The sequence below is a fragment of the Candidatus Diapherotrites archaeon genome, assembly GCA_016205145.1.
In the GTDB taxonomy this organism is placed as follows: Archaea; Iainarchaeota; Iainarchaeia; order Iainarchaeales; family JACQJH01; genus JACQJH01.
The window spans coordinates 502898-558897 of sequence record JACQJH010000002.1; the positions used below are offsets into that span (position 1 = coordinate 502898).

A 56000-nucleotide genomic window follows, 5' to 3' on the forward strand; every position below is an offset into this window, starting at 1 on the left:
AAAAATGGCGTTTTTGCGTTTTTCGGCCTGACCAAAAAAAACAGCTGAAAAACCGCAAACCGCAGAGAAAACCATTAAAACTGGTTAATACTTTATAGAAATGGTAAGGAATTTAAAGGAACGGGTTGCCCTTGGTTTTGGAATCACTGATAGACACGGCCGCGGCAAAACGGCACCCTTTGGCCATTTTCCTGCTCGCCCTGGCCCTTTCCTCCGCGGCTTTCTGGATGGCATTTTTCACTTTCCCGGACTCGGCGAGCATACTGGCAATAGCATTCATCACCATAGCATTCGTGCCCATAATCCACTCCATCCTGGCTGAAACCGAGGAAGAGGAAGCGTTGGTGCCAAGCTGGTCGGTCGGCTTCCTGAGAAGGCATTTCGACGTCATCAAGATTTACGCCTGGCTTTTCCTCGGCGTTGTCGTAAGCTATTCGTTCTGGTTCGTGATCCTTCCAGGCGACGTGCACGCATCATTCTTCCAGGTCCAGGAAAAGGAGCTTGGGAAAATCACCACCATGAAGTCCACGCTTTCCGGAAACGCAAGCGGCGTGAAAAGCGTTGCCGAAAAGTGCGGCAGGGAATTCAGCTGCTGGTTCAACGTCATTTTCGTGAACAATGCGACAGTCCTGTTCTGGGCCGTGCTGTTCTCATTTGCAATGGGCGCCGGCGCGATTTTCCTGATAAGCTGGAACGCATCAATAATCGGAGTTGTCATCGGCCGTGACATAATGGCGTTGTCATCGGCTTATTCGAATCTGGGCGAATACAGCCTTGCCGCGGCATTCCTGCACGGCCTGTTCAATGCAATTGGCTTCATTCCGCACGGCTTGCCCGAGATAACGGGCTATTTTTTGGGCGCAATCGCCGGCGGCATAATCAGCGCCGCGATTTCCAAGAAAAAGTTCCGGACCCACGAATTTGAAATAGTCGCAAAGGACGCCGCAGTGCTGGTGATGGCCGGAATACTGCTGCTGCTTCTCGGCGCCGCAATAGAGGCAAGCATAATAGCGGCTGTTTAGTCTTGCTAAAAAAAAAGATGCAACGCACGTTTTGCAGCATCAGGCATTCGCGTTTTCCAAAGCCATTTTTTTGAGCTTTGCCTCAACTGCTGAATCCACGGCTTTCTCAAAGGTTTTCTGGAACGGCGCAATCATCTGCTCGATGTCCTTTTCCCCCGCGGTTGAAGCGCCAATCTTGTCTGAAATGGAGTTGGCAATCCTGCTCAGCTCAAGCGGCAGGACAAATTTCGTGCTCTGGCCCCTTGAAAGCTCTTCAAGCGCCTTGATGTAGTAATACGCGACCGTCTTGTCTGAAAGCTCCTTTGCCGCGGCATTGACTGCGCTGATTTCTTCCCTGTGGGCCTCGGCTTTCTGGATGCGCGCCAGTTTCTCCTGTTCCGCTGCCTTGAAGGCGTTGGTTGCGGCGAGGATTTCCTGCGGAATGTCGACGTCCTCGATTTCGACTTTCACTATCGATATGCCCCAGTCCTTTGATATTTCCTCGACCTCGGATTTCAGGGCGCGGTTTATTTCCTCGATTTTTGAAACGACTTCGGGGACTTCCATGTCACCTATGACGTCACGCGTCGCTCCGATGACATTCGCAACAACCGCTTCCTCGAAATTCTTGATGTTCACCACAGAGCTTACAACGCTCCCGTCATCCCTGCCCACATTCAGGAAGATTGCCTCCTTGACCTTGAGCTCGATGTTGCCTTTTGTTATGACCTCGTACTTGGGCGTGAAAAGCGTTTTCGTGCGCAGGTCGACAATGACAAAGCTTTCAATGAATGGAATGACAAAAGTCCAGCCCCTTCCCACCCGGTTCACTTTTCCGAAGCGGAAGATGACGGCGCGCTGGTAGTCCACGAGCAGCAGAAGCACCGGATACTTTGTGACCGCGAAAAGGAAAACTCCCAGGACAATTATCCACGGCAGGCTTGCCATTGCCGCGTCAAAGTTGACCATGAGCCAGACCGCGGCAAGAAGGAATGCCGCGAAAGCCCCTGCAATGATGCCGGATTTTACGCTTTTGCCCTCAACCATGCCAATCAGCCGATACGGTTAATCAGTTAATACAGTATACTTTATATATTTCATGCAAAAATTTATTAATAAGCGCGTTGGCTTTTTGTGATAGCATGGCTGAAGAAAAAATCCTCGTCATCTGCGTTGACCGCGACGACGACCTTGGAAGGAAAACCGGGATACAGGGGCCGGTCATTGGCAGGGACGCAAACATCAAGGCCGCGACAAGGCTCATTCTCAAGGACCCCGAAGAAAACGATTCCAACACAATGTTTGCGGCCGTGAAAAAATTCGACGAGGTAAGGAAATCAGCCGCTGCATGCGAGGTGGTGACGCTCACGGGCTACGGCAAGGCCGGCTTCAAGTCCGACAGGATTGTGGCGCAGCAGCTTGACGCCGTGCTCGAAAAATTCCCGGCCAACGGAATAGTGCTTGTAACCGACGGCGCCGAAGACGACCAGGTCATTCCCATACTGCAGGGCAGGGCAAGAATCATTTCAAAGGAAACAGTCATCATAAAGCAGGCGCAGGCAGTCGAATCAACGTTTTACACGATAAAAGAGGCGCTGAAAGACCCTTTCATTGCAAGGATTGCATTCGGAATTCCCGGACTGCTGTTATTGCTTTTCGGCCTGCTCGGCAACCTCAGCTTCCAGGTCATAGCATTCATCGGCGGAACATATCTGCTGGTGAAAGGCTTCGGCATCGAGGAATGGGCCATAAGGGGATTCCACAGCGTCACTTCCTCGATTTCCGCGCAGAGAATCTCCTATCCGCTTTACCTTTCCGTGATTTTCATTCTCGGCTTCGGCGGAATGACCGCTTTCAACAAGTTCAACGAGCTTTCGGGCATAGAGCTTGTTGCAAGGGCAGTGATCACGGCGCAGTCAACATATCTTTTCATAGCGATTTCCGCTTTGCTCATTGTCGCGGCGAAAAGCGTCGACCTCATCCACCTCAAAAAGGCGCAGCACCTGCGCAAAATGCTTTTGTACGCGACCTCAACGCTTCTGGCGTGGTTCATACTCGACTCCGCAACACTGGTGGTGTTGGGCAGGGCCGACCTCAACTGGTTCCTGTTCAGCGTGGGCTTCAGCATGTTCCTGCTGCTGCTTGCATTCAAGCTCTCCGAGATAATGGAAGTCAACTCGAAAGTGACGAGGCTGCTCGTCGGCCTGTCTGTTTACGCGAACGACGGAAGGTGGCTGGGCAAGGTAGAAAACGTCGACCGCGAAAAGCAGGAGATACTGTTCAAGGACAACGCGTCAAAGAAAAGCGTTTCCCTGAAAAAAAAGGAATTCGAAATAACCAAGGGCAGGATCCTGATAACCTGATTCTTTCACATTGCCTGAAATTTAATACAAAAAAAGCAGACGGGTATCGGGCAAGCGGAATCGTCCAACCAATCACGCGCAACAGCGCGCAGCTCCATGCGAATGAAATGAGCATGGGGCGTCGGACCAGCCGGACGAAATCGGCTTAATGCGCGGATTTTTGGGAGACCTTTTCAATATTTACGCCGCTAATCGACGGCAGGCTTTTCAGTATTTTTTTGAGCGACAGCAGCATTGAATCCTTTTTCCTGGATTTCTCGAAAGCGTTCGCCAGCACGTCGGACAATGTCGAAACGGAAATTATTTTTATTTTGGCGAGTTCGGCTTCAGGCAGGACTATGTCCTCGCGGTTGGCCTTGGGCACGATGACTTCCTTGAAGCCCGCGCGGATTGCGGCGTGCACTTTTGAAGTAACGCCCCCGACGGGAAGCACTTCGCCGCGGACGGAGAGGCTGCCTGTCATTGCCAGGCTCTGCTTTACCGGAATGCCTTCAAGCGCTGAAATCACTGCCGTTGCGACGGACACCGAAGCGGAATCGCCTTCGACCCCTTCATAAGTCTGCAAAAACTGTATGTGCAGGTCGTGCTGGCTTATGTCCTTGCCGGAAATGCGCTTGATTATTGCGGAAACATTCTGCACGGCTTCGCGCGCAATCTCCCCAAGCTTTCCGGTCGCAATGACCCGGCCCTCGGACTTTGAAGCTGCCGGCGCGATTTCGGCCTCGATCGGCAGCACAGTGCCCGCACTCCCGTCACCGGAAACTGCGAGGCCGTTGACCCTGCCGACAACCGCGCCCTCTGAAAGGTAAACTTCGTATTCGCGCTTGCTGTCGATTATCTTGTCAACCATCTGCTGTTCCAGCGTTCTTGCGGACATCTTTGCCTCGATGACGTCCTGCGCCTCGACAAGCGAATGGCTTTTCTCCTTTGCAATGTCGCCGGCCGCCCTGACAAGGCCGCCCAAATCGCGCAGTTTCAGTGTCAGCCTGACTTTCCTGTCGGCGCGCCTGCGCGCCTCGAAAATTATCAGGTCAACGGCTTCCCTTGAAAAGTGCGGAATCTTGCCGTCCTTTTTGATTTCCTGGCAGACGAACTGCACTATCTTTGACCTGTTTTCGGGCGTGTCCGGCATGTCAATGTTCATGTAAACCTCGTAGCCGTAGCCCCTGATCCTTGAACGCAGGGCGGGATGCACTTTTTCCAAATCACGGTAGTTGCCCGCCGCGACAAGCACGAAATCGCACGGCACGGGCTCGGTTCTCGTCATGGCGCCGGAGGACATTTCGCTCTGCCCCGTAATCGCATACTTTTTTTCCTGCATGGCCGTAAGCAGTTCCTGCTGTGCCTTGTATGAAAGCGTTGCAAGCTCGTCGACAAACAATACTCCGCCCGAAGCCTTGTGAATGAGGCCCGGCTCGACGCGCAGATGCGGGGGCGTGCCGAGGCCGCCTGACTGTAACGGGTCGTGGCGGACGTCGCCGAGCAGTGAGCCGGCCCTCGCGCCCGTTCCTTCAAAAAACGGCGCAAGCTTTTTGCCTGCATTGTCAACCAACAGCTTGGGCGTCCTTTTTTCCTCGCGGCTCCTCATCTGGTTGCCGACTGCAAAGCCCACTATCAGGAAGCCGCCCAGAATCATCATCGCAGCCACGATCACGTCAGGCGCCCACTTGAAAAAATAGACGACCCAGACAATCAAAAACCAGCCCAGCGGAAACAGCATTGAAACGAGCCTGAAATTGTCGTCCGCGTGCTGTGCTTCAATCCTTTCCTTGTTCAAAATTTTCTGGCCCTCGCCCGCAGGAACCGGCCTCACCTTGGGATTGTTGGGATCAGTGTCGTTCGGGTAAATGAGTATGTCGCTCAGCTTCTGCACGGGCAGGACTTCCGACATTGCCAATGCAAGCATGCTCTTGCCTGTTCCGGGCTCGCCCACCAGAAGAACGTTTCTTTTCTGCGCGGCCGCCTTTCGGATGATGTCAACGCTCGAATCCTGGCCGATGACCTGGTTTATGGTCTTGTCGGAAACCGGGATTTCGGCTGTGGACCGGAAATTGAGGAAATCGGCCTTGTGCGGGGAAGACTTAGGCATTAAAAGAGTTAGCCAAAAAAACATTAATAAATCAATCGCAGGCCCGGCGAAAAAACCGGAAAAATACGGCAAAACGCGAAGGCAAAAAAAGCGGAAAAACAGCCGCAAAAAAAAACAGGGCGGATGCGGGTAAAAAAGTCTCAAGGGTTTTTGAATGAATGCCAAAATAACCGTTCTGGGCACGAGCTGTTCTAATCCCACAAAGGAAAGGAACCTTTCAAGCGTCTGCCTCGAATTTGCAGGCAAGACGCTTTTGTTCGACTGCCCGGAGGGAACGCAGAGGCAGATGATGCTGGCAGGCGCGTCATACATGTCCGTCGACTATGTTTTCATCAGCCACTTCCACGCCGACCACGTGCTCGGCCTTCCCGGAATGCTGGCAACAATGAGCATGCAGGGCAGGGACTGGCCGTTGCACGTCTTCGGGCCGCACGGCATTGAAAGGCAGATGGAAAAAGTGCTGAGCCTCGGCCTGCTGAAGCAGGGCTTTGAAATAATCTGCCACGAAGCGAAAAACGGCGGGATTCTCGCTGAAAAGGATTTCACCATCGAAGCTGTCGGGTTAAGGCATGAAGTGCAGTGCTTCGGCTTCGTTTTCAGGGAAAAAAACAAGAGCGGCGAATTCCAGAGGCAATGGGCGGAAAAGCTCGGCATACCGGAAGGGCCGTTGTGGAGCAAACTGCAGAAAGGCGAAAACGCCGAGGCGAACGGAAAAACTTTCAGGCCCGAAGACGTGATGGACTATTCGAAGGGAAGGAAGGGAAGGAAAATCTCCGTCATCATGGACACTTTGCCGGACGAAAAATATTTCCAGGCGATAATGGATTCCGACCTTTTGATTCACGAGTCAAGCTTTTTGCAGAAGCATGCGGAAAGGGCGAAGGAAACGAAGCACTCCACTGCAAAGCAGGCCGCGGAAGTCGCAAAAAAAACCAATGCGAAAAAACTCCTGCTTTTGCACATCAGCCCGCGCTACCGCGGCGAAAAGGAAATGGAAGAGGAAGCGGAAAAGGTTTTCCCGCACGCGATTGTGGCGAGGGACCTCATGCAAATCGAAATCTGAACAAAAAAAGTTTCACTTCAAGCGGAAGGCAATTGCTATTTCAAATTGAAGGTTTGCCCCGGCGCGAGAATGACCGGCTTTGTTTTCAGGATGCTTTTCTCTATTTTCTGCCTGAACTCCTGCGGGTCCTGCTTTATGGTCTCGAAAGTGTTGTAGTGCATCGGAATCACATAATCCGGCTTCATTGTCTTGGTCGCGCGCACAGCATCGACGCAGTCCATTGTCTCGTTGCCGCCGATGGGCAGCAATGCGACGTTCGCCTTTATCTGCGAGAAGGTGTCCAAAAGCTGGGTGTCGCCGGCATGGTAAACCGTTGTTGTGTCGTCCGAAATCAGGAAACCCATCGGATAGAATGACTGGGGGTGATGCGCGTGCACGGCTTCGATGTGAAGGCCCCTGCAATTGATTTTTTTCGCAGTGTCAATCGAGTGCATCATCGGCTTCTGGAGCGAAAGCTGGTTCAGGATGGAATCGTGCGCCACAACGCACGCGTTCGTCGACCTTGAGAGCCTTTCCACCATCTTCGGCTCGAAATGGTCGAAATGCTCGTGCGTTATGAGTATGACATCGGCCTTTTTCACGTCTTTTTCGGCGACCGGGCACTTTACGATGCGCTTGAACTCGCTGTTATGCGCGCAGACAAAAAAAGGGTCCACAAGGACGGTCTTGCCGGAAAAGTTGAGTTTGAAAAAAGCGTGGCCCAAAAACTGTACTTTCAGCGCCAAACAAACCACACCATTAATCATATTGAACCGAGAGGAATATTAATACCTACTTTTCCTGCAGGCAAAAAAAAGCAGATGGTTACTGGGCGAATGCGACGCACCGGAACCCCAAGATTCTGGACACGTCCAAAGCAGATGGGTATTGCATCAGCAATGCCCCAGAATCCTAAGATTCTGGGCACGTCGCAAAATCCAAGATTTTGCGAAGTACCCGTCGTCGCTCCACGCAGCCGAAACTGCGTCCGGACGGAATCACCGGCTTGGAAAACTATTTATACAATAAATGCAGTTGAATTATCTGGGTGGATTGCAGTGGAATGTGCTGTTTTGAGCCGGCGGAAACTCTGCCTTGCAGTATTGTTGCTTGCCGTCTTTTTCTCCGGGCTTGCGTTTGCCCAGTCCTATGAAATCCAAAAGCACGAAATAGAGATTACGCTCGGCGAAAACGGCGAAACCTCTGTTGCCGAAAGGTATTACCTGGACTTTCCGAACAGCCTCCAGCTCGAGCGGTTCAAGCAGAAAAGCGAGGAACTCGGCGTCGACCTCCAGAAATGGAGGGAATTCGACCCGAACATCAGGGTTTTCATCGGCGGCGAGGAGGATGTGAGAAGCGGGGTGCTCAGCTTTGACGGCGCGAAAAAGTTTTTGCAGCTGAGCTACGGCCTTGAAACCCCGGTCGTTTCAAAGACAAGCGAAACCGGCAGGATAACGACGTTCGAACTCAAAAAAAGCGCGCTCAAGGACTTCCGGACAGGGGACACGACTGTCATTCCGGCAGGAACAAGCATAAAAATCAATTTCCCGAAGAATTCGGAAATAATCCAGCCGGTCCAGCCTGCCGCAAAAACAAGCGGCGATTCAATCCAATGGACTGGCTATACGCGCTCGAACGCAGTCACGTTGTCATACAGGGTTTTCAAGGAGATTGCGCCGCAGTTCGAGCTGTCCGGCCTGCTCAAAGGCGCATTCGCAAGCAACGTCTTTCCGCTTGTAGTGCTTTTTGTCATCATCGTGAGCGCGATCGCTTATTCAAGGCGCAGGGCAATCGCGGACCGGATCGAGGAATACGTTGTAGAGCACTCCGACTTGGAAGAGGAAACCTTCGAACAGGAAGAGGAAAACCAGTAGGCCCTGCCTTCAAGACCGCTGCTGAAGTTCAGCTTCCGATTTGTTCCAGTGAAAACGACGCGAAAAGCACGTTCGCCAGTATCCAGAAAAAAGCGACCGCGATTCCAAAACCGGTGAAGGCGGAGCTTTTCATGAAGCCGTGGCCTGCCCAGCCGAAAAGCACGGCGATTGCGTAAAGCAGCATGAGGAAAAAAAGCGACTGCACTGCGTTGCGTAGAAAGTTCATCGGGCCGCCTCAGAAGTTTATCCAGATGTTGTAAACGATTATGAGGAAAATCGCGGAGAATGCCACGACAAGGGGAAGGTAGGGCCTCAGCACGTCCACGTTTTCCGTGAAAATCGCGGTCGACATCCTTGTCAGGTACATCAGCGACAGGAAGGCGGCGGTGAAATAGACAAAGCCCGTGAAAGTGATGAAGTCGAAGAAGACTATGAAAAGGAAGCCGTAGAGGATTGCGCCCATTGCGAAGTTTTTGCCGCTGAAAAGATAGTATGAGCCGGCGAGAAAGCCAAAAACCCAAATAATGTTGTTGGCGAAGAACAGGAAGATGTAGCCCAGGTCGAAAGCGAGAAGGTGCATCACCAAATCGAGGAAAACGAACGCCATGGTCACACCTTTATCAGCAGGCTCTCCACAAGCACCAGGAAGAAAACCACGATCAGTCCGGGCAGAGAGAAAAGCGCGTCCGCCACTATCCTGAAGAACAGCGCGTTGATCGCCGCCGCGGCCGCAAAAATCATTATTGTCCAGATGAGGATGTTGGCGAGGTTCATATCCTGATCCACCCCAGGAGCAAGGCGACGTTGAAGAGGATGAAGAAGCCGAAAGCGAAAACCTCGTTCCAGAGCACAAGGCTGCCGGACATTTCGGCATTGCTTTCAACGAAGTTGAGGAATGAAATCTTGGCCATGTAGTTGAGGAGCAGGAATCCTCCGACAAGGAAAACCCAGCCTGAAAGGAAGGCGAAGGAATCCACAAGCGCGATTGAAAGGAAAATCAGCAGGCCTGCATACACGAAATTTTTTCCTCCGGCAACAAAAAAGGCGAGCGCAAGGAACGCGAAAACCCAGAGAAGGTTGTTCATCATGAAGACGAATAGCCAGCCGAGGTCGAAGGAAAGCAGGTGCCAAAGGATTTCCAGAAACACGACAACCGTAAAAAAATAGCCCAAAACCACCTTAAATAGTTAACTAATTAATCAAATATAGTTATTGGCTGACCTGGCCGATTGCCAGAAACCAGCCAAAAACAAAGGCTTAAATTTAGTTATATTGATATAATTATTTGGTTTTTTATGGCTGAAATCACGGCACAGGTAAAGGAATGGGGGAAGTCTCTCGGCATAATCATACCGAAAAAGTCCGCGGACAGGGAAAAAATAAGGGCCGGCGACAAGGTAAGGGTATTGCTGCTCAGGCAGGCCAATCCGTTGCAGGAAACTTTCGGCATCGCCAAATTTTCGAAAAGCACGAAGGAAATACTTGACGAAGTCGATAAAGAGGCCTGGGATGCCTGAAAACCTTTTCTTTTTCGACACCTACGCGTTCTTTGAAATTCTCGCGGGCAATCCGGCTTACAAAAGGTTTGAGTCGGCCGACGCCATAACCACTATTTTCAACCTCGCCGAACTGAACTTTGCCCTGAAAAGGGAGGGCAAGGGCTTTGCAGACAAGATAACCAAAAAATACGAAGTCCTGCTTGTGGACGTCACAGCCGAAGACGTCTGCGAAGCAATGGACTTGCGCATGAAAAACAGAAAACTGTCCATTCCCGACGCAATCGGCTACACCGTGGCAAAACGGCATGGCGCAAAATTCCTGACCGGGGACATGCAGTTTGAAAAAATGCCCGACACGGAATTCGTGAAATGACTCAGGCTTGGGCGCGCTTTTTGCCGAAAACCCGGAGCTTTTTGATTTTGCCCTGGAAGGCAGGTTCAAACGGCAGTTTGAGCAGTTTCAAAAAGTTCTGCACCAGAAAGTCGTCCGTGACGACAGAAAAAGAAGCGCCTTCCGCCTTCAAATCCATGGCCAGCGCGACAACGCAAAGGTCTGCTTTGCTGAGCTTGAAATAGTTTTTTTCCTTTGCAATCGCAGCCGCCTTCAGCAGGCTTTCTTTTGAAGGGTCGCGCACAAAAAGGCTGCCCTGCCTCATGCCAGTTTCAGCAACGCTTTTGGCGCGGAAATCCTTAAGTTCGTCAAGGCACACGTTCGCCATCACGTACTTTTCATTTTCGCGCAACTCGAAGTTCAAATCATTGATTATGGCGGAAGAATCGAGAAGGTAAAGCATCAAAGAAAGCTTATTAAAAAAAGGCTTTATATTATAGTGTTTTAACCCGGTGAAAAAATGGAAAGCATCGAAGGCACTGCAAGGGCTTTGAGCGAAATCGAAAGGAAGGCGCTCAAACAGCTTGCCGGCGGAAAGGAAAAAACCGAGGAAACCGTTTGCTCGGAAGGCGGCATCAACATCGACTCAGTGCGGAGGGCGTTTGCCTGGCTGCAGCAGAAAGGCCTGATTGGGGTCAGGGAAGAAAAGGCACGCTCGGCCGAACTCACTCCCGCGGGAAAGGACTGCCTTGAAAAAGGCCTGCCCGAAAAAAGGCTTTTGAACTCGGTCCGGAAAAGCGGCGGAAAGCTTGCAATGAAGGACGCGCTTGCAAAAAGCGGCCTTGGAAAAGCCGAATTCGGATTCGCGCTCGGATGGAACAAGGCGAAAGCGTTCATCATGGTCTTGCCCTCGGAGCAGGGCCCGGTGCTCGAACTCACGGAAGTCGCAAAAGAATTCGCGCAAAAAAAATCCGCTGAAGAGCAGGCGCTTGAAGCAATTGAAACAGGCAGTATGCCGGAACAGGAAATTCTCGCAGAATTGGTGAAAAGGGGCATCTGCCAGGAGAAGGAAACTACGACGCGCACCGCCAAAATCAGCGATGCCGGCAGAAAGGCGCTTGAAATAATCGAAGGCAAAAGCGCCGCGGAAAGAACTTACAACATTTTCGACCCTGTGCCGAGAATGCTTGCCGGCAAAAGGCAGCCTTACATCCAGTTCCTTTCGCAGATCCGCAGGAAACTCGTCGAACTCGGCTTCCGGGAAATGCCCACCCGCTTAGTCGAACTGGAATTCTACAATTTCGACGTTTTGTTCCAGCCGCAGAACCATCCCGCGCGCACCTGGACCGACACTTACCAGCTCAAGCGGCCGGTGCAGGGAAAACTGCCGGACAAGAAACTGGTTGCATTGGTGAAACAGGCGCACGAAAGCGGCGGAAAAACGAAAAGTGCCGGGTGGAAATACGGCTGGAGCGAACAAATCGCGCAAAGGCTCATGCCATGCGCGCACGGCACTGCCGCATCTGCAAGGCAGGTTGCAGGCGGAGTGGAAGTGCCGGGAAAATACTTTGCATTGGCGCGCTGTTACAGGCCCGATGTTGTCGATGCGACGCATTTGAACGAGTTCAACCAGATGGAAGGCTTCATTGTCGACGAGAGCTTCAATTTCAGGCACCTGCTTGGAATGCTGAAACAGTTTGCAACCGAAATCGCGGGCGCGGAAGAAGTCAAATTTTATCCCGATTACTATCCTTTCACCGAACCATCGGTTCAGCTTTCCGCAAAGCACCCTACGCTTGGCTGGATTGAATTCGGCGGAGCCGGCATTTTCAGGCCGGAATTCACCGAACAGTTGGGAGTGAAAGGAAAATGCCTTGCATGGGGCCTCGGCATCGACAGGCTGGCAATGTTCAAGCTCGGAATCAAGGACATTCGCCAATTGTTTTCAACGGATTTGGAATGGCTGCGGAACGAAAAGATGGTGAGAGTTTGACGAAGGAACCTGGCAGGCGAGTCAAACACCTTCCGTCAACGCAACTCAATGCAGAACTTGGCAGGACAGCGCAAACATTGCGAGAATTGAGCGAAGACCCGTTCCAGGGAAACGGGACAATTGTTGCAGAAAACCTGAGAGCGTTGGCCGAACTGTGGGCGGAGTATAATGCAAGGAACCATGTTGTCAGGATAAGAAACCCGGAACTTGAAGCAATGGTTATCAACACGGTCGGCGAAGTTCTGGGAACATATCGCAACACCCGTCAACTGATAGCTTTAGAGAACACTTGGGGAATAAGGTTCGGGACGCATTCCGACATGGCGAGGGCCACAGAGCAGGCGCAAAACCACGGAGCCGCGCCGCGAAAGTCTTGGAGAGAAAGGCTAAAGCGGGTTGCCGGAAAAATTCTGCCGCACAGGAACCTGGGGAAGTGAAAAAAATGCCCACACTTGAAATCTCAAAATCCGATTTGGAAAGCCTTTGCGGAAAAAAGTTTTCGCCTGCCGAGCTGGAAGAGGCATTGCTTTGCGTGAAAGGCGAACTGGAATTAGTTGAGGGTGACAGGCTGCGCGTTGACGTCAAGGAAACCAACCGCCCGGACTTCTGGAGCACGGAGGGAATTGCGAGGCAGGTAAAAGGTTTTTTGGGAAAGGAAAAGGGCCTGCCAAAATTTTCCGTCAAAAAGGGAAGGGTTGAAATCTTTGTTGACAAAAGCGTTGAAAAAATCCGCCCGAAAATCGCGGGCGCGGTCGTCTGGGACGTGAAGGTAACGCCGAAACTGCTTGAGCAGATGATCCAATTGCAGGAAAAGGTCACGCTCACTTTCGGCAGGCGCAGGAAAGAGGCTGCGATCGGATTGTACGATTTTGACAGGATGAAGCCGCCAATACATTACAAGGCATTCCATCCGAGAAAGCTGAAATTCACTCCGCTTGACTTCAAAAACGAATTGGACTTGGACGAGATTCTGGAATTGCACCCCAAAGGCAGGGAATACGCGCACCTTCTCAAGGACTTTCCTGCTTATCCGATTGTCATCGATTCCGCGAAAAATGTTGCAAGCATGCCGCCGGTAATCAACTCCGATTTCACGGGCAAGGTCACTGAAAATACAAGAAACCTGTTTGTCGAAGTTACAGGTTCCGACCAGAACGCGGTGAACGTCGCGTTATGCGTGATGGTTTCCGCCTTGGCGGACAGGAAAGGCATTGTTGAAAGCGTTTCCGTGAAATACGGGAACAAAAAAATCGTTACACCTGACTTTTCCCCGAAAAAAATTCTGATAGGGCTGGATTACATCAACGATATTTCCGGCCTCGAACTTTCGCAGAAGCAGGCAATCGAACTGCTCAAAAAAAGCCGCGTGGACGCGAAACCGAAAGGCAAAAGCATCGAAGTTTCGTATCCTTCTTTCAGGCAGGACATACTGCATCCGGTCGATGTGGCAGAGGACATAATTGTTGCGTTCGGATACAACAAAATAAATCCGCTGCCGGTGAATGTTCCGACGATTGGCGCGGAAATGCAGGAAGCGAAACTGCATGAAATTGCCAGGGAAATTTGCGTCGGATTGTGCCTGCAGGAAGTCCTCACGTTTACCTTGACGTCAAGGGAAAAGCAGGAGAAACTGATGGGGCTCAAGGGCGAAAGCTTTTCGGAAAAGCTTGCAAAAGAGGCCATGGGCGAAAGCTTTGTCGAAATCCTCAACCCGGTTTCCGAAAACTGGGCCGTTTACAGGAAAATGCTTGTGCCGGAACTGCTCGACTTCCTGGCAAAAAACAAGAACGTCGAATACCCGCAGAGGATATTTGAAATCGGAAAGGTTGTCAGCGAAAACCCGGAGAACGACAACGGAGTCGAGGAAAGAAATGTTCTGGCGGTTGCGATTGCAGGCCGCAAAACCAATTTCACTGAAATAAAGTCACTGCTCGAGGCAGTATGCTCAAACCTGGGCGTGAAGTGCCGGCTCGCGGAATCAAAAAGGGGGTTCCTCAGGAAGGGCATGTCCGCGGAAATAACGGTTGAAGGAAAAAAAGGGTTTTTAGGCGAAGTCTCGGAGGAAACCCTGAAAGCCTTCGGGTTGGAGATGCCGGCAACGGTACTGGAAATGGAAATCTAAAAGAGCTTTGTCTGCTTTCCGGTTTCTTCTTCCGGCGCAGCCTGTTTTTCTTCCGCTTTTTCTGCCGGCTCGGGCACTTGCGTTTTTTGCAGGAATTTTCCGTCTACTCCCGCAAGGGCAGTCCTTTTTTCCAATAAGGATTTTGCCCTGATTTCCTGCGCCTGCTCCAGAATTGTTTTCACTTTTTTTGTTTCCGGTTTCGTTTCAAGCATGAAAGCGATTTCGTTTTCGTCCAGGTCGAAAGCCGCGGCGAGCCTTGGCGCAAACTCCTTGTTTTCGAACAGCATTTTGATGAAGGCGAGGTCGTGCACCATCACTTCTTTCGACGACGAATGCATTTTGCCGCCGATTTTTTTGCACATTCCCGCCTTGAGGGCCTTTTCAGCGCGGCCCGAGGAAAGCGTTCTCAGCAGCCTTGGGAACTGGTATTTTGCCCAGCCATGGTAGTCGTTGCTCCGCGAAAGCGCAACCCCCGCAGTGGAAAGGTCGGCGGCGTATTTCATCAGCACGTAATTCTGGCGCCGGAAAATCCTGCCGTTGAAAATGCTTGCCTTCGACAGGCAGTCGAAGCCCGCGGCCAGGTCTTCCTGCTTGGTGAACTCAACGGGAATGTTTTCCTCGACCCATCTTTCAAGCAGGTCCTGCGGAACCTCGCTTTCAAAGCGCGCACTCTGGCACTCGGCAAAGGTTTTCGCGCGGAAAATGCGCTGGAGAACGCTGAAAATGTTGTCCTGCCTGTTCCTTGAACCGAGGCCTTTCACGCTTTCCATTGAAACCCCGTCTGCGAGTGCCTGCAAATCAAGCAGTGCCGAGCGCAAATCACCGGCAGAGTTCTTTGCAAGCTCTTTCAGGGCTTCGTGGTCGAATGGAATGCTTTCCTTTTCGCAGATCTCGCCAAGGCGCTTTGCAATTGAAAGGTAATTTATTTTCTTGAACTGCACCAACTCCGCGGCCTGGCGCACAGGCCCGAGCTTCTGGTTCTCGTAAATGTCGTTTGCCGTGAGAATGACCGGGTTCTGCGATTCGCGGATGATTGAAAGGATCGCCCCAGCGCCGCCCCTGTCAACTGATTGCAGGCCGTCGATTTCATCCAGCAGCACAAGCCGTTTCTGCCCTGAAAGGCTTGAGCCCTGCGAAGCCGCGCCTGCAAGCTTTTCGATTACGTCCTTCGAGCGCAGGTCGCTTGCATTCATTTCAAAGACCGACCAGCCGGAAAGTTTCGCGGTCAGCAGTGCAAGGCACGTTTTTCCCGTTCCGGTTGAGCCATACAAAAGCAGTGCCTTGCCTTTTTTGCCCGCATTCCAGTCGTCAGCCCATCTTCGCACGAATGAAACGGCTTCGGTGTTGCCCACGAATTCCGGAAAGGTTTGCGGTAAAAATTTGTCTGTGAAAAGCTCAGACATGAAACAATCTTGCCGGCAAAAGGGTATTATTTGTTTTGCAGGCAAAAATTGTGCGATTTGCATGCTGTCAGGCATTGTCGGAAAACCGAATTCGGGCAAGAGCACTTTTTTCTGCGCTGCAACAATGGTTGACGCGGAAATCGGCAACAGGCCGTTCGTAACGATAAAGCCGAACCACGGCGTCGGCTACGTCGTTTCGGAAAATCCCGGAGTCGAAAGCCACAAGGTTCCGCAGCCCGTGAATTACAAATTCGAAAACGGCAAAAGTTATATTCCCGTGAAACTGCTTGACGTTGCCGGCCTTGTCGAAGGCGCCTGGCAGGGAAAAGGATTGGGCAACCAGTTCCTCAACGACCTGATACAGGCGGATGCCCTCATCCACGTCCTTGACGCCTCCGGCTCCACCGACGCGGAAGGCAATGCAGTCGGCGCGGGAAACCACGATCCCGCGAAAGACGTGCTGTTCCTTGAGCGCGAAATGGATTACTGGATCAAAAGCATCCTGACGAAAAACTGGCAGAAGATTTCCAAGCAGGCGACCGTCACGAAAAAGGCCGCGGAAATCCTCGCATTGCAGCTCACGGGTTTGGGCATAACCGAGGATGACATAAAAGAGGTGCTGAAAAAGGAAAATTTTTCCGCAGTGCCGGATGAATGGAACGAGGATGAAATTCTTCGGTTCAGTTCGAAGATTCGCGAAAAAAGCAAGCCCATGCTTATAGCCGCGAACAAGATGGATTTGCCGGCCGCGCGCGAAAACCTTGACAGGCTCAGGCACGATTTTCCCGGCAAAATTTTCGTGGAATGCTGTGCCGAAGCCGAGCTTGCACTGCGGAAGGCGGACAGGGCCGGCGTGATAAAATATCTGCCGGGCGCAAAAGGCTTTGAAGTGCTCAAGGACCTGCCCGAAAAGCAGGTGAAGGCGCTTGACTTCATCAAGGCGGCTGTTCTCGAAAAGTTCGGTTCGACCGGCGTGCAGGACTGCCTGAACAAAGCGGTTTTCGAACTGCTGGACCTGATAGCAGTATATCCCGTGCAGGACCAGAACAAATGGGTTTCAGGCAAGGGAAATTGCCTGCCGGACGCGTACCTTCTGAAGCGCGGCTCGAAGCCGAAAGACCTTGCGATAAAGATTCACACCGATTTCGGGCCGAAGTACATCGGCGCAATCGACTGCAAAACGGGATTGAAGCTGGGAGAGGACGCGGAACTGAAGCACAACGACGTCGTCAAGATACTGCTCAAGAACTAAACAGGAAAAAAAAGAACTAAAAAAAAGCAAAAAAAAACAGGAAAAGAAAAAAAAAGAAAATAAGAAAGAAACCGGGAAAGAAAAAACCCGGCAAATGAAAATCTATTCACTGGTTTTCTTTCTTGAACTTCTGCGCCTTTATTTCAGATTCGATCATTTCCGGCGTCACTGTCTGGTGGGCCAGAAGCTTGTTGCGCACGAACTCGTATGCCTTTACCGTGTCTTCCAGGTCAAGCTTGCGCTTGAAGCCGAGGCGCGCGATTTCCCTGAAGTACAGGTCGACAATGTCGTGCGCCACTTCGTCAACGCTTTTCTTTGCGATTGTCACTGTTTCCGGCTGCACTACAACCTTGGAGTCAATGACTTCCTTCAATTGCTGCTTGACTATGTCGAGCTCGTCGAAAATCCTTTTTTCGGTGAGCTTTGCCCTGTCATCATCCGATTGTGACAGGAACCTGTCCTCGAACTCGAGCATTTTGCGCCTGAGGTCGTCAACCTGCCTTGGCGAAGAATAGTCAGCCGGCAGAGCCGAAACCTTTTCTTCAAGGTCCGAGACTTTCAGCCTGATTTCCTTGACGCTTTCCGCTGAACCTGCTGTTGCAGAGGCTTCGCCGAGCTCGCTTTTCAGCCGGTCAAGCTTTTCGAAAATCCTCGCTTCGATGCCGTCGACCCTCTCATTGCTTGGCAGGCCAGCAACCTTTTCTTCAAGGCCGGAAACCCTTGCCTTCAGGTCGTTGACAGTGTCGTGCAAAGCTATTTCCTTGCTTGTCGGCGGAGCCGGCAATGGAATCGCTTCCGCAACTGCTTCCGGCTTTTTAGGCTCGGTTATTTCGGTTTCGTTAACGGATGGCTTCGCTTCAGCCAGCACGGCAGGCCTTGCTTCGGCAACAACCGCAGGGGTTGGCCTGGCTTTTTCTTCAACCGGCGCTTCAAGCCTGTCGAGCCTGCTTTCGATTTTGCCGATCCTTATGCCGTGCACTTCCAGAGCAGAGGAAAAGTCGACAAACTTGCCCCGGATCAAAGTCTTTATTTCCTCGACCGTGCCCTTCGTTTCCTCAGGCGGCCTTGAAACAAGCGCCTTGATTTCTGTCAGGCTCCTGGTGTTGGCTTCGACTACTCTTTCAACCTCGCCGAACTTGTCGGAGAAGCCTTTCAAATTATTTTTTGTCTGTGTTTCAAGCTTGTTGAGCGTGGTGGAAACCTTTGAAACCTTCAAAATTTCCTTTTTCAGCTTTTTCAGGGAACCGGCCTGCCTTTTTTCGCGCTTCAATGCAGCCTTCTTGTTGGCGTCAATCGTTTTTTTGACTGAGCCGACCCTTACAGCGAAAATCTTCGAGCTGACCGGAAGCGGCTTCCTTCTCTTCACCGGCTTTTTCTGCGCGGGCCTTTTTGCAACCGCCGGCTTTACGACAGCAGGCTTTATTGCCCTTGCTTTCGCCGGCCTTGCAATCTTTCCTGCAGCCCTGGCGGGCCTTGGTTTTGCAGCAGCCCTTTTAACAGCCCTTTTAACAGAAGCTTTCACGGGCCTTGCAGTTCTTATGGCGGGTTTTTTCGCGGCCTTTCGCCTTGAAGCTCTTTTCGGCACGGCCTTTGCGACAGGCTGCCTTGCAACACCCTTTGTCTGCTCAAGCTGTTTCAGCGCCTTTTCCGCCGCCTTCCCGGCTTCAACGGCTTCCTTCACAACCGGCTTGATGTTTTCAATAGCTACCTTTTTTCGGATAAGAGCTCTCTTCGCCAAAACACCACCCCAACAAAAATTATAACATGAAGTATAGCGCATGTTTATGTTTAAAAACATTTCACCGCGCAGAGTTAATCTGGGGGAGGCGTTTTTATGGTTTTGGACAAGCAGGAACTCGCTTTGGAGATAACAAAAATCTACTATTACAATCTCGCATCAAAGGGCGCCAAGGAAAGCATCAACGCCGAAAACATCCTTGACACTTACAATTACGCATTGCTTTTGCTCAACGAAAAGTTGCAGGAAAGAAAGGAAACTGCAAAAGCCGCAACGGAATTGAAACTGCCGGCGGCGCCGCAGGTTTCCGAAAGCGGTTTTTCGTACACAAACCAGAAGGGCATAACATATTATCTGCACCAGAAGGGCAGGCTGTTTTACTTCTCAAAGGACAGCAGAAGCTCAATCGTTGTCCCGCAGGGCTACCGCATAAAGGAAAACCCGCGCACCGGCCTGCCGTTCATAACGAAAAAGTGAGGGCTATTCGCCAATTGACTTTGTCAGGTCGGGCCTCACAAGCCTTCCGAGCACGTTCAGGCGCCTGAGGCTTTCAAGCAGCTGTTCCCGTGAAATGCCCAGGCGCATGACATGCGGCTCGGAAAACAGGCCGTCAAGTGTTTCAATGCCTTCCGTGCGGCACGCGCGCAAAACTTTCAAATCCTGCATTGCCTTATGCCGCGCCGGGTCGTTTGTTTCAAGCGAAAACACTGCATGGCTTTTCGGCTCCGGCCGACCGGAAGCAAACGGGCCTTCCCTGACAAGCAAATCGAATTCCCTTTTGTTCCAGGACGCGCCATAAGCGCGCGCAATCACAGCCAGTACATTCCGTTCAAATCCAACATTATCCGGATTGGAAATAACTATTTTTGCCCCTTTGCGGTTCAGAAGGCTGCGCAACAACGACAATGGCAGGCCACCGCCCCAATACAGCGGAAAAGGCTCGAATGAAACGCTCCAGTCAAACCTGTTTTTGGAAAGTGGAATCCTTGACGCTTCACGCGTCCTGAACGAACGGATGCGCGTGCCCTCAGGATTCTGCTCCTGCAAAAGCCTTGCACGCCGCACCATGCCGGCGGAAGCGTCCGTGAAATGGACTTCCGCCTGTTCCGCCAAAGCCTTTGCCCAATTGCCGGTGTAGCCGGCGAAAAAAAGAATTTTGCTGCCAGGCTCAATGCCGAGATGATGTAAAAGGCGCGGATCCGCAGGCACTGTTGCCTGGGCCGCTCTCACGCTCGGCACAGACCAAGGATCCGCATCAGCAAAGATTTTCACCTCGTGCGGAACAAGAAAACGCCGTCGCCTTGCACGCGGTGGTTCCGAAGCCAAACCAATCACGCCTTTTTCTGCGCGCCGGCAACATTCGGGGAATTTCCTGCCGCGTGCAGCTTTTTCATTTCCTCTGAAAGCAATGCTGAAGAAACCGCGAGTGAAATCTTGCGGGACTTGCCATGCATTCCGCTTTCAACGAGCGGCGCGCTGACAAGGTTCAAATGCTCAAGCTTTGAAACAATGTCGCGAAATCTCCTCAATGAAAGCTTTTGCCCGGACTTCTCCGAAAACGCCTTGAAAAGCTCGCCTGACAGCGCATCGTCATGCGAACAAAGCAATTGCAAAACCAGGAGTTCGGAATCATTCAGCGAGGGAAGGACTTTTTTGAACGGGTGCTCGTCGACAAGCGCGAACGCCTTTTTCAGGTGCAGAATGGAAACCTTCTGCGAATTCTCCTTTTCAGCTTCCTTGCCCGCGCGCCACAAACATTCAATCGCAATCCTCGCGTCCCCGCCAAGGCGCGAGGCATGGCCGGCCGCGACGTTTATGACTTCATCGTCAAGGCTTCCCGGCAGGAACGCATACTTGCACCTTTCCGCAAGTATGTCCTTCAGCTGCTTCGGTGAATAGGGGTTGAAGGCAATGTCCTGCACGTGCAATGAACTTCTCACGCGCTCGTCAAGCCTTGAAACCAGTGCGGGGTCGTTTGAAATCAGTATGAGGCCGAAGCGCTTGTCGCAAAACTCTATGACGCGCAGGAGGTCATAGAAAACCTTGGCCTCTTCCGGCTCGGCAAGCAGCTGTTCCGCCTCATCCAGCACAACTATCGGAGCAAAATCCGCTTTTTTGAGCATTTCAAGGATTTTCGAATACACCTCGTCGGTTGCGATCCCGCGCCTCGGCACAGCCGCCTTCAAAAAGTTTGCGATTGCCGACAGGATCGAGTGGCGGGAATTGTACTCAAAGCAGTTCAGGTAAAGGCCTTTCGCCCTGTCCGAAAATTCCTCAAGCTCGTTCAAAACGAATTTGACGCTCGCGGTCTTTCCCGTTCCGGTTTTCCCGAAAACAAAAACGTGCTGCGGCTTCTTGCCCTCTGAAACCGGTTTCAATGCAAAGACAAGCGCGTCGATTTCCGCATCCCTGTGCGGCAGGACAGCCGGCACATGCTCAGGGTACAGCACTGCCTCGCTGCGGAAAACCTGAGCTTCCCTGCCCTTTCTCTCGAAAACATTCGGCATGCAGAAAAGATATTGCTTAAAACGGATAAAAATGCATCGGGCGGCGGTTTCGTCCGCAGCCGGTTCCGTCCGGCTGGTTCGGAACCAAGGCGTATCACTGTTGTGATACGCCGAGTAAGTAACATTAAAGTTTTCGGGGGCGTGCGAGACGCGGAGCTCCCTGGTCGGGATTAAGGCTTATTGCTGCTACAATAAGCCGGGTAAGCGACAGTAAAAAAAATTTGGAGCTGCAGTAAAAGTACCCGCTGCGCGAGAGCCCGTCTGCCCGCAAAAAAAAAACAAGCTTTTAATACAACCTGAAACAAGATTATTGGCATGAGGTTCGGCGAAGGCATTTTTGACAGGGTTTCGGCTGAAAAAATCATGCTCGGCATCGTTCTGCTTATTGCAATAATCGCCTTGCTCGCAATAATCGCGAATTCCGCGAACACCACGGTTTCAAGCGCCTCGCATTCGGTTTCCGCGATTTCCGGCGGCCTCAACAAGCTTGCGTGATTGCATGGCAAAACAGGGACTTTTGTTTGGCACGGCGGGAATGCCCCTCTCCTACAAAGGCAGGAGCGAGGGCGCAATGCCTTTCATCAAAAGCCTCGGCCTGGATGCAATGGAAATAGAGTTCGTGCGCGGCGTTTACATGAAAGAGGCGCAGGCGGAGGCATTGGGAAAGGCGGCGGAGGAAAACGGCATCACTTTGACGGTGCACGCGCCATATTACATCAACCTGAATTCGGAAAAAAAGCAGACTGTCGGCATGAGCAAAAGCTTCGTCTTTGAAAGCGCGCGCATCGGCGCGATAGCCGGCGCAAAATCCATCTGCTTCCACGCAGGCTATTACGTCAAGGCGACGCCGGAGGAAACGTACGCGAACATAAAAAAGGCGGTCTCGGAAATACTTGACAAAATGAAATCGGAGGGCGTGAAAACCGTTCTCGCGCCGGAAGTCAGCGGAAAGAAAAGCCAGTTCGGGTCGCTCGAAGAAGTCATTGCTTTGGGAAAGGAACTGGATGGCGTGCAGCCTTGCATCGATTTCGCGCACCTGCACGCGCGGACCGGCGGCAAAATGACTTCGCTGCAGGAATTCGAAGCAGTGCTCAGGCAGTTGCCCAAAAAATGGCTCGATTTCCTGCACGTCCACATGTCAGGCATGAATTTCGGCGAAAAAGGCGAAAAAAACCACCTCGTTTTCGGCGACCCCGGCAACAGGTTCCACTTCGAGCCGGCAATCCAGGCATTCAAAAAGCTCGGAGTGAAAGGCGTTGTGGTCTGCGAATCGCCGAACGTCGAGGAAGACGCATTGAAAATGAAAAACTGTTATTTACAGAAATAATCCAGCCAAGCCGGATTTCGCCACCAGTCCGGCCTATGCGAGCAGGGCAGTGCCTTGCAAACCCCTTGCGTGGTATTGCTTGCGCAATACCACTTATGCACAAACAGCATACTCGGCGTATTGCAACAGCAATACGCCTTAGTTCGTACCAGCCGGACGAGACGGCTGCGGGCGAAACCGCCGGGAAATATATATAAACATGGCCGCGAAATAATTATTCTATGCACTATTCGCCAGGCAGCCCGGCTGACCGGTGGTATAACCGGCTTGGGGCATGGATAACGAGGAGCATCCAGCGCTTTGTCGGGTTCCTGTTCCTGCTGCTTGCAGCCGGCATAATCATCGGCGTCTTTGTCGCGACAAACAGGCCCCAGTACATAATCCCTGTTGTTCTCGCGCCAATCCTTATCGCATTGCTGTCCTATTATAGCAGGGGCATCGCAATCCTGATTTTTATACTGTTCATTCTGGGCTTTTTCGGTTTCTTTGCAGTACTGTGAGCGGAGCAAAATGGACGTAACATTGTCGCACAGCGATTTCAAGGCGTTGTCCTCGGGCACGCGCGCGAAAATCCTGAAGCTGCTCGCGGAACGCAATCACACTATGTCCGAGATTTCAAAAAAGCTCGGCCTTGCAGCGCCCACAGTGAAACAGCACCTTGACATGCTGTCCGGAGCCGGGCTCATAGAACCGGTCGGGGAAAACAGGAAATGGAAGTATTATGCTCTGTCAAGGAAAGGCAGGGGCATAATCCAGAAAAACGACTCTACAAACATCCTCATTGTAATGGCGGCAACGTTCGTTGCATTGGTTGTCATGCTTTTCAATCTTGTCGGCCAGTTCGGCAGAACTGCCGTGCCATTGCAGGCAATGCAGAAGACCGCCTCCGAAAGCGGCATTGCCGGAAGCGCCGCCGATGCCCTTCGGACGGAAACTGCCACAGTGCCGCAGACGATTCCTGCACCGGCGGGCTTCGACCCAATTGTCCTGAACGCCATAATAGTCATTGCCCTTGTGATTGCCCTGGCATATCTTCTTTCGCGATTGTCGAAAAAAGGCGAAGGAATTTAAGGTTGGCCTTCCGGCAATCCTTTGATGCGCGGAAAAGGCTTTTTCGCTTTTGTTCTGGTAATTTTCTTCCTGCTCGCCGCAACGGAGTCGGCGGGCAGGCAATCCTCCTCGTTCCGCTCGTTCTCCGAAGCGCATCGCATTGCAATGGAGCTTGAAAGCCAGAACATGCTCCGGTCGAACGTTGAAAACAACCTCGATTTTGTCGTGGAAAAAACAATGCGCAGGCAGATTCTCCTCGGAAGCACGGATCCGGCGCAATTGAAGCTTGCGCTGGACGAAAAGGTTTTTTCCTTTTTCCTGGAAACGCAAAAAAATGCACGGCCGCGAAACCTCGAATTCTCCGGAGCAACGGTTTACGGAAACCGGTATTCTGAAAACGCCGGCGCGGCGGCGCAGGAAAAACTTTCAATGGAATTCATTGGCCGGAATTCGGTTGCGTTCGTGGAACTGGCCGGCGGGGCATGGATTGCGGAATACCATTTTTCCGGCGGGCTTTACAGGAACAGCGCAGTGATTGGCCGGATTGTCTCCGAAGACAATGAAACCATGACGGTTTTTTTCCTGCCTGCAGGGTACTCTAAAACAGTTGTGGTGGTCGGTTGAGCAATGGCCAGGCAAGCGTGGAAGCGATGGCCGCGATTGCGCTGATTCTTTCCGCTGCGGCGTTTTTCCTGTCCGGGCAGGCGCTTTTGGAGAACGCGGTTTCCGAAGCCGAAAAAAAGCTTGTCGCGAAAGCCGAAGCGCAGTCATGCGCGATTGTGGCGGACGCGGTTTTCAGCAATTCCCTCGGCTTTTCCGGAAAATACGGATGCGCTCCAACCGCCGGGGGAGTTGAAGGAATGGCTTTCGGAAAAACCGCTTCGGAAAAAACCCTGTCGGAAAAGTCCGCGGCATCAGGAGATGGGGGCCTTGAAACAATGGCACCGGAACATTATGCCTGAACAAAACCAGGGCGGGGCATTCTTTTCCGCCGACCTGGCGATAGCGTTCGTGAGCCTTGCGTTCCTGTTTTTCCTGGTTTCCGAAACGCGCATTTCAGGCCTCAACGAAAAAACCGCGGAAAGCGAAAGCGTTTCCATGCAGAAAACCGCGTTTTTCCTCGCCGACTCCATGGTGAAAAACCGCGATGAAAACAACGCATTGCTTGGAATGGCTGCATTCAATGCCGGGGCGGGGCGCGTTGAAAGCAATGCCCTGCCTGAAAGCCTTGAAGGCATGCGGTTTGCGCAGTTGCGCGGAAGCATTTTTGTCGAAAGCGTTTCAATCGCGTATTTTGACGGGAACTCCGTGGAAATATTCCGTGATGCGCGTGCCGGCGCGAAAAACTGCATTGCGACCGAAAGGCTTGTTCTCAGAGGCATGAAAAAGGCGCTTCTCAGGGCAAGGGTTTGCGGTGAATGAATTGGGGAAAGGATTTTACCTGTCAATGGAGGCCGCAGTGAGCCTCCTGCTGTTTTCGGCTGCGGTCCTGGCACTCCAGCCGCCGCCCGCCAAAAGCCTCTCTGATTTATACGTGCTGCAGAAGGAAAACGACTTGCTGAAAATCTGGGTTAAAGAGGCAAAATTTGAAATTCAGGAAATGGAAAAAGATTTCCTGTTTTCCTTTCCCGGCCGCCATGGTTTTGTCTCAATCAACGGGAAAACATTTGAAGCAGGCACGCCTGAGAATGCCCGGGAATGCGGGGATTTTGCCGTGTCTCAAGCGTTTTTCCTCGACGAAAATCTCAAAAAAACCGTGTTAAGGGTCGGCGTTTGCGCGGACAACGCCGCCTGACTTTTCAAGCGCCACAACGGATTTTGGCGGAAGAAAAAAATCAAAGTCTTCCATCCGGCCCGAAAGTTCAGTTGAAAGTGTTTTGGAGAATTCTTCCCCGCTGCCGGACGCCGCGTTCAGGGAAATTTCGAGCATTCCTGCATTTGAGGATGCGCGCCATTCAGCCGAGTTTTGCGCGGCAATCGTTTTCCTTGACCCGTCCGCCAGGACAGCGAGTTCCATTGAAGCTGCCGAAAGCCTGTCCGCGAACGACCTTGCCTTGGCGGTTTCAGAAGAAGCCTGGGCAAGCCAGAGCGTTTTGTCCCACGCAAAGGCAAAAACAGCGAGAAGTGCAAGGCCTGCCGCAAGCAGGAGCAGGAATTCCATGCTCGCCTGCCCCTGCATGCCCTGCCCGCGTTTTGCGGGGAGAATGGCCGTTGTCTCACACGCAGCCACGCCAAGCACCACTTCAGATTTCGTCTATTTTCTTGAAAATTTCGCCGGTCTTCTTGTTTATGACCTTTGCGCCCTCGCTGCCAGTTTCCTGCAATTGCGAGACGAGCAGCAAAACCATTGCGACCACCGCGGCCAAAACTATTATGAGTTCGACGGAAATCTGGCCGTGCTCTTCGGAAAAAATTTGCGAAAGTGCCCGAAACATGACGGAACCGTTTGCGGAAAAGTTTTAAAGGCAACGCAGGAATTCGACGATTGCCATACCGCGCCGGCGGTATTGGAAAAAAAACGGGAAAAAAGTTATTAATGGTTCGATGCAATATCCTTGCCTATGGAAGCCAAATTAAGCGTATTCGACTGGCCGTCGCTGATTGATGACAGGGAAAAACGGGATTTGCTTATTGCGTGGGTTGCCTTGTCAATCGCGTTCGGATTGAGCTTTGCCCGTAACGGCGGCCTGCTGTTTTCCTTTGCGACAAGCTTTCTCGCGGTCGGCACCGGCTTCATTTTCCATGAGCTCGGCCACAAGTTTGCCGGCATACATTACGGCGCAAGCGCGGGCTTCAGGAAATGGGATTTCGGCCTGGGCCTGGCCTTGCTGCTCGGCGCGATGTCTTTCTTCACGGGCTTCGGATTCATTTTCGCGGCTCCCGGCGCGACGTACATCTATTCCGAAAGCATTTCAAGGAAGCAGAACGGCTTAATCTCGCTTGTCGGCCCGGCAATCAACATTGCCCTGGCGCTAGCGCTTTTCCTGTTGAGCATTTTTTCCGCGATGTTTTTCCCTTCCGGGCTCATTGCCGGCGTCCTGCTGTTTGCCGCGATAATCAACCTCTACCTTGCGTTTTTCAACATGCTGCCGATTCCGCCGCTTGACGGCAGCAAGGTCATAGTCTGGAACCCGGTAATCTGGGGCGTTGTTTTCGTGCCGCTGCTTTTCCTGTTCTATTTTTCGGGCATACTTTGAAATCAGAATTAGAAATTAATCGTGCAGAATTTATCTGACGTAAAAACTATCTGACATAGCTCGGCCTGAAATCAAAACTATGGCAGGGGGCTCCGCCCCCTCGCACGCCCCTGGAAAAAAAACTATCTCACGTAGCTTGGCCTGAAATCCGAATAGTGGTCTTCGAAGCTTTCGTAGGCTTCCTCGGTTTCTTCGTTGACGGATGGCCTGACTTTTTTGAGCGCATCCGCAAAGTCTTCCGGAAGAACCTGCTTTGCCTTCATCTTGTTCTTGTCCAGGGAAATCAGCGCGGCTTCCCTCACCAACCCTTCCAGGTCGGCGCCGGAAAACCCTCTTGTCTGGCCGGCAATGGCCTCAAGGGAAACTTCCTTTGACAGTGGAACGTTTCTTGTGTGGATTTTCAGGATTGCAAGCCTGCCTTTCTCGTCCGGAGCATTCACCTTTATGAGCTTGTCAATCCTGCCCGGCCTGAGCAAGCCCTGGTCGATTAAATCCGGCCGGTTCGTCGCGGCGATGAAGACGACGTTTTTCAGCGCCTCCACTCCGTCAAGCTCGGTCAAAAGCTGGTTCACCACTCTTTCGGTCACTCCGGAATCCGTTACCGAGCCGCGCCTTGATGCAATCGAATCGATTTCGTCGAAGAAAACTATGACGGGCGCGGTCTGCCTCGCCTTCCTGAAAATCTGCCTTATGCCCTTCTCGCTTTCCCCCACCCATTTGCTTATAAGTTCGGGGCCTTTCACTGAAATGAAGTTGGCCTCGCTTTCCGTTGCGACCGCCTTCGCCAGAAGCGTCTTTCCCGTTCCGGGCGGGCCGAACAACAATACTCCGGTCGGAGGCCTTATCCCCATTTTCTTGAAAACATCAGGGTATTTGAGCGGCCATTCGATTGCCTGCATCAGTTCTGCTTTGACTGCGTCAAGCGCCCCGACCTGCGACCATTTCACGTTCGGAATCTCGATTGTTATCTCGCGCAAGGCGGATGGCTGCACGTCCTTCAGTGCGTCCTGGAAATCGCGTTTCATTACTTCCATGCTTTCAAGCAATTCAGCGGGAATCGTGTCCTCGTTGAGGTTGATTTTCGGAAGGTAGCGGCGCAATGCCTTCATTGCCGCTTCCTTTGTCAGGCTTTCAAGGTCAGCGCCGACAAAGCCGTGCGTTATCCCCGCATAATAGTCGAGGTCGAAATCGTTTTCCTTGACAAGCTTTTCCTCGACAAGCGTTTTCAGGCACGGAAAATACGTTTCATCGAACGCCTTGTCCCGTTCCCTTGCATTCAGCTCTTTTTCGCGCAATGCCCTCTTCAACTCGTCCTTTTCAAATTTGGAGTTGGAATTGAAGGCGTCAAGGATTTTTTCCTCGGTTGCGGAAAGCCTGCGCTTGGACTCGTTGCCGTGCGAAAAGAATTTCGCCAGGGGCATGCCGCGCGTGTGGATCTGCAGAATGTTCTTGCGCGAGTTCCTGTCAGGGACCCCGAACTCTATTTCGCGGTCAAACCGCCCCGGCCTGCGCAGTGCCTCGTCAATCGAGTTGACCCGGTTTGTGGCGGCAATCACGACAACGTTCCCCCGCGCCTCGAGGCCGTCCATGAGTGAAAGGATTTGCGCCACAACCCTGCGCTCCACCTCTCCAATGACCTCGTCGCGCTTGGGCGCAATCGCGTCGATTTCGTCGAAAAATATTATCGAAGGCGCGTTTTCCTCGGCTTCCTTGAAAATGTCCCTGATCCTTTCCTCGGCCTCGCCGACAAACTTGCTCATTATGCTCGGAGAGCTCACTGAAATGAAATGCGCGTTGGTTTCATTTGCCACGGCTTTTGCGAGCAGTGTCTTTCCGGTTCCGGGCGGGCCGAACAACAGCACTCCTTTTGGCGGAATGATGCCGAGCTTGCGGAAAATCTCAGGATGCTTCATCGGCAGTTCTATGAGCTCGCGCACCTTGGTTATCTGCTCGTCCAATCCTCCGATGTCCTCGTATGCGACCTGCGGAATCCCCTCCAGCTCGCCTTTCACCGGCTTGTCTTTCAGCACAAGCTGCGTAAAATCAGTTATTTTGACAATGCCTTTCGGCGCGGTTTCAATGACCTTGTAGACAAAGCCGGAGCCGAAAGCCGAAACCCAGACGCTGTCGCCCCTTACAACCGGCCTGCCGAGAAAGCTTTTTTTGAGTATGCGGTCGTAGCCTGACGCGATTATGCGGACTTCCTGAGTCGGGGCAAGGGTTATTTTCTGCGCCTCCCTTACCTCAGCCTTGCGCACTGAAACCTTTTCGCCCAGGCCTACCCCCGCATTGCGCCTGATGTAGGAGTCCATGCGGATAACGCCCTTGCCTTCATCCTCGGCGCGCGCCGGCCAGATGACTGCGGCGGTGCGCTTTGAGCCCTCGATTTCAACGATGTCGCCGGAAGTGACGTCAAGAGACTGCTTTGTCACCCTGTCAAGCATGACAATGTTGCGGCCGACGTGAGTGGGGTCGGCTTCCTCGACTTTCAGGACAATTTCCCTGCTTTCAGGCATAAAAGCTCCCGAAAAAGATAGAACATGAAAAGGATTAAAAAACGGAGCCGGTCAGTTCACTGTTTTCACTTCGATGCCGCCGTTCGGAAGCATTGACATTATCTCGTCAAGGGCAACGCATTTCCTGCCGAACTTTTTTTCGAATTCGGACAGGATTTTTTTAGCGCAGTCGCTTTTCTGCATTGCGCCCTGCCTGAGCAGTACGGAAAAAGCCGCGTGTTTTTTCACCGCCGCACCAGGCCCGGAAACAACGCGCAGCCCTCCATCGGTCTTTTCCACGCCGATTGAAAGGCCGATGGGCGTTTTCCTGAACCACTGCCTGTCGCCGTAAACCATGAACGCGCCTTTTCCGATGCTTTCCCCTGATTTCGCGGACTTTGAAACCTGTTCCGGGGAAGCCGAATAGACGTCGACGCTGGAAAGCTTCTGCTCCCATGCCTTTGAAAAGGATGCCGCGAAAATTGCCGCTTCCTCAAGCGTCTGCCGGGGCGCATTGCCGCTTTCGCATTTCACTATGCAGTGCGGGGCGCCGAAAACCTCGGCGTGGAAAAAAACGTCGGCCGGAAGCATGTGCTTTTTGATTGCTGTTTCATTGCTTTTCGCGTCCCTTCCGCCGATGACAAGAAAGTTGTCGCTTGAAAAAAACCAGTGGAAGGCCTCGAACCATTCCTTTTTGCGTTTCCTTGAAGGCACCAGCCTGCCTGACTCGGCTGAGAGGCCCAGCGTTTTTTTCTCGAGGGCTGCAATCCTGTCCCTTATCGCGCTTTCGGCTTCCGCCAGCCCTTCAAGCTTTTTTTTGGCGGCCTTGCCCCTGCCGAAATAATCGGATGCGTTCTGCTGCAAAGACTTTGAAAGGCTTAGTTTCAGGCGCATGTTCTCACTCAAGGCCGCGCTTCAGTTTGACAAGCTGCACTATCGACTTGGTGCGTGAAACGTTTTTATAATGCGGTTCCGTCGCGTAAATAATCTGCTTGTCCTTTATCAGGTCGTACATTCCGGGGATCTGCTCGTAATAGCGCTGCATGTTGTGGTGATAGCTTTCAACGTCCTTGTAGATGTGCCTCAGCATCAGGTTCCACGTGCCGGAACCGATTATCGGGGAGACGCGATAAATGTGCGGGTCCTTCTGCGCCATTGCCTGCAATTTCGCAAAAACGTCCTTCTTGGACAAGTCAGCCTGCACTATTTCCATTGTCTCGAGATTGTAGCCCATTTTCCTGAAATTGAATTTCGGGCCGAAGCCTTCAAGCATGCCCTGCGCTTTCAAAAAGTCAATCGAAGACACAATCGTTGCCTTGTGGAAGCCCGTGAGCCGCTTTATTTCACTCAGATTGGGCGCAACTGCATTCTTCGAAAGCAGAGCCTCAAGAATCTTTATCCTGACGTCGTCGTCAAACCGCATCCCGGTAGGCAAAAAAACACCTCTTTTATATCCAATAAGCATAGTAGAACTTATTATTAATGTAATTTTATTGCATGCAAAAACGGACAATACTTATTAATGCAGACACCGAGTATTTTATTGTGAATTACTAAGGGGGGATCAAATCCTAAATCAACAGAATTCACAACTGAAACAAAAAAGGGACAGGTAGGGAACGCTCACCAGGCGGTTTGGAACAAGTGTCCATTTGAAGGCTCCCTACCTCTGTCTCTTAAAATCTTTTAAAAAAAACAGCCCATTTTTAGCTTTTGTCCGCCGCATTTCCGGGTGCAGCTTTGCTTTTATCTGAATTGTCGTCCTTCTTTTTCCAGTCCTTTTTCGAGACGCACCCCATGTTCAGGCACATCGTGTAGGAAAAGCGCTGCGACAAAACCTTCACCATGGGCGCATTGCATTCCTTGCAGAACTCGTTCAACGGGGTTATGCTGCCCTTCTGCGGTAAAGGATACGAATTCGTGCACTTCGGGTAATTGGAGCAGCCCACGAACCTTTTCCCGGTTTTGCCGTGCCTCAAAATGAGGTTGCCGCCGCAACCATCCTTGTTGCAGGCGCTGACAATCGAGTCGTCGCGCAAGGCGCTTCTTAAGCCGGCCGCGATGCTGTCGCGGTGCTGGAGCAGTATTCCGAGGTTGGCGAGCAGTGAATCAGTGCTTTGGTCCACGACCTCCGCTTTCGTCTTCTTTCCCGCCGCAATGAAATCCATTTCGGTTTCAAGGTCGGCAGTGAATTTCGGCCTCACTATTTCCTTGTCGTATTTTTCAATCGAGTCGATGACCGCAAATGCTATCTTGTTTGGAACAATCGATGACTTGCCGGAAACGTACTTTCTCTGGAACAGCTTCTGGATTATCGCGGGCCTTGTCGATTTCGTGCCGAGGTTGTGGCTTTCCATCAGCGAAATGAGCGAGCCCTCCGAATACCGGCCGGGCGGCTCGGTCTGCTTTGAAAGCAGGTCGAGCTTTTTCAGCAGCACTTCATCTCCTTCGGCGAGCGGCGGCAGTATAACCTCGCTTGCCTTTGAATAAGGATAGAATTCCTTCCAGCCCTTTTTTATGAAAACCTGGCCCCTTGCGACAAAGGGTTCGTCTTTCATGAGGATTTCCACTGAAAGGTTTTCCGTCTGGGCGTCCTCGGCGAGGGTTGCGAAAAAGTGCCTGCATACAAGCTCGTAAACCTTCCACTCGTCAGCCGAGATTTTTTCGCGCTGGCACGCCGAAACCGGGTGGATTGGCGGGTGGTCGGTTGTTTCCTTCGGCCCGCGCGACGGAACAGGCTCTTTTTTTGCCAGAAGCTGTTCTGCCATTGAATGGAATTCGGAAACCTCGCGCAAGGCCTGCAATATCTGCCTCAGGTCGAGGTTTTTGGGATAGACCGTGTTGTCGGTCCTCGGATACGAAATGAAGCCGTTCGTGTAAAGGCTTTCCGCAAGCGACATTGCCCTGCTTGCGGAAATGCCGATGCCCGTGGCGGCGCGCAAAAAGCCAGTGGTGTTGAATGGAATCGGCCTGCTAAGCGTCTTTTTCGTCTTTGAAACCTTCGAGACAACGCATTTTTCCTGCCTTTTCGCCAGAACCTTTTCGGCTTCCTCCCTTTTCAGGAACCTGCCCTTCTTGTGCGAGGCCTCGAACCCCTTTTTGTCCTTTTCAAACAATGCCAAGAGCTCCCAGTAAGGGGTTGACTCGAATTTCATTCTCGCCTTTTCCCTTTCGACTATTAGCCAGAGGGTGGGGCCCTGCACTCTCCCCATTGACAGGAATTCCTTGCCCATCCTGCCCGCCATCAGCGAAAGAAATCTTGTGAGAACGGCGCCGAATACAAGGTCTATTTCCCTGCGCGCATCCGCGGAATCCGCAAAATTGTAGTCTACGTTGCCGAGCCTGGAAAAAGCCTCCTTTATGTCCTTGTCGATTATCGCGGAAAAATTGGCGCGCTTTATTTCGGCCTTGCCGTTTTTTTCCTTCACAAAGCGCAACGCCTCCACTCCGATGCTTTCGCCTTCCCTGTCGGAATCGGTTGCGACAATCACCGTGTCAACCTGCTGGCCGGCCCTGCGCAGCAAATCGCAGATGCGCTTTTCCGTTTCAACGTAATCAATCGGCGCCTTCGCCAGCTGCTTCAGGTCGGTGCCAAGCCAGCTTGAAAATTTTTTCGGGAAGTCCACGTCGACAATGTGGCCGCGCAATGGAACGACCACTGCCTTCCTGCCGGAATAATCGAATTCAAAAAGCTGGGCCATTCCTTCAATCTTCGTGGCAACCCTGCCGCCGGCAAGGATTTCCGCAATCCTCTTGCCGGCAATGGCCTTTTCGGAAATAATCAGTATCATCGGAAACAAAGCAAATTCAAGAGCAAAAGGAATAAAAACCGGAAAGAAAAAACGGCGAACCGCGAAGCCAAAAGTCAAAGCCGGGCATTTCCGGAATTAAATTCTATGACCTTATTCCACAGTATAGCACCATTTTTGTTACAAAAATCGTTAATGAACTCTCCGGTAAACTTGTTTATAACTTCGCTCTTGCGTTGTCTGAAAGAATCATTGAGTTTTTTAGATCGATATCCTATCGGGTCAACTATCAGAATATAGAAATCCTTGGTTCCGCTTATCCTATTCCAGAAATTCTGACCGCACATTTGGGTTATGAAACCTTTCTTCACCAATGTTTTCTGATTTCCATACGATATGCCCAAAATGCACTGAACATCAGATATATTCCTGTTCTGCTTCACTATACGCATTGCGGTTTTGAAATCATTTTCCAATGCTTTCCATTGGCTGCTATTGCCCCAATTCAATCCAGACTTTACAGATACCAGATGTCTCGTTTTCTTTGTTTGAAATTCAAAATCAATCCCTGATGCAGAAGATTTCGTTGCGTTAAGGGTTTTTTCCGCGACAAAAATTGCCAAGTGCTCCAAAAATTCTCCAAAAATCTCTTCCTCTGATGAAGATAACTTGGCGTCCAGTATAGATGTAACTAGCTCGCTTGCGGTTACAAGATTTTTCGCCCTATATAAGTAAGGATTCTTCCGCTTCAAGAGTTCTTTGAGGCTTGTTTTTTCCAAACTCTGTAGGCGTGCGGTGTGAAATTCTGCTATGTGTTCTTTCACAAAATCTTCCACTTCGTCCAATTGGATTTTTTTCATCAAATAACCTCTTTTCTGCTACCTTTTTATATTCTGACAATATGTCAATCATAAGGTAATTTCTGTTGAGCCTAAGGCATGCTACTCCCGTAGTCCCAGAACCTGCAAAAGGGTCCAAAACCAAATCATTTTCTTTTGTAAATAGGCGGATAAACCACGTCGGGAGGTCAACCGGAAACACAGCACTATGGTTCTTGTTGCCGCATTCCGTCGGCATGTGCAGAACATTTGAAGGATAAACTTTGGATTTACCGACCCAGTTTGCTATCTTCTTGCCAAATCCGCTGCCAACCTTTGAGGTGGCGCGTCTCAAATCACTGGCGCTTAAATTCGCGAGACGCGTTTTGGACCATTCCCCAACAGGCACCATGACCTCTTCCTGATACATTCTGAACTTTTTTGATTTGTTGAACTGCAGGCACCGTTCCCAAGCATCCCTAAACCTGTTCGGCCACTTGCCAGGGTGGGTATTCTTCTTGTGCCAAATGAACTCTTCAGTCCATAGCCAACCCTGAGTCTTTAACTCTTTTATCAAATCCAAGACGTAAGTATGGCGTTCCCCGTTTTCAACCCTTTCTTTGATATTAAGAATAAATGTGCCTGTGGGCTTCAAAACCCGCAAAAATTCTTTTGATTTAGGCAAAAACCATTCCACATATTCATCCGGTGCGATGCCCCCATACGTGTTTTTCCTGCTGTCGGCATATGGGGGGGAGGTCACAATGAGATTCACTGAGTTATCGGGAACTTCTTTTAGCATTTGCCCACAGTCGCCAGTGAGATACTGGTTTACGAATGCATTGGGCGCGTTTTTACCCATATTTTCTATTATGCCGGATTGTCCTATTAAAGCATAGTTATCAGGATAAACCGTTTTTGTTTCAGAACTACCCAACATTATCCACCCATAAAAAATTGCAAAAGTGATTTTTAAATGCTTGCATGGCGGATTTCCGCTCAGATTAAATAAACCGATTGGCGCGGCTACCGCGGACTACAATTTTTTCTGCAGGCTCTGGCTCGGCAGGATTGCGGTCTTGGAAATTTCCGACATTACGACAAGGGTTTTCACGTCGATTATGCCGTCGACCAGGCCGACCTTGTTTATGAGCGATTCCGCGCTTTCAAGGTCGGAAACGACTATTTTTGCGAGAAGGTTGTATTCGCCCAGGACCTGGTAAAGCTCGACAATGGAATCCATTGCCAGCAGTTTTTTTATCACGTCGCGGTTCTTGGAGATTTCGGAGCGCATCTGCACGTAAATCGGGTTTTCGAAGCCCAGCGCCTTGAAGTTGAGGTTGGCCGTTATCGATGAGACGATTCCGCGCTTTTTGAGCATTTCAACGCGCTTCTTGATCGCGACGTCCGTCAGCTTCGCCTGGCGGGCAATCGCGGAAAACGACGCCCTGCCATCCGAAAGCAGCGCTTCCAAAATGATGCGGTCTATCCTGTCAAGCTCGACGCGCCTCAAAACCAACCCCGTTAACTATTCTAACTACAAGTGCTTAAAAATTTAGCTTTTCTAAATGCGCCAGCCGGCTTCGGGGGATAGCAAACCAAAAAGCCCGCTGGTGTTTAATCTGTTTGCTGGCAGGATTTATTGTATGCCGGGCGAAAACGTCGTCATCGACGAAATAATCGAGAAAATCGCAAAGGAATGCGAGGAAGCCAAGGCGACAAAATGGGACATAATCAGGATTGTGAAGGAACTCGAAAGCGAGAAAGGCGCGGACATGGAAAGCATGCGCCAGAAGGCGCTTGAAATCCTTGAAAGGCTCAATCCGGAAGCGGCGAGGATTTACGCCTCATTCTACAGGATGTCCGTGCACAACTCCCAGCAGGAAATAAGGCCTTTTGACCGCGGCAACATCGTGAAGTCATTGCTGCGCGAAACAAAGATTTCGAGGAGCGCGGCCGAAAAAATCGGAAGCGAAGTCGAGGACAGGCTCAAGGACCACAAAATAGCCTATCTTACAACCTCGCTCATCAGGGAAATGGCGAACGCAAAGCTCCTCGAATACGGCCTTGAAGACGTGCGCAACGAGTACGCGAGGGTCGGGCTGCCGGTGTTCGACTTGGAAAAAAAAATACTCAAAAACGAGACAGGCCTGGAGGAAGCGTTCGAGGAATTCAGCCTTGTCAGGGCAATCCCAAAAGAGCTCAGCGAACTCCATTTCAATTCCGAAATTTTCATAGACGACCTTGCGGGCTTCGCGAGCAGGGCGCTCGCATGCTCCGTTTCAGTCGGCAGGCAGAAAACCGCCTTGCACGCGCTCAGGGAATTTTCGATGAAAAGCAGGCAGCTTGACGGCCTTTTCCTGCACAACGCGTGCTTCGATTCGTTCAACCATTCGTTTTCCGGAAGCCCTGACTGCCAGCAGGCATTCGTTGCGGCTGAAACCTGCCAGTCGCTGCTGCAGAGAAACGGTTCCAGGGGCTGCATCGGCCTGTCCCTGTTCGCGCCCCCGGAATTGAAGCTCAAGGACGCGGAAAAAAAGGCCGCGGCAGATTTTGCCGAGGCCTTCGCATCCGAATCCGCGAAAAATCCGCAGGACTGCTTTTCATTGAAGGCATCTGTTGACGACCAGTTCAAGCACAAGCTGTTGAGCGATGGCGCGAAAAGGAAAATCACGTTCATCAACTGCACCGAACGCAACAACCTTGCGTTCTGCAACGACCTCTGCTCGGAAAAAAACGCAATTCTCTGCTCGGTTTCAATCAACCTGCACAGGATTTGCCTCGAAAGCCCGCGCAACGAAACAGTGTTTTTTGAGGGCCTGACGGAAAGCATGGCGGCCGCAAAACAATTATGCGAACTCAAGGCGGGGCTGCTCGCAAAAAAGCCGGATTTTGAGAAATTCTCGTTCCAGCCCGACGGAATGGAAAAAATAGTTGCCTTGTCGCCGCCAACCGAGGCGGCCGGCATTCTTGCAGAAAATGCGGATGCCCATGAGCGGGTGGCGTTGGCGGAAAAAATCGTGAAACATGCGATGGCGGAGTTCCCGGAAGCGCAAATAAGGCCCCTGCATTCCCAGGAAGCCAGGAAGAGATTCCAGAAGGCCTGCAGGGAAAAATTCGGGTTCGAGGCGGAAATGGATGACCGGCCACAGCTTTGCCAGAAAAGCGGGTTCCTGGCGAAAAACTTTGTTGCCGTTGCACAGGCGAGGAGCGTCAATGAATTCGAAGAACTGCTGAAAAAAGGCGTGCCGCTTATAAGGCTCGTTTAAGCGAAAACTAATGCCTGACGTTGCGCGGCCTCAGCTTCTCGTGGTGCTTTATTATCTCAAACTTCATCATGTAAACGTAGGTTTTCAGCATTTCCGTGAACGGAACAATGAAAACCAGCACCAAAAACAGCGAAACGAATTTTCCCAACAGCAAAAAGGAGTCGAAGGCGAATTCCAAAACCAATGCGGCGGCCATCAGCGCGGTCGGCACAACCAGGGAAACAAGGAACAGCCTCGGGTTCCTGAGCGCGAACTCCGCGCTGCTGTAAACCGAGTTCTCGACTGATTCCTCGTCCACGACAATCGCCTGCGGCACGAAAAAAACCGCGGATGAAACCAGGAAAACGATTATTGCCGCAACCCAGACCGGAAGGCCCGCGAAAACAATCCCGAAGGAGACAAGAGAAAGGAAAACCGTGTAGAGAAGGAAAAACGCGAAAAGCTTTGACGAGAACTTCTGCACCATTTCGGACAGGTAGTATTCGACGCGCATGGAACTCAATTCCTTGCGCACCGAGAAAACCGTCAGGGAAACGAAAAAGGCGAAGACCGCGGTGAAGATTGCGAGAGCCGCGAACTCAAGTATGAGGATTTCAGGCGAATATGCGTTGAAATTGTAGTCGAAAAGCAGGCTTCCGGATGAAATGAAAACATTGGGAAACAGGGAGAAAACGAATGCGAAAACGAGGAGGATGGCAAATGCCAGTGCAACCTTGAAGTTCTTTTTGTAAAGCTCGAAAACGTCCGACAAAACCATGCGAAAACCGGAACAATAATAGCATCAAAAGGGAATAAAAAACGTGTTGGATGGCTTTCATGGCATTCCAGCCGGATTAACGCGAAGGCCAGAACGCAGCATGCCTTCAACGAAGGCCTTCTGGCAGGGAACAAAAAAAAGCCGGATTCCCGCGAGGGCTAGAAGAAGCCTTTTTCTTCAAGTTTCGCGATTATTGCAGCCGAAGCCCATGCAAGGATGCCGGACCACATGAACAGCGCGAACGGGCTTGACTGGAAGCGTTCGGAAAAGTTTTCAACCATGAACTGCTTGCCCTGGCTTGCAAGCGATTCGCGCAATGCGTTGCAGTGGTCGTTTGAAAAGCAGAATGCCTGGCCCTGCGCGCCGGAAAGCTCGACAATGTTCTGCACGTACCAGAAAAACGCGATGTAAAATGCAAGAAAGCAAAGTATGACAAGGGCGATTGGAAAAACGGGGGAGAGGCCCTGCTTTGTCTCGAAGTAATCGTCGTACCAGCCTATGAAATAATATGCGAGGAAAAATCCTGCCAGCGGAACGAGCCAGAACATGAGGCTCTGGAATTCCATGAGCGGCAGAAGGAAGTTGAGCGGCGGAATGTTCTGCACAACCGCGCGGAGGGAATCGCGCGCCATGGAAAAGCCCACGAGTATGCCGTAAGAGAAAAGGAAAAGGCAGGCAAAGACTATTTTCCTGCTGGCGGAGCCGCCGCCCTTCTTTTCATTTGATTCGCCTTTTGACATGCCATCACAAAAAAAAGTCATTTAGCCTTTTCAAGCTTTACAGCCGTGCCGTAAACAAGGAATTCCACGCCGCCTGGAACAACTACTGAGGAGACAAAGCGCACGTCAATGATTGCGTCAGCGCCGACAAGCTCAGCGTTCCTCCGCAGCTTTTCAATGGCGTTGTGCCTGACCTCGTCGAAAAGCGAGGCATATTCCTTTATTTCGCCGCCCCCAAGAAAGCGGAACATCGCCACTATGTCCTTGAAAATTGACCTTGCGCGGATGTCCGAACCCCACACCAATCCGAGCACTTCGGAAACCCTTTGGCCAGGCAAAGCGCTTGCCGTTATTATCGGCAGGAAATCCTTTTCGTTTTCCATTGCACCACCAAGATATTGGTCAGGTGGAGTTTTTAATTGTTATCCAGAAGAGTTTTAGATTAGCCCTTGGTGCGGCAAAAAGGTTTTTGGCATGACGATTGAACTGCCCTGGATTGAAAAATACAGGCCGACCACGCTGTCCGAAGTAGTGGGCCACGAGGAAATAACCCGGCGCCTGAAAAGCTACGTTGACAGGAAAAACGTGCCCAACCTCATGTTTTCCGGTCCGGCGGGGGTGGGAAAAACCTCCGCAGCAGTCTCCCTTGCAAAAGAGCTTTACGGAAAAGAATTCGAGCGCAACTTCCTTGAGTTAAACGCGAGTGATGAAAGGGGCATTGATGTCGTAAGGAACACAATCAAGGACTTTGCGCGGACGCTTGCGTTTGACGCGAACTTCAAAATCATTTTTCTCGACGAAAGCGACGCCCTGACAACCGATGCGCAGCAGGCCCTTCGCAGGACAATGGAACGGTATACGAGAACGTGCCGCTTCATCCTGTCATGCAACTATTCAAGCAGGCTGATAGAGCCGATACAGAGCAGGTGCGTTGTTTTCAGGTTCACGCCTTTGCCTGCAACGCAGGTAGCGAACAAGCTTAAGGAAATAGCGGAAAAGGAAAAAGTTGAAATCGAGGAAGACGCTGTCAAGGCCATGATTTACGTCAGCGAAGGCGACCTGCGAAAGGCGATAAACATTCTGCAGGCGTCGGCAAGCCTTGAGGGAAAAGTGAAAGAGGAAACAGTTTACAGCGTTTCAAGCCGCGCCAAACCAAAAGAAGTGAGGGAAATGATTGCATTCGGCCTGGAAGGAAAATTCAAGGAAGCGCGGGAAAAGCTCGACACGCTCATGTTCCAGCACGGAATGTCGGGCGAGGATGTCATAGGCCAGCTTTACAAGGAAACAATGGCTTTGCCGGAAGAGGAACTGCCAAGCAAAACAAAAATCGAGCTTGCAAACATCATAGGCGAATACAATTTCAGGCTGGTTGAAGGCGGGAACGAGCGCATACAGCTTGAAGCGCTCCTGGCGCAGTTCGGAAAATTCGCGAAAAAATAGCTGTTTTTAAATATGCGTTGTAATACAATGTATTACATGGAAACCGTTTCTTTGAGGCTTGACCCGGCTCTGGCGAGGCGCATCGAAAAGGAGATGGCCTCCGCAGGATATTCCACTAAAACCGAATTCATCCGTGAGGCAATACGGAACCGGCTCTCGGAAATCGAAGAGCGCAGGAAAGCCGAATGGGAACGGCTGGCGGCAATGCGCGGCATCCTGAAAGGCAAGGGAAAAGCCAAAACGGATGAGGAATTCAGGAAAATAAGAATCGAGGCAGCCGAGAAATACATTAATGAATTGGAAAAAAAGTTTGAACTCAATCAAAAATGACTTCTTCCGGCAAAAGCACTTCAACAATTCCCGTCAGGCTTTGAAAATGCCCGTCCCTTGAAACCATGACCGCCCTGTTATCCCTCGCGACAAGTGCGTGAAGGATATCGGCATAATGCGCCCCTTTTATCTCCAGGGAAAGCCTTTTTGCTTCGGAAATCTGCCCCGCGGAAATTTCAAGCCGCAGGATATTCTCATTGAAAGGGGCAAACATTTGCCCAATCCGCTCGCTTGAATAATCGTGCCCAAGCTCCATGACAACCAAATCAGAATACAAAATAAGCGAATCGTTTTCAACGCACTGTTTCAAAAAATCAAAAGCGAACATTCCAAGCGGCCTCAACCCGTCACTTCTGTCCTCAAAGTAGTCGCGCCAGACGGAAGTGTCAACGTAAAAGCGCTTTTCCATGACCGCTTTGGCAGGCAACACGCATTAAAAGGCTTGGTGAATTTCGGCGATTGCAGAAGCGCATTGCCGCAAAAAGTCAAACCCATTGAAGGATTTTCTTCTGGTGTTTCAGGGCGTCGTACAAAACGCTTTTTTTCCTGTAAGTTTCAATGGGCACGACAAGCTTTGACTTCAGGAAAGCGAATGCCAGGTCAATGCCGGAAAATGCAAGCGGTTTTTTCTGCAGGGCGTGGCGCACGTTCTCGCGGATTTGCCAGGTTCCAAGAGGAACGTCGTAGCCCTTGCCTATTTCCCTGAAAACAATCGCCGCGCCCTGCCTTTTCTCCCTGCGCAAATACTCGCAGACAGCAAGCCTCGCCGAATAGTATGCGCCCGTAATGTTGTCGGCATAGTTTTTCCTGCCCGAAAAAAACTCGAAATCGTGCGCGACGTGGAAATCGGTTGCGTTCGGCGTCCACACCCCGCCCGGCATCCATGTTTCCATCATTTCAAACGACCATTCATTCGGCAGAAGCATCACCCAGAAATTGTTGTCAAGGTAATTGGAATTGAACAGCCTGATTTCGGAAAGCTGGGGAAGATATTTGACTTTTTCAAGCAGCTGTTTTGAAACCGTGTCGTCCACTGCAGTGATCGACCACCTGGTCGGGACGAATTTCCTGTTCTTTTTCACGCCCAGGGTGCCGGCGGACAAAAGCTTGTAAAGGAAATGCACCGGCAGGCCGTCAGTATAGAGTTCCTGCATTGCGGTCGTTGATTTTGCATCCGTGTCCGAGACAAGGTAGTCGACTTTTGTCGGAATGCTTGGGTTTGATTCGAACGAAAATTTTTCCATGGCGGCTGAGGGGCCCATCGGCGCGAAAAGGTCGGAAAAGGAAGAGCCGAGTTTCGGCTTGTCCTTGAGTTTGACGTCAAGGTCAACCTGTTTTTCGGACATGGCGATTTCCTGTATGGCGGCAACGTCATATGTCGGGTTTGACGCGGAGTGCACGGAAACTTTTTTGTTGGAGCGGAACAGCTGCTGGCGAAAGCCTAGAATTTCGCTTGACGGAAGCCCATACCATTGTTCGGGATTGTCAAGAAACGCGGCGTCTTCGACGAGTTGCGGCGGAGACAATGGTGCGATGTCAACCTGCGGATAGTTTTTCCACGCAACGAAAATTGACGGAGGGGAGGAGCCGACAAACTCCTTGGCATCGAATAGCCTCTGCGTTGCCCGCTTTTTTTCAAAGCGGTCAAGCAATGGGCAGGACGGAAGATTGCACCACAGCCTGCCCTTGCACGGAACGCAGATGCCCGGCGTTGGCACGAATGAAGGCGAAGCCTGCATGAAATAGTGAAGTTTTGAAGGTTTTTTAAGCCGCTCCAAGCAGGTTTCCCATGAAAGAGGATCTATGGCTGGACACACAACAAATTTAATAATCGAATAACGCATAGAATATTGAATGAGAAAATCTGACGTTTTCGGCTTGTTTTTGATCAGTTTTTTGACGCTTTTTTTTGAACTGGCCATGATCCGGTGGATTCCTGGAACCGTTGCCGCAATCGGATATTTCACCAACCTTATTCTGATTTCAAGTTTTCTTGGAATGGGGCTCGGCTGCCTGCTTGCCGGCAGGAAGGATTTTTCGCGCTTTTTGCCGGCACTTTTTTTCGCAACGGTGATTGTTGCAGTGCTGATAAAAAAAATCGGGGTTGCCCCGAGCCAAAACCTGTCGGATTTCATTTTCGTGGATTTTTCCGGCCAAGCCCTGCCGTTGATTCTTGTCATGCCGCTTGTGTTTTTCGTCAATTTCCTGTTTTTTGTCCCACTGGGACAAATCCTGGGCAGGTTCTTTGAAAAATTCCAGCCACTGAGGGCATATGCCATAAACATTCTGGGCGCAATAGCGGGCATAGTGGTTTTCACTTTGTTGTCGTTCCTGTCAGTTCCGCCGGTCGCATGGTTTTCCGTGGGCGCAGCCTGCACTCTCTGGTTCCTCAGGGGCAAAAAAATCCATTTTGTTTCCGGAATCCTGTTTTTTGCCATAGCGCTGTCGGTAATCGTAATTGTTGCCGAAAATGAGGTCTGGTCGCCTTACCAGAAGCTTGTCGTGACGCCGGAAACCGGAAACAATTATTTTTCTTTGACCGTTAACAACAATTATTACCTGAGCGCAACCAAATTCGACCAGCAGACGATAAAAAAATATGAGATAAACAAGGCATGGGCCGAAATATACAATCTGCCATATGAATTTGCCCAGCCAAAAGATGTCCTAATCCTTGGAAGCGGCGGTGCAAACGACCTGTTTTTTGCGCTGAAAAGCGGGGCCGAACACATTGATGCAGTTGAAATTGACCAAAAAATAGTCGAAATATCATCCCAAAAAAGAAAGGACGGTGCATATGGCGATTCCAGAGTCAGCATAATCGTGGACGATGCCAGGACATACCTTAAAAGCACGGACAAAAAATACGACCTCATAGTCTACGGTTTTCTGGACTCGCACAGGCTGTTTTCCACGATGGCGAACGTCCGGCTTGACAACTTTGTTTATACTCTGGAAGGAATAAACGAGGCCAAAAAGAGGCTTAAGGACGGCGGGGTGATTTCCCTGTCTTTTTTTGCCAACAGGGAATGGGTGGCGCAGAAGCTCTTCGACCTGTTAAGCGAAAATTTCGGGCAGAAACCTCTTGTTTTCGAGTCAGCCGCCATGCCATCGGAAAAGGTAATGCTTGTAACCAACACGTCCGGCGGGCTATTGAAGGAAAACGTCCCGAATTTCAATGAAACTTCAGGGGCATATGCGAAAAACAGCGGAAAATACAAGGTGCCGAGCGACAACTGGCCTTACCTGTACCTTGAAAACAATTTCATTCCGCCGGAATACATAATAATCCTCATCATCATATTTGCTGCAAGTGCGGCGGCTGTTTTCTTTTCAATCAAATCAGGCGCTGATGCAGGCATCCTTGGCAACCTGCAGTTTTTCTTTTTGGGCGCCGCATTCATGCTTTTGGAGACCAAAAGCATCGTGGAATTATCCCTGATTTTCGGAACAAACTGGTTTGTGAACGCCGTGGTCATAACATTCATACTAGTCATGATTTTGGCCGCAAACTTGTTCGTAATAAAATTCAATCCTAAAAAAATCCGTTACTTTTACGCATTGCTGTTTTTGACCCTGATTTTCAATTTCATTTTTCCGCCAAAAAACATTCCGTTTGACAATCCGGTGATAAGGCTTATTGCCCCGGCGTTCATTGCCACGTTGCCCATATTTTTTGCAGGACTGGTTTTTTCCTCGCTTTTCAAAAAAACCAAAAATGCAAGCCTTTCTTTGGGCCTGAATATCCTTGGCGGGGTACTTGGCGGGTTCCTGGAGTACGCCTCGCTCATTTTCGGCATAGGGCACATCATATTATTGGCGGTTATCCTATATGTTCTCTCAATGGCGTTCGCTGGATTGCTGGGTTTCGGAAAAGATTAGATTCAAATGCCAAATCAACATTTTTATGCGTTTCACTGAATAGGTTATACCATGGCCGAAAAGCAGATTGAACTTGAGTTCCCCGACGGCGGCAAAAAGAAATTCGCGAAAGGCATTACCGGCGCGGAAATTGCCAAGGGAATAGGCGAAGGCTTGGCACGCGCGGCGCTTTCCGTGAAAGTTGACAATGAAGTCCTGGATTTGTCAAGGCCGATTGAAAAAAGCGGGAAGTTTGAGGTTCTCACGGAAAAAAGCCCCGACGGCCTGAGGACAATGTGGCATTCCACTTCGCATGTCATGGCCGAGGCAGTGCTGGAACTGTTTCCCGAAGCCAAGCCGACCATCGGCCCTTCGATTGACGAGGGATTCTATTATGATTTTGATGTGAAGCATCCTTTTTCGCCCGAAGACCTGGAAAAAATCGAAGGCAGGATGAAGGAGATTGTGAAAAAAGACGAGCACTTCGAGCGCAGGGAAATCAGCAGGAAGGAAGCCCTTGAAATGTTCAAAAAAAATTCTTACAAGGTTGAATTGATCAAAGAACTGCCGGAAGGCGAAACCATTTCAGTTTACCAGGACGGCAAGTTTACCGACCTCTGTTCCGGGCCGCACATTCCAAACACCGGGCGCATCAAGGCGGTCAAGCTTTTGAAATCGTCCGGCGCGTATTGGCGGGGCAGTGAAAAGAACAGGATGCTGCAGAGGATTTACGGCATCAGTTTCCCCGAAGAGAAAAAGCTGAAAGAGTTTGTGGCGCAAAAGGAAGAGGCCGCGAAAAGAAACCATTTGAAGCTTGGCAGGGAGCTTGACCTTTTTTCGATGCAGGAAGAGGCGCCCGGCTGCGTTTTTTTCCATCCGAACGGAATGGTAATCTGGAACGAGCTCATGAAATTCTGGCGCGAAGAGCATTTCAAAGCGGGATATGACGAAATAAAGACGCCAGAAATAATGAAGCAAAAGCTCTGGGAGAAGTCGGGGCACTGGGACCACTACAAGGACAACATGTATTTCACGAAAATCGACGACGAGGATTTTGCCGTAAAGCCCATGAACTGCCCCGGCGGAATTCTTGTATTCAGGTCGAAAAGGCACAGTTATCGCGATTTGCCTTTGAGGCTTGCCGAAGTGGGAACAGTGCACAGGCACGAAAAGTCGGGCGTTTTGAATGGGCTGTTCCGTGTGAGAAGGTTCACTCAGGATGACGCGCACCTCTACTGCACCGAGGAGCAGATAATGCAGGAAGTCAATGGCATCATCGGCCTCATCGACAAGATGTATTCCGTTTTCGGTTTCTCTTACCGCGTCGAATTGTCGACGAGGCCTGAGAAGGCGATGGGTTCGAAGGAGGCATGGGACCACGCCGAAGGCGAACTCAAAAAGGCGCTGAACGAGGCGGGCGTGGAATTCAAAATCAATGAAGGCGACGGCGCGTTCTACGGCCCGAAAATAGACTTCCACATCCGCGATTCTTTGGGGAGAACATGGCAGTGCGCGACAATCCAGCTCGACTACCAGATGCCCGAAAAGTTCGAACTTTATTATATTGGAAAGGACGACAAGGAGCACAGGCCGATCATGCTGCACAGGGTTATCTTCGGCTCTGTTGAAAGGTTCATCGGCATACTCATAGAGCATTTCGGCGGAAATTTTCCGTTATGGCTTTCCCCGGTGCAGGTCAAAGTGCTTCCTGTGAGCGACAAGTTCAACGATTATGCGAAAAAAGTGCATGGACAATTGAGGCAAAATTTTATCCGCAGCGAACTCGACGACAGGCAGGAAACCGTTTCCTACAAGGTCAGGGACGCGGAACTGAGGAAAATTCCTTTCACGCTCACTGTGGGGCAGAGGGAAGAGGAATCAGAAACTGTTGCCGTAAGGGACAAAAGCGGAAAGGTTTCCGTGCAAAAACTCGATACATTCACTGCCGGGCTTGCGGAAAAAACCGGTAAAAGGGAAAATGCCTGAAAAACACGCGGGCAGTAAATCTTTTTTTTCAGGAAACCACTTGGACTGTCACAGGATCATAACCTGTGGTTGCCTTGACCTTTGCCGCTGTGCCGGAAACAATGTCGGAGCGGATGTCGCTTGGCAGGCCAGCCGGGCTGATGTAGGCTGTTATCGTGATGCGTTTCCCGGAAGCGGGCGGGGCGTTCGCATGTTCTTGGAAGTCAAGCTTTTCAAGCAGGAAAACCGTGTCGGCTTTCTGCAGCCTTGCGAGAATGTCGGTTTTCGCTGTCAGCAAAGCCTTTGTCGAATCGTTGATTGCCAGAAAATAGCTTAAAGCGACAAGCGAGAGGCCGATGACGACAACCGCTATAAGCAATGCCTCAAAGCTAATCTGTCCTTTTTTGTTCAAGAGAGCACCTTCAGATCGGCACGTTAAGCGAAACCCCGCCGGAGTCATTCTGGATTGCTATGCGCAGGCTTGCGGGACCGGTTATGGGTGCGGAAATGTTGCCGCAGGAATTGATATTTTTTATGAACGTTGCCTCGCCCACGCACTTGTTGATGTTGCCCGTGCCGTCATTCTGGCATGCCGGCGGCTCTTTTCCCGGGCCGAGCTTTGCGCTGAGGCTTGCCTTAAACGTGATTTTTGACGGACTGCATTCTATCGTTGCTTCTGCCGGAATGAAGACGTTGATCGTTTCCTTCGCCTCGCCAGAGGAAGTGAGGATGGCATTTGTGGCCGAAGCGATTTTGTCCGCGGCAAGCCTCGCCTGCCCGACCCTTGCAACGTCTTTCGCGGATTCAGCCGCAATAGTGATGTTCGGCTGGACGTAGCCCACGATGTAGACAAGCGAAATGAGCACAATCATTATGAATTCGATTGACGCCTGGCCCTTCCTGTTTTTCAGAAACCCAAAATTTTCCACAGCAAATCACCCGCAATGCCAAGCAAGACGAACGCAATCAGGACCGAGGGCGCAAAGGCCGCGCTCTTCTTGACCAGGATTTTTTCCGGAATGCGTTTTTCCATGCATAATTTTTTCAGCTCCGAAAGCTCTTCTTCAGTCAGGCCGCGCGCCTTGATGCTCGACGCAATCTCCCTTCCCTGGGGCTTTAGCTCGGACAGAAGGGATTCTAATTTATTGGCTTTTAAGTGGTTAATAATTGTTTTTATTGAAAGCGGCTCCTTTTCCGCCACATTGCCGTCGGAAAGCAGGAAAAAGCTTTTCGCGGGAATGTCGCCTTCCGCCAGCTCGCTGACGGGCTTCTCCTCAACCAAAAACCGCTTTGAAACCGCGAAAAGCTTTAAGAAAATGTAAACAAGCGAAATTGCCGCGGTTGAAGCCAGAAAGCCGGAAAGCGCCGGCAAAAGGCTCTGCCACAATGCAAACGCAAACAATCCCGCCGACACTGCCGGTTTTGCCTTGGCCGGCAGGAAAGCCGCAATGAAAAGCAGCGGCAGCACCAGAATCTGCGGCAAACCGAACAAAACCAGGACCGCGTTCAAGCCCAGGGCAAGGGCAATGATTTTTGCAGTCGAAACAACCGTGCCCCTGACGCTTTCAAAGATTTCCCTGCGCGCAACCGCGTCCGATTGCAGGCCGCGCACGGCAATCATCGCGCCGAAAGGCATGACCGAAAAAACCGAGAAAATGAAAAGCGTGAGCGGAAAAATTGGAAGGGGAATCGCCTGCAGCAGCGGAATTCCAAGCAATGCGCCGGCAACCGCGGGATTGAACGGGTTCGCGAAGGCAAGCGCCGTGAACAGTTTCACGTCCCCGCCGGCCCAGACGCCGAGCTTCCACAGAAGCCACGAAACGCAAAAAGTCGCAATTCCCAAAGCAATCGAAAACCCCAGAATTGACCAGTCGGATTTCACAAACGATTCGGTTGTTTTGGATGCCAGCGCAAAAGCAATCAGCGAATACGTCAATTTGTTCGGGATTAGCCTTTCTCTCAAATCAATGATTGACGCAACGGCAAGGACTGCAAGCGAAACAAGGTAGTTTGCCAGAACAAAAAGCATTGCATTCCACACCTGCACAAAAAAAACTTGCCTATTAAAAGAAAGGGCGGCGCAAATAAAAGGCTTATGAAGGCCACGCAATCATTTTGTGAATAGGCAGGCTTACTGCATAAGCGAAGTGATGGTTTCGCTGCGGTAGGTCAGGATGTCAGCCTGCGCCTTGGTTGCAACGGAAACGATTGCATTGATTAGAAGCGCGGCTGCAATCGCAAGGAGGATTCCGAACAATGCCGTCAGAAGGTATTCAAAAGCCGTTTGGCCGCGCTCATCCACTGGCAACACCTTAAACTCCATTGACCGTGTTGAGGAAATTCGTCAGCTGCTGGTTTCCCTGCTGCTTGGTCGGCCCGATGAAGTTCGTGATAACCACGATTACAACCGCGGCAATCAAAACGGCTGCCGCAATCAGCAGAAGGTATTCCAGTGCGCCTTGACCTTTCGAATCCATTGGTTTCACCAAAATCATGCGACGTTCCCCAAATTTGCAAGACTTGAGTTGTACGTGCCCTGGGAATTTTCAATGCTGCCTTTGCCGCTGCTTGCAGAGCTTGTCAGCAGTATTATGACGACTGCCGCAATCAGCACAGCCGCACCAATCAGCAGCAGATACTCCAATGCCCCTTGACCTTTCGAATCCATTTCAACACCACCGGTTTTTTTAAGAATAAAAAAAAGGCCAGCGAGTGGCCTTCTCTGCCAGTTCATGGAGTGAGCTGGTTTTGCAGGTTTGACTGCGCTTCCGTAGCGGTATTAGCCGATGTCTCAGCTGTGGTTTTGCCCGACTGCCCTATGTTCGTCAGCAGCACTATTACGACTGCCGCAATCAGCACAGCCGCACCAATCAGCAGCAGATACTCCAAAGCGCCCTGTCCATTAGAATCCATTTTTTCAACCTCCAATTTAACCGTTTAAAACCTGTTGCTCCCTGTTGGCGAGTTCGTTCTGAACCGCTTTTGGCACAGATTTTAAGTATAAAGCAACGACCAAGGCTACGACAATGGCTGCGGCGATCATAAGCAGCACTTCGATTGAGGCCTGCCCGAGTTCCTCCGAAAAAAGGCTCATATCACGCCACCAAACAGTCCAACCGACAGGATTTTTGCCGCAAAATAACAAACAAACGCAAGTAATAGAAGGATTGGGATGTATATAATACTTTTGCTCATTTTTCCGTCGCGCATAAGCGAAAGCATGAATCCGACGGCAAGAATTTCAACTGCGATATACGCCTGCATGAGCAGCACTATGAGGTCCTTAACTGCGACTGCCTGCGCCCTTGCCGCGAGGCCGATGTCAAGGCCCTGTGAGGCCGAAACCACAAGGAACGAAATGATTGTCGAAACGATGCCGAAAATGAGCGGCGCCACAATCGCGCCGGCGGCAACCATGAACATGACCTGCATCGTGGTTTTCGCCTTGCGCTCCTGCCCTATGCGGTAAATTTCGCGGATGTCGTCGGAAATCTCCTCAAGAACGTCGGCAAGGCCCGCGCCTGCCTTGATCGAATCGATTATGACGATGATTGACCTGCTTACAAGCCTTGAATCGATGTTTTCGGAAAAGCTTTTCAGGGAATTCTCAAGGTTTTCGCCTTCCTCAAGCTTCCTCAAAACATTGTTCATCTCCTTTGCCAAAGGCCCGTATTCGGCGTTCGCAATCTCCCGCAAAGCATATTCGTATGTGCCGCCCGCGTTAAGCGTGTCAGCCATCTGTTTCAGGGCTTCCGGCAGTGCCTTTTCAATGGCGTCAATGCGCTGCATTGCCTTCAGGTAAGGATAACCCAAAAACAGGTCCAATGCGACAATTGGAATGACCGCGACAAAAATCCTGAGCTCGTCGAACAAACCGGCAACGCTGAGGAAAAAGAACGTGAGAACCGCGAAGATGATTGCGAGCGCCACGGCCATGGCGATGAAAACCCCCGCGTCCACTTTCAGGCCGGCCTGCTTCAAATAGCCCTGGTACTTTTCAACTAGTGTCTGCTCCTGTTCCATATTTCAAGACCTCGGCTGGCTGATTGCAATGTACGCTATGAGAGTTGCAAGCACTATCGGCATTATGACAAGATAAATGACCGCGATGTTCTCCGGCGCGAGCGGCAGAACCGAGAAAATGCTGCTGCCGCTGCCGATCTGCAAAGGCGTGTTCCTGACTCCGCCGAGAATTGCGATGAAAACCGGCAGGACAATGGCGATGAAAATGAATATGACCCCGAAAAAGTTGAGCGCTTCCGCAAAGGCCTGGATTCTCGCCCTCAATTCGAACGAAACGTCTTCCGCGATTGTTTCCATGACATCGGAAAGGTTGCCCCCGGTCTTCAGCGCCCTGATTATGTGCAGCAGGGCACTCCTCAACGCAACGGACTGCGTGCGCAAGGCGAGGTTCCGCAACGCATCCTTGGTGTCGGTGCCCTCCTCTATCTGCGTGACAACCCACGAGAATTCCTCGGACAAAGCGCCGTAACCTGCGGTTGCAATCGCCTGGATTGTGCGGTAAAGGCTTATCCCGGCTTTAAGCTCGGTCGCCATGTGCCTCAAAGCGAAAGGCATTTCCCTTGTCACCGCCTCGCCGCGCATCTGCGCAAGCTTTCTCGGCAAAAACAGCATGAAAATTATCGTGATGAGCCAGACAATGAATCCAACCAGTATGCCGACCGGAAGGATCACTAAAATGTTCAGGGTCATCGCCGAAAACAGTACGCTGCCCACAACCCAGCCGATCAAAAACATTATGACGGAAACAACCGCTGTAATGGCAAGGTACTGCTGCGTTGACAGCCTGACATTCGCGGATTCAAGATAAAATGAGAGTTCCTTCGACGCGGGCAACTCCTTTATGACGTTGACTATCGGCCTGAAAAAACCCTGAAAGCGCAGGAAAACCGTTCCAAGCTTCTGGATGAGCGGGTTCTTGAGTTCCTGCAATTCCTCGATGCGCTGCACCTCGATTTTCGCCCCATGGCCTTCCGCAATGATTCCGCGCAGTTCTTCAAGCTCGCCCGAAGCGGCCTCCAAAGGCCTGCCCTCGTCCTTGTACTTGCTCTTCATCTTTTTGACTATCTGCTCTACCTTGTCCATGTCCACTGATTCCTTGGACTGCGAACCAGGGCCGGCAGGCTTTTCCTGCCCGGATTTTTTCCTGTCACCAAAAAGCTTCAAAGCCATAACAACCAACAATCATTTTTTCGCGCGGCCGTCAAGGAACGCCTGGAGCTTTGCCGAAACTTCCGGCATGCCCCTTATCCCTAGTTTGACTAACTCCTTCAAAAACCTTTCCCTTTCCGAAATTTCGTCGTCAAGCTGCTTTTTCTTCAAACCGCTGAAATCGCCCAGCATCTTCAGGTAAGCGCTCGGCACTGAAGTCCTTTCAAACGAGTCATCCACCGGATTCCACTTGAATAGCTCCTGGGTCTGCGCCTTGCCCTGCAAAACGCCCGACACTTCCGAAATTTCGGTCAGCCTCCTGATAGTGCCCTTCTGCCTGTCATGCAGCCTGTGCTCGATTATGACAAAATCCAGGCCGCTCAGCATGAGAGGCGGCACATTCATGGGCGGACTGGTAACCCTGACAAGCGTTTCCTGCGCGGAATTCGCGTGCACTGAACCCAGGGAATTGCCCACAATAATCGATTCAGCGACAAAATTGTGCGGTTTCAGGCCGCTTGCCTCTTTTTCGCCAACGGTCAAATCGTAGACAAAACCGCTGTAATCAAATTCATGGATGTGCGTAATCCGGTCCCAGAAAATTTCGCTTGACGCGAGCTGTTCAAGGCCGTCAGCTTCAATGCCAGCCGCCTTGAATGCCACGGCCAATTTTTTGACACTCTCCTTTGACGGCATTCTCTGGCCGAGCCTGAAAAAGCGCAAAAGGCCCTGGCTCACGCCAGCCAACCTCGCAATTGCGCGCTCGCTAATGCCCTTTGCCTGCGCCTCCGCAACCATTTTGGCAATCAGGGCATTGCACGGGACAACATCTACATTGGTGTTCGGCTGGACGGGTTTTGAAAGAAGCAGTTCAAGCTTTTTCAATTTCTCAGGATACTTCAACGGAAAAGCCGCCGAAAATTTGCGGACATTCTCCAAGCCGTAAACGTAAAGCCTGAACCACCTGCTGTTGGCTGTTCTGGACTCGTATTTCCTCGAAACGATCCCTTCCGTGAGGAGGGCATACCGTACAAAGTCAATGTAATGCTCGTTTCCGCACGTGAAAACAAGCGCGTTATTTTCGAGGTCAACGTGGCCTTCCGCGTCAAAAAAGCCGGCCACAAACTCGTTGAGTGAAGAGCAAAAATGGCTGTTTGAAACCAGTGCATTGTTTCTCGGCCCCGCCGGAATTGCGAACAGCTGCTGGGCTTTCCTCGATTTGACAATGCCACTCACACTCACTTCAAAACAATTTTTTTCAGGGGACGCGGGCCTCACTCCGACATGGGTTCCGTCAAACTCTTTTTTCATGAAAGCGGAAAATTCAGGAATTATCCTTTCATCTTCGGTGAAAAGACTTACCCTGCCCTCGTTGCATTCATATTGTTTGCCGTTCTTCTCGCGCTTGCGCCGGTAATCAAGAATGTGCCCATCGCCGTGCAACAGGCCGCTCCAATACTCGATTTCCGGCTTGACGGCATCAGCATTCCGGTAAAGCCTGGCGGGAGTTGCAACAAACATTGCCTCTTCAAGATTTCCCGCGGCAGTCTGCACAACCTTTCCGTCAAAAGTGTAAAAAGGGTGGTTCGGTGTAACCGTGATTTCGGCACCGCTTGCAAGCCTTATGTGCCTGACCTTTCCGGCGTATGGTTTTCTCCTGGCTTCGACAACCTTTTCGCGCTGCATTTTCCCGCTGTCGTCGAGTGAATTTATTTCCTTGCCATCAACATCAACAATCTGCCATTCGCCTTCCTTCCTCGAGCCTTTCATTTCAATCAGGCCGTCAACAAACGTGCCAATTTCCTCAATGCCGTCAGGGAATGGAATCTTTGTGTCAAAAGTAAGGCAGCCATCGTGTCCAGTATTCATTGCAGTGAAAAGCGAAAACGCCTCGGCATGCCTGATTTCGCCGACGATTATCCTGTCCGGCCTCATGCGCAAAGAGTTTTTCGTCAAAATGTCCATTGTCAGCTCGCCCTTCCCTTCCAAGCCCGGCGGCTTTGCCTCAAGCCTGATCCAATGGTTCAATGGAAGGTTCAACTCTGCCGTGTCCTCTATTGTAATGACGCGCTCGTTTTCCGGAATGAAGGATGCCATGACATTCAGCAGGGTCGTCTTGCCCGAACCCGTGCCGCCGGAAATGAGCACATTTGCCGGCCTGACGCTCATGCCCTCAACGCACAGCCAGAGGAACGCGGCAACTTCCGCATTGATTGTGCCGAAATTTATGAGGTCGACAATCGAGTAAGGGTCTTCCCTGAATTTCCTGATTGTGAGGGTGGAACCTGAAACAGAAGCCGGCGGGATTGTGGCATTTACCCTGCTGCCGTCAGGCAGCCTTGCGTCAAGCAGCGGCGCGCTCAAATCGACGCGCCTTCCGACCTCGCGCGCAATCCTGTTGATCAAATCCTGCACTTCGTCGTCGGAAAAAAACTCGATGTTCGTCGCCATCATTTCAAAGTCGCGGTGGAAGACAAAAACCGGCTTTTTCGGGCCGATGATCATTATTTCCTCAAGCCTGTCGTCCTGCACAAGCTGGTCGATGAGGCCGTAGCCCACCATTTCCCTTACAACCGCGTCAATGTAAAAATCAAACCGTCCCCTCGGAATCTTCAGCTCCGGTGAAGACTTCAGGATTTCCTCGATTTTCTGCTTGTAAATGATTCTTCTCTGCGCCTGGTCGCGGATGCGGTAAGGCTGGATGCTTATGAGCCTTGTCGCAGCCTCTTTCAGCGTATTGATTATCGTCCTCTCGGACGCTGCCGCCTTGGGCACCGGAACAAAATAGTATAGCAGTGGCTTGTCCGGCAGCCTGAAAATCCTGACATCGCCGTAGGACGCGACCTCGGTTTTGGTTTTGGTTTCCTCAAGCTCTTTTTCAACCTGCGACTTCTGGCCTTCAACCAACTGCATTGCCTCGCCGGCTGGAACGGCTTCTTCCCCGGCTTCCGGCGCCTTCGCCGGAATGGTTGAAGTCTGCCTCATCGCCTGCAATATTTCCTCGGCAGCCGCGGCCTTTTCCCCGGCCACGGGCTTTTTTGCAGCCGCTACTTTGGATGGCGGTGCAGCGCTTTCCGCCTCGCCCGGCTTGCGCTTCGACGCCTTGACCTTGGTCATTAAGTCTTTCAGGTAATCAGTGGGCATGCGGCGGAAGCACCATTACAAAAACGGCGTTCTATTATTTAAGCTTTATTTAAAAAGGGGAAAAAATGCCGGAGCGCAAAAAAATTCGGAAAAATCATTTGAGGCGGACAGCGTCAAGGTTGCGCAATGACATCGCATTGATGTGGAACCTGCTTGCAATGTATTTGGAGAATTCTATGCACTTGCCTTTCTCGCCGTGGTTGACGAAAAGCCTTTTGGGTTTGGGTTTCAGGTTTCTCACATAGGCTGAAAGCTGGTTCCTGTCGCTGTGGCCGGAAAAGCCTTCGACTGTTTCAACGCGCATGTTGATTTTCAAAGCTTTCGTCTTTCCGTCCTTGCCGACAATCGGCAGTTCTTTTATTCCTGACTGGATTTTGCGGCCCATGCTGCCCTCGCCCTGGTAGCCGACAAAGATGAGCGCGTTGGCGGGGTTTTCAGCCATGTGGTGGAAATACTGCAGGGAAGGCCCGCCGGTCATCATGCCGGATGAAGCGAGAATTATCGAGGGTTTTCCGTTGACTGCTTCTTCCCTGTTTTTGGGGTCGATTTCCTCGAAAATCGGCGCCGTGAACGGGGAATCGTTCTGCAAGACCCTTCTCTGCACGCCTTTGCGCAGGTATTCCGGATAGGCTGTGTGGATCGCGCCCGCCTCCCTTGTCATGCCGTCGACGATTATGCGCGTGTCAATCAGGCCCTGCTTGTAAAAGTTTTCAAGCACGAGCAGGATTTCCTGCGCCCTGCCGACGGCAAAAACCGGTATTAAGATGCTGCCGTCCTTGCTCACGACGTCGTTTATTATCTGCAAAAGCCTGTCCTCGGCTTCCTGCCTCAACGGCATTATGTCTTCCTTTGCGCCGTAAGTGCTTTCAAGAATCAGGGTTTCAAGCCTCGGATACTTTATGTCAACGTTGTTGAAGAGGCGCGTGAACCCGTACTTAATGTCCGCGCTGTAAACGAGATTGTGCATTCCGTCGCCCATGTGCAAATGCACGGACGCAGAGCCGAGAATGTGCGCGGCATTGTGGAATGTCATGCGCATGTCCGGCGAAATGTCGGTCACTTCCCTGTAATCGCGGGTTATGACATATTTTGTCATTTCCTTGACGTGCTGTTCGTTGTAAGGCGGTTCCTTGCCTTCCTTGACCAGGACATCAATGTAATCGAACTGCAATAATGCCATAAGGTCGCGCGTGGGTTCGGTGCAGTAAACCGGTCCCTGGTAGCCGAGCTTGAAGAGGTACGGCACGAAGCCGGAATGGTCCAAGTGGGCGTGGCTGACGATGATGGCGCTGATTTCGTTGACGGAAAAATTCATTGCGTCAAGGAAAGGGTAGCGCTCGTTCTCGTTCGCGACGTTTATGCCGCAGTCAAGCAAAACCTTTGTCTTCGGCGTTTCAACAAGGATGCAGCTTCTTCCGACCTCGCGGAATGAACCCAGGGCGACCATTCTCACCCAGTCATTGAGGCTCGGCTCTTCCTCGCGGTAAATCTGC

At 51.2% G+C, this 56000-nt stretch carries 63 protein-coding genes (1 of these 63 cut by a window edge); 25 read left to right on the forward strand and 38 right to left on the reverse strand.

Annotated features, from left to right (window positions below; genetic code table 11):
- Positions 1-131: 131 nt before the first annotated feature.
- The gene (locus HY394_05915; protein ID MBI4053541.1) at positions 132-1022 is read left to right on the forward strand and encodes a stage II sporulation protein M; all 891 of its coding nucleotides are present in this window, start codon (positions 132-134) and stop codon (positions 1020-1022) included.
- Positions 1023-1061: 39 nt separating this feature from the next.
- On the opposite strand, the gene HY394_05920 is transcribed toward HY394_05915, so the two are convergent.
- Entirely contained in the window at positions 1062-2048 is a 987-nt protein-coding gene (locus HY394_05920) for a hypothetical protein (protein ID MBI4053542.1), read from the reverse strand.
- Between the two features lie 95 nt (positions 2049-2143).
- On the opposite strand from HY394_05920, the gene HY394_05925 reads away from it, so the two are divergent.
- Positions 2144-3364, forward strand: a complete 1221-nt coding sequence (locus HY394_05925) for a DUF373 family protein (protein MBI4053543.1) — start codon at positions 2144-2146, stop codon at positions 3362-3364.
- A 145-nt stretch (positions 3365-3509) separates the two neighbouring features.
- Here HY394_05925 and lonB read toward each other — a convergent pair whose 3' ends face one another.
- A complete protein-coding gene (gene lonB / locus HY394_05930) occupies positions 3510-5477 on the reverse strand; it encodes an ATP-dependent protease LonB (GenBank protein ID MBI4053544.1) in 1968 nt (655 codons plus the stop codon).
- Between the two features lie 130 nt (positions 5478-5607).
- Here lonB and rnz point away from each other — a divergent pair, with 130 nt between their 5' ends.
- Positions 5608-6516 carry a ribonuclease Z gene (gene rnz / locus HY394_05935; GenBank protein MBI4053545.1) on the forward strand — a complete coding sequence of 303 codons (909 nt, stop codon included), beginning with the start codon at positions 5608-5610 and terminating at the stop codon, positions 6514-6516.
- 35 nt (positions 6517-6551) lie between these two features.
- On the opposite strand, the gene HY394_05940 is transcribed toward rnz, so the two are convergent.
- On the reverse strand, positions 6552-7241 hold the full coding sequence (locus HY394_05940; GenBank protein MBI4053546.1) for a metal-dependent hydrolase: 690 nt from the start codon (positions 7239-7241) through the stop codon (positions 6552-6554).
- A 312-nt stretch (positions 7242-7553) separates the two neighbouring features.
- On the opposite strand from HY394_05940, the gene HY394_05945 reads away from it, so the two are divergent.
- Positions 7554-8369 carry a hypothetical protein gene (locus HY394_05945; protein MBI4053547.1) on the forward strand — a complete coding sequence of 272 codons (816 nt, stop codon included), beginning with the start codon at positions 7554-7556 and terminating at the stop codon, positions 8367-8369.
- A 28-nt stretch (positions 8370-8397) separates the two neighbouring features.
- Here HY394_05945 and HY394_05950 read toward each other — a convergent pair whose 3' ends face one another.
- The 4 genes from HY394_05950 to HY394_05965 are packed head-to-tail and all read right to left on the reverse strand — an operon-like array spanning position 8398 to position 9541.
- A complete protein-coding gene (locus HY394_05950; protein MBI4053548.1) occupies positions 8398-8595 on the reverse strand; it encodes a hypothetical protein in 198 nt (65 codons plus the stop codon).
- Between the two features lie 9 nt (positions 8596-8604).
- Positions 8605-8976 (reverse strand): hypothetical protein, encoded by a 372-nt coding sequence (locus tag HY394_05955; protein MBI4053549.1) that lies wholly within the window; start codon positions 8974-8976, stop codon positions 8605-8607.
- Between the two features lie 2 nt (positions 8977-8978).
- On the reverse strand, positions 8979-9143 hold the full coding sequence (locus tag HY394_05960; protein MBI4053550.1) for a hypothetical protein: 165 nt from the start codon (positions 9141-9143) through the stop codon (positions 8979-8981).
- A complete protein-coding gene (locus HY394_05965) occupies positions 9140-9541 on the reverse strand; it encodes a hypothetical protein (GenBank protein ID MBI4053551.1) in 402 nt (133 codons plus the stop codon). The genes HY394_05960 and HY394_05965 overlap by 4 nt, the downstream gene beginning before the upstream one ends.
- Before the next feature lie 123 nt (positions 9542-9664).
- On the opposite strand from HY394_05965, the gene HY394_05970 reads away from it, so the two are divergent.
- Both HY394_05970 and HY394_05975 read left to right on the forward strand, forming a co-directional pair.
- Positions 9665-9886 (forward strand): hypothetical protein, encoded by a 222-nt coding sequence (locus tag HY394_05970; protein ID MBI4053552.1) that lies wholly within the window; start codon positions 9665-9667, stop codon positions 9884-9886.
- Complete coding sequence (locus HY394_05975; protein ID MBI4053553.1) at positions 9879-10241, forward strand: PIN domain-containing protein; 363 nt, start codon at positions 9879-9881, stop codon at positions 10239-10241. The genes HY394_05970 and HY394_05975 overlap by 8 nt, the downstream gene beginning before the upstream one ends.
- A gap of 1 nt (position 10242) precedes the next feature.
- Here HY394_05975 and HY394_05980 read toward each other — a convergent pair whose 3' ends face one another.
- Positions 10243-10662 carry a hypothetical protein gene (locus HY394_05980; protein MBI4053554.1) on the reverse strand — a complete coding sequence of 140 codons (420 nt, stop codon included), beginning with the start codon at positions 10660-10662 and terminating at the stop codon, positions 10243-10245.
- A 57-nt stretch (positions 10663-10719) separates the two neighbouring features.
- Between HY394_05980 and HY394_05985 the strand changes: the two genes are divergently transcribed.
- The 3 genes from HY394_05985 to pheT are packed head-to-tail and all read left to right on the forward strand — an operon-like array spanning position 10720 to position 14314.
- The gene (locus HY394_05985) at positions 10720-12192 is read left to right on the forward strand and encodes a phenylalanine--tRNA ligase subunit alpha (GenBank protein ID MBI4053555.1); all 1473 of its coding nucleotides are present in this window, start codon (positions 10720-10722) and stop codon (positions 12190-12192) included.
- Entirely contained in the window at positions 12189-12629 is a 441-nt protein-coding gene (locus tag HY394_05990) for a hypothetical protein (GenBank protein ID MBI4053556.1), read from the forward strand. Before HY394_05985 ends, HY394_05990 begins: the two co-directional genes overlap by 4 nt.
- A gap of 5 nt (positions 12630-12634) precedes the next feature.
- Positions 12635-14314 carry a phenylalanine--tRNA ligase subunit beta gene (pheT, locus tag HY394_05995; protein MBI4053557.1) on the forward strand — a complete coding sequence of 560 codons (1680 nt, stop codon included), beginning with the start codon at positions 12635-12637 and terminating at the stop codon, positions 14312-14314.
- Here pheT and HY394_06000 read toward each other — a convergent pair.
- The gene (locus HY394_06000; protein ID MBI4053558.1) at positions 14311-15717 is read right to left on the reverse strand and encodes a replication factor C large subunit; all 1407 of its coding nucleotides are present in this window, start codon (positions 15715-15717) and stop codon (positions 14311-14313) included. The genes pheT and HY394_06000 overlap by 4 nt on opposite strands.
- Positions 15718-15778: 61 nt before the next feature.
- On the opposite strand from HY394_06000, the gene HY394_06005 reads away from it, so the two are divergent.
- Positions 15779-16969: a redox-regulated ATPase YchF gene (locus HY394_06005; protein MBI4053559.1), complete on the forward strand. Its 1191-nt coding sequence runs from the start codon at positions 15779-15781 to the stop codon at positions 16967-16969.
- Positions 16970-17075: 106 nt separating this feature from the next.
- Here the strand turns inward: HY394_06005 and HY394_06010 are convergent, their stop codons facing one another.
- Positions 17076-18707: a hypothetical protein gene (locus tag HY394_06010; protein ID MBI4053560.1), complete on the reverse strand. Its 1632-nt coding sequence runs from the start codon at positions 18705-18707 to the stop codon at positions 17076-17078.
- A 96-nt stretch (positions 18708-18803) separates the two neighbouring features.
- On the opposite strand from HY394_06010, the gene HY394_06015 reads away from it, so the two are divergent.
- The gene (locus HY394_06015) at positions 18804-19184 is read left to right on the forward strand and encodes a hypothetical protein (GenBank protein MBI4053561.1); all 381 of its coding nucleotides are present in this window, start codon (positions 18804-18806) and stop codon (positions 19182-19184) included.
- 3 nt (positions 19185-19187) lie between these two features.
- On the opposite strand, the gene HY394_06020 is transcribed toward HY394_06015, so the two are convergent.
- Both HY394_06020 and HY394_06025 read right to left on the reverse strand, forming a co-directional pair.
- The gene (locus HY394_06020; GenBank protein ID MBI4053562.1) at positions 19188-19946 is read right to left on the reverse strand and encodes a class I SAM-dependent methyltransferase; all 759 of its coding nucleotides are present in this window, start codon (positions 19944-19946) and stop codon (positions 19188-19190) included.
- 92 nt (positions 19947-20038) lie between these two features.
- Positions 20039-21214: an AAA family ATPase gene (locus HY394_06025; protein MBI4053563.1), complete on the reverse strand. Its 1176-nt coding sequence runs from the start codon at positions 21212-21214 to the stop codon at positions 20039-20041.
- A 315-nt stretch (positions 21215-21529) separates the two neighbouring features.
- Here HY394_06025 and HY394_06030 point away from each other — a divergent pair, with 315 nt between their 5' ends.
- From HY394_06030 to HY394_06065, 8 genes are all read left to right on the forward strand, one after another.
- Positions 21530-21709, forward strand: a complete 180-nt coding sequence (locus tag HY394_06030; protein MBI4053564.1) for a hypothetical protein — start codon at positions 21530-21532, stop codon at positions 21707-21709.
- 4 nt (positions 21710-21713) lie between these two features.
- A complete protein-coding gene (locus HY394_06035; GenBank protein ID MBI4053565.1) occupies positions 21714-22541 on the forward strand; it encodes a TIM barrel protein in 828 nt (275 codons plus the stop codon).
- A 221-nt stretch (positions 22542-22762) separates the two neighbouring features.
- Complete coding sequence (locus tag HY394_06040; protein ID MBI4053566.1) at positions 22763-23041, forward strand: hypothetical protein; 279 nt, start codon at positions 22763-22765, stop codon at positions 23039-23041.
- Positions 23042-23051: 10 nt separating this feature from the next.
- The gene (locus tag HY394_06045; GenBank protein ID MBI4053567.1) at positions 23052-23612 is read left to right on the forward strand and encodes a winged helix-turn-helix transcriptional regulator; all 561 of its coding nucleotides are present in this window, start codon (positions 23052-23054) and stop codon (positions 23610-23612) included.
- A 24-nt stretch (positions 23613-23636) separates the two neighbouring features.
- Positions 23637-24215, forward strand: coding sequence for a hypothetical protein (locus tag HY394_06050; GenBank protein ID MBI4053568.1), 579 nt, complete (start codon positions 23637-23639; stop codon positions 24213-24215).
- Positions 24212-24553, forward strand: coding sequence for a hypothetical protein (locus tag HY394_06055; protein ID MBI4053569.1), 342 nt, complete (start codon positions 24212-24214; stop codon positions 24551-24553). The genes HY394_06050 and HY394_06055 overlap by 4 nt, the downstream gene beginning before the upstream one ends.
- Positions 24546-25013: a hypothetical protein gene (locus HY394_06060; protein ID MBI4053570.1), complete on the forward strand. Its 468-nt coding sequence runs from the start codon at positions 24546-24548 to the stop codon at positions 25011-25013. The genes HY394_06055 and HY394_06060 overlap by 8 nt, the downstream gene beginning before the upstream one ends.
- 1 nt (position 25014) lies before the next feature.
- The gene (locus HY394_06065) at positions 25015-25386 is read left to right on the forward strand and encodes a hypothetical protein (GenBank protein MBI4053571.1); all 372 of its coding nucleotides are present in this window, start codon (positions 25015-25017) and stop codon (positions 25384-25386) included.
- Here the strand turns inward: HY394_06065 and HY394_06070 are convergent.
- Positions 25351-25821: a hypothetical protein gene (locus tag HY394_06070; GenBank protein MBI4053572.1), complete on the reverse strand. Its 471-nt coding sequence runs from the start codon at positions 25819-25821 to the stop codon at positions 25351-25353. The genes HY394_06065 and HY394_06070 overlap by 36 nt on opposite strands.
- Positions 25822-25834: 13 nt before the next feature.
- Entirely contained in the window at positions 25835-26026 is a 192-nt protein-coding gene (locus tag HY394_06075; protein MBI4053573.1) for a hypothetical protein, read from the reverse strand.
- Between the two features lie 126 nt (positions 26027-26152).
- Between HY394_06075 and HY394_06080 the strand changes: the two genes are divergently transcribed.
- Positions 26153-26788 (forward strand): site-2 protease family protein, encoded by a 636-nt coding sequence (locus HY394_06080; protein ID MBI4053574.1) that lies wholly within the window; start codon positions 26153-26155, stop codon positions 26786-26788.
- 122 nt (positions 26789-26910) lie between these two features.
- Here HY394_06080 and HY394_06085 read toward each other — a convergent pair whose 3' ends face one another.
- From HY394_06085 to HY394_06115, 7 genes are all read right to left on the reverse strand, one after another.
- Positions 26911-29304 carry a CDC48 family AAA ATPase gene (locus HY394_06085; protein ID MBI4053575.1) on the reverse strand — a complete coding sequence of 798 codons (2394 nt, stop codon included), beginning with the start codon at positions 29302-29304 and terminating at the stop codon, positions 26911-26913.
- A 51-nt stretch (positions 29305-29355) separates the two neighbouring features.
- The gene (locus HY394_06090; GenBank protein MBI4053576.1) at positions 29356-30177 is read right to left on the reverse strand and encodes a DUF814 domain-containing protein; all 822 of its coding nucleotides are present in this window, start codon (positions 30175-30177) and stop codon (positions 29356-29358) included.
- Positions 30178-30181: 4 nt separating this feature from the next.
- Positions 30182-30718: an Lrp/AsnC family transcriptional regulator gene (locus tag HY394_06095; protein MBI4053577.1), complete on the reverse strand. Its 537-nt coding sequence runs from the start codon at positions 30716-30718 to the stop codon at positions 30182-30184.
- 271 nt (positions 30719-30989) lie between these two features.
- Positions 30990-33074 carry a DNA topoisomerase I gene (locus tag HY394_06100; GenBank protein MBI4053578.1) on the reverse strand — a complete coding sequence of 695 codons (2085 nt, stop codon included), beginning with the start codon at positions 33072-33074 and terminating at the stop codon, positions 30990-30992.
- Positions 33075-33148: 74 nt separating this feature from the next.
- On the reverse strand, positions 33149-33856 hold the full coding sequence (locus HY394_06105) for a cytosolic protein (GenBank protein ID MBI4053579.1): 708 nt from the start codon (positions 33854-33856) through the stop codon (positions 33149-33151).
- Positions 33756-34712, reverse strand: a complete 957-nt coding sequence (locus tag HY394_06110) for a site-specific DNA-methyltransferase (GenBank protein ID MBI4053580.1) — start codon at positions 34710-34712, stop codon at positions 33756-33758. The genes HY394_06105 and HY394_06110 overlap by 101 nt, the downstream gene beginning before the upstream one ends.
- A 174-nt stretch (positions 34713-34886) precedes the next feature.
- The gene (locus HY394_06115; protein ID MBI4053581.1) at positions 34887-35369 is read right to left on the reverse strand and encodes an Lrp/AsnC family transcriptional regulator; all 483 of its coding nucleotides are present in this window, start codon (positions 35367-35369) and stop codon (positions 34887-34889) included.
- 127 nt (positions 35370-35496) lie between these two features.
- Between HY394_06115 and HY394_06120 the strand changes: the two genes are divergently transcribed.
- Positions 35497-37119, forward strand: coding sequence for a hypothetical protein (locus HY394_06120; GenBank protein ID MBI4053582.1), 1623 nt, complete (start codon positions 35497-35499; stop codon positions 37117-37119).
- Positions 37120-37126: 7 nt separating this feature from the next.
- On the opposite strand, the gene HY394_06125 is transcribed toward HY394_06120, so the two are convergent.
- The 3 genes from HY394_06125 to HY394_06135 form a co-directional block, all read right to left on the reverse strand.
- Positions 37127-37876: a hypothetical protein gene (locus HY394_06125; protein ID MBI4053583.1), complete on the reverse strand. Its 750-nt coding sequence runs from the start codon at positions 37874-37876 to the stop codon at positions 37127-37129.
- A gap of 158 nt (positions 37877-38034) precedes the next feature.
- On the reverse strand, positions 38035-38616 hold the full coding sequence (locus HY394_06130) for a hypothetical protein (GenBank protein MBI4053584.1): 582 nt from the start codon (positions 38614-38616) through the stop codon (positions 38035-38037).
- A 17-nt stretch (positions 38617-38633) separates the two neighbouring features.
- Complete coding sequence (locus tag HY394_06135) at positions 38634-38978, reverse strand: heavy metal-binding domain-containing protein (protein MBI4053585.1); 345 nt, start codon at positions 38976-38978, stop codon at positions 38634-38636.
- 97 nt (positions 38979-39075) lie between these two features.
- On the opposite strand from HY394_06135, the gene HY394_06140 reads away from it, so the two are divergent.
- Positions 39076-40035 (forward strand): replication factor C small subunit, encoded by a 960-nt coding sequence (locus tag HY394_06140; protein MBI4053586.1) that lies wholly within the window; start codon positions 39076-39078, stop codon positions 40033-40035.
- 27 nt (positions 40036-40062) lie between these two features.
- Positions 40063-40365 carry a ribbon-helix-helix protein, CopG family gene (locus tag HY394_06145; GenBank protein ID MBI4053587.1) on the forward strand — a complete coding sequence of 101 codons (303 nt, stop codon included), beginning with the start codon at positions 40063-40065 and terminating at the stop codon, positions 40363-40365.
- On the opposite strand, the gene HY394_06150 is transcribed toward HY394_06145, so the two are convergent.
- Together HY394_06150 and HY394_06155 are read right to left on the reverse strand one after the other, a co-directional pair.
- The gene (locus HY394_06150; GenBank protein ID MBI4053588.1) at positions 40352-40774 is read right to left on the reverse strand and encodes a hypothetical protein; all 423 of its coding nucleotides are present in this window, start codon (positions 40772-40774) and stop codon (positions 40352-40354) included. The genes HY394_06145 and HY394_06150 overlap by 14 nt on opposite strands.
- A 76-nt stretch (positions 40775-40850) precedes the next feature.
- Entirely contained in the window at positions 40851-42104 is a 1254-nt protein-coding gene (locus HY394_06155) for a hypothetical protein (GenBank protein ID MBI4053589.1), read from the reverse strand.
- 115 nt (positions 42105-42219) lie between these two features.
- On the opposite strand from HY394_06155, the gene HY394_06160 reads away from it, so the two are divergent.
- Both HY394_06160 and thrS read left to right on the forward strand, forming a co-directional pair.
- Positions 42220-44247: a hypothetical protein gene (locus HY394_06160; protein MBI4053590.1), complete on the forward strand. Its 2028-nt coding sequence runs from the start codon at positions 42220-42222 to the stop codon at positions 44245-44247.
- A gap of 51 nt (positions 44248-44298) precedes the next feature.
- A complete protein-coding gene (gene thrS / locus HY394_06165) occupies positions 44299-46212 on the forward strand; it encodes a threonine--tRNA ligase (GenBank protein MBI4053591.1) in 1914 nt (637 codons plus the stop codon).
- A gap of 28 nt (positions 46213-46240) precedes the next feature.
- Here thrS and HY394_06170 read toward each other — a convergent pair whose 3' ends face one another.
- From HY394_06170 to HY394_06225, 12 genes are all read right to left on the reverse strand, one after another.
- The gene (locus tag HY394_06170) at positions 46241-46603 is read right to left on the reverse strand and encodes a hypothetical protein (GenBank protein MBI4053592.1); all 363 of its coding nucleotides are present in this window, start codon (positions 46601-46603) and stop codon (positions 46241-46243) included.
- 10 nt (positions 46604-46613) lie between these two features.
- Positions 46614-47120, reverse strand: a complete 507-nt coding sequence (locus tag HY394_06175; GenBank protein ID MBI4053593.1) for a hypothetical protein — start codon at positions 47118-47120, stop codon at positions 46614-46616.
- Positions 47099-48220 (reverse strand): prepilin peptidase, encoded by a 1122-nt coding sequence (locus HY394_06180; protein MBI4053594.1) that lies wholly within the window; start codon positions 48218-48220, stop codon positions 47099-47101. Before HY394_06180 ends, HY394_06175 begins: the two co-directional genes overlap by 22 nt.
- 102 nt (positions 48221-48322) lie before the next feature.
- The gene (locus tag HY394_06185) at positions 48323-48493 is read right to left on the reverse strand and encodes a hypothetical protein (GenBank protein MBI4053595.1); all 171 of its coding nucleotides are present in this window, start codon (positions 48491-48493) and stop codon (positions 48323-48325) included.
- 10 nt (positions 48494-48503) lie between these two features.
- Positions 48504-48668 carry a class III signal peptide-containing protein gene (locus HY394_06190; GenBank protein MBI4053596.1) on the reverse strand — a complete coding sequence of 55 codons (165 nt, stop codon included), beginning with the start codon at positions 48666-48668 and terminating at the stop codon, positions 48504-48506.
- A 14-nt stretch (positions 48669-48682) separates the two neighbouring features.
- Positions 48683-48859 carry a class III signal peptide-containing protein gene (locus HY394_06195; GenBank protein MBI4053597.1) on the reverse strand — a complete coding sequence of 59 codons (177 nt, stop codon included), beginning with the start codon at positions 48857-48859 and terminating at the stop codon, positions 48683-48685.
- Between the two features lie 62 nt (positions 48860-48921).
- On the reverse strand, positions 48922-49104 hold the full coding sequence (locus tag HY394_06200) for a class III signal peptide-containing protein (protein MBI4053598.1): 183 nt from the start codon (positions 49102-49104) through the stop codon (positions 48922-48924).
- A 16-nt stretch (positions 49105-49120) separates the two neighbouring features.
- A complete protein-coding gene (locus tag HY394_06205; GenBank protein ID MBI4053599.1) occupies positions 49121-49285 on the reverse strand; it encodes a hypothetical protein in 165 nt (54 codons plus the stop codon).
- Positions 49282-50214 carry a type II secretion system F family protein gene (locus HY394_06210; GenBank protein MBI4053600.1) on the reverse strand — a complete coding sequence of 311 codons (933 nt, stop codon included), beginning with the start codon at positions 50212-50214 and terminating at the stop codon, positions 49282-49284. Before HY394_06210 ends, HY394_06205 begins: the two co-directional genes overlap by 4 nt.
- Positions 50215-50217: 3 nt before the next feature.
- The gene (locus HY394_06215) at positions 50218-51384 is read right to left on the reverse strand and encodes a type II secretion system F family protein (GenBank protein MBI4053601.1); all 1167 of its coding nucleotides are present in this window, start codon (positions 51382-51384) and stop codon (positions 50218-50220) included.
- A 12-nt stretch (positions 51385-51396) separates the two neighbouring features.
- Complete coding sequence (gene tadA, locus HY394_06220; protein ID MBI4053602.1) at positions 51397-54507, reverse strand: Flp pilus assembly complex ATPase component TadA; 3111 nt, start codon at positions 54505-54507, stop codon at positions 51397-51399.
- A gap of 94 nt (positions 54508-54601) precedes the next feature.
- On the reverse strand, positions 54602-56000 hold the 3' portion of the coding sequence (locus HY394_06225; protein ID MBI4053603.1) for a beta-CASP ribonuclease aCPSF1. Its footprint extends 494 nt past the window's final position; 1399 of the gene's 1893 nt are visible here — the last part of the coding sequence; its start codon lies off the right edge, out of view — the gene reads right to left on this strand; the stop codon is at positions 54602-54604.

Excerpts from the sequence above, each read along its gene's own strand:
- HY394_06040 (MBI4053566.1), top strand. The coding sequence starts at position 22,763 with ATGCACTATTCGCCAGGCAGCCCGGCTGACCGGTGGTATAACCGGCTT.
- HY394_06195 (MBI4053597.1), bottom strand. The coding sequence starts at position 48,859 with ATGGATTCGAAAGGTCAAGGGGCATTGGAGTATCTGCTGCTGATTGGT.
- HY394_06190 (MBI4053596.1), bottom strand. The coding sequence starts at position 48,668 with ATGGATTCGAAAGGTCAAGGCGCACTGGAATACCTTCTGCTGATTGCG.
- HY394_06080 (MBI4053574.1), top strand. The coding sequence starts at position 26,153 with ATGGAAGCCAAATTAAGCGTATTCGACTGGCCGTCGCTGATTGATGAC.
- HY394_06000 (MBI4053558.1), bottom strand. The coding sequence starts at position 15,717 with ATGTCTGAGCTTTTCACAGACAAATTTTTACCGCAAACCTTTCCGGAA.
- HY394_06025 (MBI4053563.1), bottom strand. The coding sequence starts at position 21,214 with ATGCCGAATGTTTTCGAGAGAAAGGGCAGGGAAGCTCAGGTTTTCCGC.
- lonB (MBI4053544.1), bottom strand. The coding sequence starts at position 5,477 with ATGTTTTTTTGGCTAACTCTTTTAATGCCTAAGTCTTCCCCGCACAAG.
- HY394_06130 (MBI4053584.1), bottom strand. The coding sequence starts at position 38,616 with ATGTCAAAAGGCGAATCAAATGAAAAGAAGGGCGGCGGCTCCGCCAGC.
- HY394_05950 (MBI4053548.1), bottom strand. The coding sequence starts at position 8,595 with ATGAACTTTCTACGCAACGCAGTGCAGTCGCTTTTTTTCCTCATGCTG.
- HY394_06180 (MBI4053594.1), bottom strand. The coding sequence starts at position 48,220 with ATGCTTTTTGTTCTGGCAAACTACCTTGTTTCGCTTGCAGTCCTTGCC.
- HY394_06035 (MBI4053565.1), top strand. The coding sequence starts at position 21,714 with ATGGCAAAACAGGGACTTTTGTTTGGCACGGCGGGAATGCCCCTCTCC.
- HY394_06135 (MBI4053585.1), bottom strand. The coding sequence starts at position 38,978 with ATGGAAAACGAAAAGGATTTCCTGCCGATAATAACGGCAAGCGCTTTG.
- HY394_06160 (MBI4053590.1), top strand. The coding sequence starts at position 42,220 with ATGAGAAAATCTGACGTTTTCGGCTTGTTTTTGATCAGTTTTTTGACG.
- HY394_06125 (MBI4053583.1), bottom strand. The coding sequence starts at position 37,876 with ATGGTTTTGTCGGACGTTTTCGAGCTTTACAAAAAGAACTTCAAGGTT.
- rnz (MBI4053545.1), top strand. The coding sequence starts at position 5,608 with ATGAATGCCAAAATAACCGTTCTGGGCACGAGCTGTTCTAATCCCACA.
- HY394_06045 (MBI4053567.1), top strand. The coding sequence starts at position 23,052 with ATGGACGTAACATTGTCGCACAGCGATTTCAAGGCGTTGTCCTCGGGC.
- HY394_06110 (MBI4053580.1), bottom strand. The coding sequence starts at position 34,712 with ATGGGTAAAAACGCGCCCAATGCATTCGTAAACCAGTATCTCACTGGC.
- HY394_06205 (MBI4053599.1), bottom strand. The coding sequence starts at position 49,285 with ATGAGCCTTTTTTCGGAGGAACTCGGGCAGGCCTCAATCGAAGTGCTG.
- tadA (MBI4053602.1), bottom strand. The coding sequence starts at position 54,507 with ATGCCCACTGATTACCTGAAAGACTTAATGACCAAGGTCAAGGCGTCG.
- HY394_06200 (MBI4053598.1), bottom strand. The coding sequence starts at position 49,104 with ATGGATTCTAATGGACAGGGCGCTTTGGAGTATCTGCTGCTGATTGGT.
- HY394_06155 (MBI4053589.1), bottom strand. The coding sequence starts at position 42,104 with ATGCAGGCTTCGCCTTCATTCGTGCCAACGCCGGGCATCTGCGTTCCG.
- HY394_06015 (MBI4053561.1), top strand. The coding sequence starts at position 18,804 with ATGGTTTTGGACAAGCAGGAACTCGCTTTGGAGATAACAAAAATCTAC.
- HY394_05975 (MBI4053553.1), top strand. The coding sequence starts at position 9,879 with ATGCCTGAAAACCTTTTCTTTTTCGACACCTACGCGTTCTTTGAAATT.
- HY394_06060 (MBI4053570.1), top strand. The coding sequence starts at position 24,546 with ATGCCTGAACAAAACCAGGGCGGGGCATTCTTTTCCGCCGACCTGGCG.
- HY394_06210 (MBI4053600.1), bottom strand. The coding sequence starts at position 50,214 with ATGGAACAGGAGCAGACACTAGTTGAAAAGTACCAGGGCTATTTGAAG.
- HY394_05970 (MBI4053552.1), top strand. The coding sequence starts at position 9,665 with ATGGCTGAAATCACGGCACAGGTAAAGGAATGGGGGAAGTCTCTCGGC.
- HY394_06085 (MBI4053575.1), bottom strand. The coding sequence starts at position 29,304 with ATGCCTGAAAGCAGGGAAATTGTCCTGAAAGTCGAGGAAGCCGACCCC.
- HY394_06145 (MBI4053587.1), top strand. The coding sequence starts at position 40,063 with ATGTATTACATGGAAACCGTTTCTTTGAGGCTTGACCCGGCTCTGGCG.
- HY394_06120 (MBI4053582.1), top strand. The coding sequence starts at position 35,497 with ATGCCGGGCGAAAACGTCGTCATCGACGAAATAATCGAGAAAATCGCA.
- HY394_06050 (MBI4053568.1), top strand. The coding sequence starts at position 23,637 with ATGCGCGGAAAAGGCTTTTTCGCTTTTGTTCTGGTAATTTTCTTCCTG.
- thrS (MBI4053591.1), top strand. The coding sequence starts at position 44,299 with ATGGCCGAAAAGCAGATTGAACTTGAGTTCCCCGACGGCGGCAAAAAG.
- HY394_06075 (MBI4053573.1), bottom strand. The coding sequence starts at position 26,026 with ATGTTTCGGGCACTTTCGCAAATTTTTTCCGAAGAGCACGGCCAGATT.
- HY394_05925 (MBI4053543.1), top strand. The coding sequence starts at position 2,144 with ATGGCTGAAGAAAAAATCCTCGTCATCTGCGTTGACCGCGACGACGAC.
- HY394_05920 (MBI4053542.1), bottom strand. The coding sequence starts at position 2,048 with ATGGTTGAGGGCAAAAGCGTAAAATCCGGCATCATTGCAGGGGCTTTC.
- HY394_05960 (MBI4053550.1), bottom strand. The coding sequence starts at position 9,143 with ATGAACCTCGCCAACATCCTCATCTGGACAATAATGATTTTTGCGGCC.
- pheT (MBI4053557.1), top strand. The coding sequence starts at position 12,635 with ATGCCCACACTTGAAATCTCAAAATCCGATTTGGAAAGCCTTTGCGGA.
- HY394_05955 (MBI4053549.1), bottom strand. The coding sequence starts at position 8,976 with ATGGCGTTCGTTTTCCTCGATTTGGTGATGCACCTTCTCGCTTTCGAC.
- HY394_06090 (MBI4053576.1), bottom strand. The coding sequence starts at position 30,177 with ATGCGCCTGAAACTAAGCCTTTCAAAGTCTTTGCAGCAGAACGCATCC.
- HY394_05985 (MBI4053555.1), top strand. The coding sequence starts at position 10,720 with ATGGAAAGCATCGAAGGCACTGCAAGGGCTTTGAGCGAAATCGAAAGG.
- HY394_06215 (MBI4053601.1), bottom strand. The coding sequence starts at position 51,384 with ATGGCTTTGAAGCTTTTTGGTGACAGGAAAAAATCCGGGCAGGAAAAG.
- HY394_05980 (MBI4053554.1), bottom strand. The coding sequence starts at position 10,662 with ATGCTTTACCTTCTCGATTCTTCCGCCATAATCAATGATTTGAACTTC.
- HY394_06150 (MBI4053588.1), bottom strand. The coding sequence starts at position 40,774 with ATGGAAAAGCGCTTTTACGTTGACACTTCCGTCTGGCGCGACTACTTT.
- HY394_06005 (MBI4053559.1), top strand. The coding sequence starts at position 15,779 with ATGCTGTCAGGCATTGTCGGAAAACCGAATTCGGGCAAGAGCACTTTT.
- HY394_06030 (MBI4053564.1), top strand. The coding sequence starts at position 21,530 with ATGAGGTTCGGCGAAGGCATTTTTGACAGGGTTTCGGCTGAAAAAATC.
- HY394_06100 (MBI4053578.1), bottom strand. The coding sequence starts at position 33,074 with ATGATACTGATTATTTCCGAAAAGGCCATTGCCGGCAAGAGGATTGCG.